The sequence below is a fragment of the Marinobacterium rhizophilum DSM 18822 genome (assembly GCF_000378045.1).
Taxonomy (GTDB): Bacteria; Pseudomonadota; Gammaproteobacteria; order Pseudomonadales; family Balneatricaceae; genus Marinobacterium_A; species Marinobacterium_A rhizophilum.
On record NZ_KB899100.1, the window covers coordinates 1 to 57152 of the forward strand.

A 57152-nucleotide genomic window follows, 5' to 3' on the forward strand; every position below is an offset into this window, starting at 1 on the left:
ATCGGCAAGAAAGACGGGGATGGCGACGGTTGCCGCGACGCTCGGATCCATTTATGGACCAGGTTGGCGTTGAGTCCGTGGTCCAGGGCAATCCGGGCGACCGATGCCCCTGGTTGCTGGCAATCCGCCACGATCCCGGCTTTAAACTCGGCAGTGAAGCGGCGACGCTTATGTGGGGCTTCCGGTGGTCTTAGCAGTGTCATATTAGGTGTCCACTTATGAATAGGTGGACACTATCGCCAGCGGCCGGCCGGGGGCTCAAGACGGGTTCGCCGGACGCTTACCTGGAAAAAGTGAAAGAGTATTGTCCTTAGTCCATCGAGCGCAGGCTGATTTATGTATAAGACAAAAGGCAAGACCTGACCCCGCCCCCTAATAAGCATTCAAGATAAAAATAACATAATCCTGATAGGTCAAGGTGGTTGTGGTGCGGTTGGAACACCTAGGATATCCTATTTGGGTAGAGTTCAGTAAGGACATTTATTTCTTGAATACCAAACAGTAAATGCTTTTATTGGTTTTTAATCCAAAGGATCTAAGATCCTAAGCGACGAACAAATCTACATTTATTTAAGAGCCGAAAATGCTACCAGATAAGCATAGGCTACAACGTAGAACCCAAGGTCATGGGGGCAATTCAAGCACCATGTGTCGCAGGTGTGTCACAGGCGTTGTGAGTTACAGTGGTTCAATGCGGTGTGGCAGAAGTAATAAAACACTGAAAAATCAATCTATTACGGTAAATAGTGGGCTAACAACACCCCTGTAACGAGGATTCGAAACACACAGGTGAAGATCCCTCGCTTCTATGTTCATGACGTCAAAAATTGGCTAGGCTGATGCAGACCACAATGGCTGCCCATCACCCGCGCGTCGATTTCACCTCCTGGACCCAATCACATTTAATGCCGGCCTTTGCATGATGCTTGTGGATCGCTTCAATATTCGGTGCGTCCAGCACGCAATATATCTTGTTGTCTTTCTCGCTGAACAGGATATCGTGGTGTGTGACCCCGAACTCGTCCGGCGGCGCACTCTGTATCTTATTCAGTTCAGCCGCCGTGAATGGCTGCATGGGATGAGCATCGATAAACTTCGGCATTGTTGCAACCTCCTCCCGCCAGAATGGTAGGTGCTTATCGATCGCCTTGCGGCGGGTAGCGAAAGGCATTCGACTCCGGCCCTCGTTCCGTCCTTGCGTAGATCCTCACCTGCTAATTTAACTATAGAAAGCTTACCGAGTATAAGCGAGGCTCATAGGCTGCTCAGCCTAAAGCTTGATCACTATGATTCACTCATGAGCGACAATCTTGACCATGATGTGTGCGTAAGGAGTTCCTTTCCACACCACATACACGGAATCACCTGGATCAACTGGACCACCTCCACCAAATACCCGTACATAAAGGCCTGTTTTTACAGGCCTTCTTCTTTTCTAGCCCGCCCTTTTCCGTAGAGGTTTCACCAAAGCGTCACGCCGCGTGACATAGAGACATTGGCTGCCCTCAATTAAACCCCGGTAACACCCTTCTCCATGTTCGTATGCACATCGCGCCACAAATGTGATCGACTACGCGCACCCACTGGATTCTTCGACATTCACAATGTTGAAATAGGTCAGGACTTGCTATGGCAGCACTCACGTTGCTGCTGGATTGGCGGACATGGCACGGATCCAAAGGAACAGAACACGCAACAGTCACCCGGTTTGGGTCGTAGCAACGCCTTACAATGGCTGCACTCGTAGAAGAACTGGCAAGCGTCCGTAGGCATGGTTTCCTGTTGAGTATGTCCGCAATGCGGGCACGTTAACTCGGACTCTAGAATGATGTCGCTCACGGTAACGTTACCTCTGGATGCCGGAAGGGTAGCCTGCATTTGTCGTTGCGTCGGTCAGCTGCTTTGGTTTCGCCTGATCCGGATCATAAGTGACAGTGGCAGTCTTATTTTCATAGTCGATTTGCACTTGGCTTACGCCTGACACCCTTTCGAGAGCTTTCTTTACAGTGATTGGACAAACCGCGCAGGTCATATTCTGCACGTCAAGGGTGACGGTTTCCGGTGTAGCAGCCAAGACCACGAGGGGCATGGCTACTAGAGAGGCAATTAATAACTTGCGCATAGCAATGTCCTTTCAGTAAAAAAACGGAGCCAGCCACGGCACGGCCAACAGGCCTAGCAGCAGCGCGGAAACAACCCAAAATACGACCCGCTGCAGCATCCGCGAGCGCGGATCATCACAGGCAGCGCCTGTTGTACAGGCCTGCGGAACAAAATAGAGTTTGCGAAAAGCCAGCCCAAGAAACAGAAATGTCAGAGCGACAAAGATCGGTCGATACGGTTCCATCGCCGTTAGACTGCTTATCCAAGATCCCCCGATACCGAATGCCAGCAGCACGAGCGGACCGACACAACACACCGACGCGCCAATAGCAGCCAGCCCGCTGGCGATGAGTGATCCTTTGCCAGTAATTGGCATATCTGTCTCCTTGAACCAGATGACTTAGTGTTATTCTAATCTCCGTACCTTAGTACGGAGTCAAGGAGAATGGGATGGCCACAGAATTGACGATTGGTAAGCTCGCAGAGGCGGCCAAGGTAAACGTGGAGACTATTCGCTACTACCAGCGCCGTGGCCTGCTGGATGAGCCGCCTAAACCACTGGGCGGGTATCGGCGTTACTCGGCCGATCAGGTGAAACGCGTGCGGTTTATTAAACGGGCACAGATGTTGGGTTTCACGCTATCTGAAATTGGTTTATTGCTCTCGCTGGACGACACGAGCCTGTGTCATGAGACCCGTGAGATGGCCGCCCACAAGCTGGCCATGATAGAACAGAAGATGGCTGACCTCTCCGCTATGCGCCAGGTACTAAATGACCTAGTGCAACAATGCGATGCAGGTATTGGCGGAGCAGACTGCCCGATCATCGACGTATTGGCACAGAGTTAACCAGCGATTTTTTCGTATTCTGCAGCATTCCATTCATAGGCCCAAAGGTAACGGCTTTGGGGTCAGGTCTTGCCCTTTGCCTTCCTTATAAAAGGTTACACAAAAGGCAAGGTCTGCCCCCTCTCCTTCTGATAAATCACCCGACACTATTCAATCCACCTTCAGTCCGCCCCAAACGGCGACTGCAAGTTATTGAGCACTTCGACTACTTCCGGAGCCAAGTCCGTGTGGTGATGCCGAACCTTCCATGCGCCACCTTCTCGCTGATAAATGTTCGTCACGCGCATTCGGCCAGAGACCCTCTCCCCGGCCAGCTTGAACTCTGCATGCTCAACACCCACTTCATAGGCGAGGTCCCCCACAACGTGGACGAGTTGGTCCTTCAGCACAACCTTTCCATCCGTAGACAGCTGAGCCACCTGGTTCCAGCTTTCCCAGACTTCACCCCAGCCTACCTGGCGTCCGCCGGTCGGATGCAACGTAGTAACGTCTGATCCATGTGACCAGATATCGGACAGCGGCCCGGCATCACCATTCAACATGAGGTTTAGGGCTTCGTAGAATGCTGTTGATGCTTTGCGGACTTCATCTTGGCTGGACATGAGATAGCCCCCTTCTGTGTCGATGTTCAAGAGCCTGCACACATACATCGTATTTTAGGCTGCAATACAGCAACGCGTGAGCGAATTGCAGGCTGCCTGGCACTTTCCTGTGAGGTGTCAGGCCGATCTGACCACTAAAGAATCCCCAAGACGTTGGGGCAGAGGGTCCGCGTAACCCTCCCCCAAAACCGGACCAGCCAGACCTGGCGGTTTCGTCTTCACCACCTTCTACTTCCGATTTACAGCCGGCCCTGCGAGGCTTTTTCACACACGAGCGCGACTGCAAATGCGCGCTTGAGCGCGCTCAATGCAAAAAAATGCCTGAGAATATTTCGAGAAAAAATCATTCCATTTGCTTTAAAAACAGCCATTTAATGGTCGACTAGCGTATATTTTTAGATCTATTCGGAAAAACCGGTAATTGACAGGCGTCGGTTTCCGTTTAGCTCCACTAGGCTGCAAGACTGTTTTGTTGTTCCAGCCCACCCTTTCGTGATGAACACCCACACTTTCTAGTCAGGCAGGAGAAAACCGCAGAGAACGATCGCCGCATGATTCCGGGGCACCGCAGGGCGCCGCTGAACATAGCGCGATACTGCACCACAACGGGAAACGATGTCCCCGCCTCACCGAACGTCAAGGAGAGAGAACGCTAATGGATTTTGCAATATGGAGAAAAAACCACGGGGCGCTCAAGACCATAACGGTACTGAGCACCCTTTTGTGGCTATCGCCCGTCACCACAAATGCCGCACCCGGCGGCCCTCCGCAGGACCCGTTATCATCCGCTATCGAACGGCTGAATGAAGATGGGCGTACCCGCATGTTGCTGGGTACGCCCTACCTGACCGATCCCTCGTCACTACCGCCGACGCAGATCGCACTCGATTTCATCGAGGCGCATGCCTCGCGGTTTGGGCTCAACCGACGCCAGCTGTCGCAACTGGTGGTAACGCGCAGCTACCGCACCGAGCATAACGGCGTACAGCAACTCACCCTGGGGCAGGAAATCAGGGGTTATCGCGTTCTCAACAGCGGCCTGACCTTCTCGATCGATGCACTCGGGCGGGTCATTTCGGTGGGTGGCGAGGTTGCACTCGGTGCACCAACCGGCGCCGCGGCGCTGAATGCCCGGGCCGGCCTGCAGCGTGCCGCACAGGCCGCCGGAGTCGGATTGCCGCTATGGCTGGCGGAGCTACCGAGCAACGGCAACCAGCTGCGTTTCGAAAACACCTTTGCCCGAGTACTGCACCCAAACCCGGTGACGGCGGAGCAGGTCTGGTATCCCTCTGAGCACGGCAACCGGCTGGTGCTGGCGTGGCAGGTCGAATTCGAGGTAGACGGCGAGCTGTGGCTGCGCAGCGTCGTCGACGCCGACTCCGGTGCCGTGCTGCACGAGGAGAACCTCTACGTGCATGCCGGCCCCGGGGGTACCGTGTTCACCGGCCAGCATCCCGAGGACAGCCCCGCTGAAGCAGACACACCCTTTACCGGTATCGACGGCTCCTGGGTAACTGGCCGCGTCACCAGCGGTAACAACGTCAATGCCTATCGCGACCTGGCCGATGATGACGTCGTTGGTTACCAGCCGCAGACACCGGATGTCGGAGACCCCGCATACCAGCACTTCAACTACCTCTGGACAGATGACTGGCGCAGCAGCGGTGACGGATCTGACGACAGTCTCGACGCCGACCTCGATTTCGTCATCACGCAGCTGTTCTACTACACCAACGTGATGCATGACTGGCTCTACGGTTACGGCTTTGACGAAGCTTCGGGCAACTTCCAGGTTGATAACTTCGGCAAGGGTGGTTCCGGCGGCGACCCGGTCCTGGCCGAAGCGCAGGACGGCTGGGATTTCGGTTGTGAGAACGGCACTATCCGTTGCAGCAACAACGCCAATTTCGCGACCCCCGGCGACGGCACCAGCCCGCGCATGCAGATGTACATGTGGTCACCGAACCGCCCTTACGGCGATGGCTCGGTGGACGGCGACGTCATCGCCCATGAATATGGCCACGGCGTATCCAGCAGGCTCGTCGGCGGCGGTAATCTCGGTTACGGTGCCAACCTGGTCCATGCTTCCCTCGGCGAGGGCTGGTCGGACATCATTTCGTTCCTGAAATGGGGAGACAATACGGTCGGCGAATACGTCACCGGCAATGCCGCCACCGGTATCCGCAGCGTGGCCTACGACGCCTCGAACCTGATGTACAGCGACTACGATCCGTGGGCCGGTTCCGGTCACCCGAATGGCGAGATCTGGGCCTCGATGGTCTACGACATTCGCGCCGAACTCGGGGTAAACACAACCACGCAGCTGGTCATCGACGGCATGAAAGCCACCCCGGCACTACCGGATTACCTGGACGCGCGCGACGCTATCATCGCCGCCGACACTGCCAACAACGCCGGCGCGAACTTCTGCCTGCTGTGGCGCATCTTTGCCGAGCGCGGTCTGGGTTTGAATGCCACTTTCAATAAATACGCCAACTCCGGACCCACCGACAATTTCGACGTACCCGTTACTTGCGCACCGACCGCTGATGCCGGCGGCACTTACAACACCGATGAAGGCACCGACGTGGTGCTTGACGGCAGCGGTTCGACGGAGTCGGACGACAGCTCCGGCGGCGCAATCGTCAGCTACGAGTGGGACCTGGACAACGACGGCGAATTTGATGATGCCACCGGTGTATCCCCGACCTTCACCGACGTCGGCGACAACGAGGTGCAGACCATCGGTCTGCGGGTTACCAACGCCGCCGGCTTCTCCGATGAAGCCTCGACCACGGTGACCATCGAAAACGTTGATCCGGTGGTCTCGCCAAACGCGGTGACGGGCACCAGCGAAAACACGGCCATTACCCTCTCCGGCAGTATTGCCGATGCGGGCTGGCTGGACGTTATCACCGCAACGGTGGACTGGGGTGACGGCAACGGTGTACAGGCTCTCGCCGGTACACTGGAAAACGTGCGTCCCGACGCGACCTTCAGCTTCAGCCTCGAGCATACTTACGGCGACAACGGCACCTACACCATCGAGGTCTGCGGCAACGATGATGACGGCGGCTCGCACTGCGCCACGGTCAATGTCACTATCAGCAATACTGACCCGACCACCGCGCTGGATTCGGACTTTTACCTGGCCCACGCCGGCGAGTCCGTCGATGTGTCCGGCGGCACGACCGATCCGGGCTCCGACGACCTGAGCGCCACCTGGACCTGGGGTGACGGCACCAGTGACGCTGAGACCAGCCTGGTCAACCCGCCCGCGACTGACCCCGCCATGAGCCCGTCGATCCAGCCGCGGGATGTCAGCTGGAGCGCGAGCCACATATACGCAGACGCCTGCCTGTACACGCTCGAACTCGGCGTAACGGATGACGACGCTGGCACGAGCTCCGATACCGCGACGGTGATCATCACCGGCAACGACGACAGCATTTGGGGTTCCGGCTGGTGGCTGAACCAGTACCGGCCGCAGCCGCCCAATACATTCACGAATGCGCAGCTGGAGTGCTACCTGGATATCGTTCGCACGATGTCCGATGTGTTCGATGAAGACAACAGCCCTCTGGACACCCGGCAGGATGCGGTCAAAGTGCTGTTCGTCAACAAGAACCGGGGCACCGCGAACGAACTGTTCGACGAGCAGCTGCTGGCAGCCTGGCTCAACTTCGCCAACGGCGGCTACGACCTGGATTCCCCGGTCGATACCGACGGCGACGGCGCGACCGACAGCACCTTTGAAGCCGCCGTTGCCGCTGCCGAGGCTGTCAGACTCGACGGCGCAGCAACCAGGGCCGAGCTGCTGCTGCACAAGGGCATTCTGGAGCGCATCGTACAGGCACAGAAAATCTAAACGTCCATCGCCTTACGGATGGACTCAAAACGGGCGGGATGCATTTCCCGCCCGTTTTTTATTGCGTGGCCGGTGTGCTCCAGCGGGTAGTCAAAATGAAGGATTGCTCGCTGTATTGCGCCACTGGACCGCTGATGACTCGATCAAAACGCAAAAAAACGGCCGTGATATGTGCGTATCACGGCCAGCCAATGAGCAAAGTAACGGACAAAGATCAGGCAGGCGGGCGCACGTGGCAGGGTGCCACGTGCGCCCGGGTGATTTGGCAGGGGGTTAGTTTTCCAGCATCGGCAGGTCGAGACCCTGCTCTTTCGCGCAGTCGATGGCGATGTCGTAGCCGGCATCGGCATGGCGCATGACGCCGGTGCCCGGGTCGTTGCGCAGCACACGGCCGAGGCGCCTGGCGGCCGCATCGGTGCCGTCGGCAACAATCACAACGCCGGCGTGCTGGCTGAAGCCCATGCCCACGCCGCCGCCATGATGAATCGATACCCAGGTGGCACCGCCGGCGGTATTGAGCAGCGCGTTCAGCAGCGGCCAGTCGGAAACCGCATCCGAGCCGTCCTGCATCGATTCAGTTTCCCGGTTCGGGCTGGCCACGGAACCGGAATCCAGATGGTCGCGCCCAATCACCACCGGCGCCTTCAGCTCGCCGTTTTTCACCATCTCGTTGAACGCCAGCGCCAGGCGGGCGCGGTCTTTCAGGCCGACCCAGCAGATGCGCGCCGGCAGCCCCTGAAAGGCGATGCGCTCGCGCGCCATGTCCAGCCAGTTGTGCAGGTGCTTATCGTCCGGAATCAGCTCCTTCACCTTCTGGTCGGTCTTGTAGATGTCTTCCGGATCACCCGACAGCGCCACCCAGCGGAACGGCCCGATCCCTTCGCAGAACAGCGGACGGATGTAGGCCGGTACGAAGCCCGGAAAGTCGAACGCATTCTCGACGCCCTTTTCAAAGGCCATCTGGCGAATGTTGTTGCCGTAATCGGTGGTCGCGGCGCCGCTGGTCTGCAGCGCCAGCATGGCACGCACCTGGATGGCCATGGATGTCTTGGCGGCATCGACCACGGCGGCTTCGTCCTTGAGGCGCATCTCGGCGGCGTACTCCATGGTCCAGCCCTTGGGCAGGTATCCGTTGAGCGGATCATGGGCGCTGGTCTGGTCGGTCACGACATCCGGCACGATGCCACGCTCGGCGATTTCCGGGAAGATATCGGCACAGTTGCCCAGCAGGCCCACAGAGACCACTTCACCCGCCGCCTTCGCGGTCTCGATCATTTGCAGGGCCTCGTCCAGGCTGTAGGCCTTCTTGTCCACATAACGGGTACGCAGGCGGAAGTCGATACGGGTCTCGTCACACTCAACCGCGATGCAGGAGTAGCCCGCCATGGTTGCCGCCAGTGGCTGGGCACCACCCATGCCGCCGAGTCCACCGGTCAGGATCCAGCGCCCCCTGGCATCGCCATTGAAGTGCTGCTTGGCCATGGCGGCAAAGGTTTCGTAGGTGCCCTGAACAATGCCCTGGGAACCGATGTAGATCCAGGAGCCGGCAGTCATCTGGCCGTACATCATCAGGCCCTGCTTATCCAGCTCGTTGAAGTGTTCCCAGGTCGCCCAATGGGGCACCAGGTTGGAGTTGGCGATCAGTACCCGGGGCGCATCGGCGTGGGTCTGGAACACGCCGACCGGCTTGCCGGACTGGATCAGCAGGGATTCGTCGTCCTCAAGGCGCTGCAGCACCTCGATGATCTTGTCGTAGCATTCCCAGTTACGGGCAGCGCGGCCGATACCGCCGTATACCACCAGGTCTTCCGGACGCTCGGCCACATCGGGATGCAGATTGTTCATCAGCATGCGCATCGGCGCTTCGGTCAGCCAGCTCTTGCAGGTTATTTCGCTACCGGTTGGCGCCTTGATGACGCGGCTGGGATCATGACGGGTATTAGACATGGTTCTGGGCCTCACTTGAGAATGAAGTGGATGAGACACGCGGCTAAAGGAGCGGTCCCGTTGTCTGTTTTCAGAATCGGTTGGTATGCAGCGAGAAGGACATCACACATTGCGCACCTCCCCGGCCACGATGCGCTGGCGCACCAGGTTGACGCCAAACTGGTACGCCAGCTCGGCCGGATGATCGATGTCCCAGAGCACCATATCCGCCTGCAGGCCGGCCTTTAACTGACCCGCCTGGCCCGCGAGCCCCAGCGCCTGCGCACCGAAGCGGCTGGCGCCGGCCAGGGCTTCTTCCGGCGTGAAGCGGAACAGGGTGCAGGCCATGTTCATCGCCAGGCGCAAGGATGCCAGCGGCGACGAGCCCGGGTTCAGGTCGGTGGCAACGGCCATGCCCACGCCGTGCCGGCGCAGCAGTTCAATGGGCGGCACTTGGGTGTCGCGCAGGAAGTAGAAGGCACCGGGCAGCAAGGTCGCCACCGTATCAGCGGCGGCTATCGCCTTCACGCCGTCCTCATCGAGCCATTCCAGGTGGTCGACCGACCAGGCGCCGTAACGCGCGGCCAGGGCGGCGCCGTGCAGGTTTGACAGCTGTTCGACATGGGCACGGATACCCAGACCCTGCGCCTGAGCGGCCTGGAACACCCGTTCGCACTGGGCCGGAGAAAAGGCGATACCTTCACAGAACACATCCACCGCATCGGCCAGACCTTCGGCAACCGCCGCCGGAATGATTTCGTTGCAGACCAGATCGATATAGCCGTCGGCGTCATCCTTGTATTCAGGCGGCAGCGCGTGGGCAGCCAGCAGGGATGTCGACACACGCACCGGGTGACGCTCACCGAGTTTGCGCGCCGCACGCAGCATGTTCAGTTCCCCCTCAAGGCTCAGCCCGTAACCGGACTTGATCTCGACCGAGGTCACGCCCTCTTTCATCAGCGCCAGCAGGCGCGGCTCGGACAGCACCACCAGCTCATCAACGCTGGCCTCGCGGGTAGCACGAACGGTGGAAATAATGCCGCCGCCGCTGCGGGCGATCTCTTCATAACTCGCCCCCAGCAGGCGCTGCTCGAACTCCTTGGCGCGACTGCCGGCGAACACCAGGTGCGTATGGGCATCGACCAGGCCCGGTGTCATCCAGCCGCCACGGGCATCGACAACATCAGCGCAAACCGCGTCAGCGTGGAACTGCGCCATCGGCGCAATCGCTACGATGCGACCGGCGCGCACACCGATCGCCTGATTCGACAGGGCGCCGTAGGGCTGTGCGATAGCTTCGTCGAAGGTCGCCAGGTTCGCGTTGATCCAGATTCGATCACAGGTCTCAAACACCGTATCCACCTTGGGCTGCATAGTTTGTATATACATATATATAACACAAGATTTTCAGAAGGCAAATCTTTCTTGTGAAAAACCGGCAACCCGGCAATCACAGATAACATGAGATCACCAAGTTGCAGCGGCTTGGGCATAAAACCAGGCGCAGCAACAACTGCACCTCACGGCCTGGCATGCCATGGCATAAAAGCGGGACGGATGTATATACATTAAAGGTTGCAGCGAACCAGGGGGCCCTGCATTTAGGCAGGCGGCTTTTGCGTGTGTGGCCGTACGTCGCGTGCTGACAGCGTGTATAGAGCGACCTACCAGAGGGTACGTCAACGATGAGTACATGACTGCAATGGAGCTACGCGGCGCTCAAGCGCCCCGCAGCCAGGCTGCCCGGTGACAAGCAGCCGGTGACATGCCCCCGGAAACAAGCAGCGGGGAATCGATTGCCGTATCGCCGCTTCAGTGGCTGGCGTCATTATGCAGCCGCGCCAGAAAGCCGCGATTGACCTGGCTGTGGGGTTTGAGCGCGCGCCGTTCGTTGACCAGGGCCTCGGCCAGGTTTGTCATGCCACCGCGCACCGCCGCTTCCGTCAGGGTCCAGTCAATAATGTCACGCTGTGCATGACTGCCACCAAAGCGGTTGACGATAAAGCGCGCGCGGTGCAGCCGCTCGGCAACGGTGGCATAGTCCCCCCGCCAAAACGCGACAAAGCCTTCCACCAGCGGCGAACCGACTTGCCGGGCCCAGTCTGCAACCTCCGGCGTCGCACCCGAGGCTGAGCGCAATGCACTGAGTACGCGCTCAACGTCCTGGTCGCGCCCGCTCCCCAGGTAGGCCATCACGGCATGCCAGTCGTTGAACGGATAGAGCTTGCCATCGGCATGCTGATCCCAGGCGCTTGCGAGCTCCTGCCAGCGGTCAGACAGATCACGTCCGAGCAGCGACAGCCGCCACAGCAGAGCTGAGGCATCGATCATGTCGAGCGCCACCTGGCTGCGATCCTCACGCACAGGCCCGTCATAGAGTCTCAGTGCTTCGTCGACATCGCCAAGATCCAGGTAATAGAGCGCCAGGTGCCACCAGTTGTGAACGCGGAAAAAGTTATCCTCACCGGACCAGGCCGGTTCTCGAGTACGCATCCAGCCAACACCGTCCTCGGCACGCCCCTGCATTTCCATCACATGGGCGACCGCATGGTGGGCCCAGCAGTCCAGCGGCTCCCGCGCGGTTGCCTCGCGTCCTGTTTCTTCGGCACGCGCGTAGTGTCCGCATTCTTCCAGCCCGAACGCATACATGCCCAGCACGATCGAATATCCCGGTACAGAGGGTGACCACCTGGGCAGCGCACGGGCGATCCGGTCCCGCAGGTCACGGGCGCAGGCGCGGTAAAAATCCGCCAGATGGCCGCACTGCAACCCGACCAGATCCAGTGGGTAGTTGATATTGTGTTCGTCCAGCGCCAACGCGGCCGAGGTCCAGTTGCCCGCCAGCATCCGCTCCAGCACGCCGATATGGGATTTCTCGCGCGCATTCAGCGACAGCGTTTTCGCCCGTTCGACGATACGCCCGGCCGCCAGGGTAGCCCCGGGTTCCGTCGCCACGCCATAGAGGTAGGCCTTGAGAATATGGGCCATGGCAAAATCCGGCGCCGCTTCAATCGCGCCGTCGATCAGGCCGATCGGGTCGCCCCGGTAGAGATTGAACGCCCGGTTGGCGCCCTCGTAGAGCTCGAGCGCCGCCGAGGTGGCGCCTGAAACTGAATTACCCTGCAGATCGGTTAGCATGGCTGCATTCTCCTGTGTCGGTGCCGGCCCTTTCGTCACCCTCGGCTGATGGCTCCCCCAGTGACACAGCAGCCGTTCAGTCGGGCTATGGATAATTTTAGAACGCCTGCGGCCTTACTCGGGTTCCAGACGCAAAAAACCCGAATACGGCACCTGCCATATTCGGGTTTGCGGGTGCGCAGGAAGGGCGTTCAGCCAACCAGGCTTTGCGCGTAGAAGCCAAAAGGTGCCGACAGCAGGATCGTCAGGGCAACACGCTGATACCAGATCATCAGCATCTGGCTAATGGTGAGCGGAATCTCGGTGGACAGGATGCAGGGAATCGACGCCGAGAAAAACAGGATCGAGGATATCGCCACGCTGCCGGTGACGAACTTCGCCGCGACGGCGCCTTCGGCCATCAGCAGCGCCGGCAGGAACATCTCGGCCAGCCCCGTGGCCGAGGCCTTGGCCACCAGCAACGGATCCGGCAGCTGGGCCAGCGCCGTGAAGGGATAGAACAGGTAACCCATCCAGTCGAACAGCGGCGTGTACTTGGCCAGCAGCAGGCCGATCAGCCCCACCGACATGATCGACGGCAGAATGCTCATGGCCATCAGCACACCTTCCTTCAGGTTGCCGCGGATATTGAACAGCAGCGGCAATGCCCGCTGGTTCGCCTCCAGACCTTCAAGCATGGCCTGTTTCAGCCGTGAGTGCTGCAGCACCTCATTTTCCGGCGACGCCGCCTTGTCATCCATACGCGAGAGCGGAAAGATGCGCACGGTAATTGCTGTCACGACAAAGGTCACCAAAAGCGTCGACCAGAAAAACAGGTTCCAGATCTCCATCAGCCCCAGGGTCTTGGCCACGATCACCATGAAAGTGGCCGACACGGTGGAGAAGCCGGTGGCGATAATGGCCGCTTCCTTGGCCGAATACTGGCCCGACTTGTACACCCGGTTGGTAATCAGCAGGCCAATGGAATAACTGCCGACAAAGGACGCCACCGCATCAATGGCGGATTTCCCCGGCGTTTTGAACAGTGGGCGCATCACCGGCTGACAGAGCACGCCGATCAGCTCCAGCAGGCCAAAGCTGATCAAAAAGGCCAGGAAGATCGCGCCCAGGGGCACGATCAGGCCCACCGGAATCACCAGCTTGTTGAACAGAAAGGGCAGCATGTCCTTTTCAAACAGCAGTGCCGGGCCGAATTCGAAATAGGCCATCAGCGAGACCAGCACACCGCTGAGCTTGAGCCCTGAAAAGACCATCTGGGTCACACTGCTGCGCCAGGTGCCGCGAATAAACGGATAGAGCCCGCCTGCCAGAATGATCAGCATCGCATAGACCGCCGCACCGCCGGCCTGATTGGCGCGGATCCAGGATACGATGTGATCCAGCGGTATGGTGGATTTGCCACCAAACTCCATCGGGACGAAGAAAAAGACAATGCCCACCGCACTGAACAGCACCAGCTTGAGCAGGGACACAGGATTGAAGGACATTACGCCCGCGACCTCATTCTTGTTCATGGATCTGCCTGTTTATTATTAGGGAGCTTTCCCGGGCACGTCGCACGCAACGCTCTCACCCGCCCAGACTCCGATTATCGACGTCCTGCCACCGGTGCAGGCCCGTGTCGGCCTGCACAACTCCATTTGTATGTATATGTATATACATATACACCGGCAATGTAAATCCATTTGTCACATGGCCGGCATGAAAGCCCCTGCTTCACAGGCAATTGATGCCACAGCTTCGGTTGTTGTGGTCGACAGGGGAAGTATATACAATCGATATATTTGGGTTTTTCGGGGATCACGGGTGAGCAACAAGCCGCGCTATCAGCAGATCAAGAGTTTCATCCTCGATGGGATAAAACAGCAGACCTACCGCCCGGGCGGCAAAATTCCCACCGAAACTCAGCTGGCGCAGCAGTTCTCTGTCAGCCGCATGACCGTCAACAAGGCGATCCGCGACCTGGTGCAGGACAACATGCTGGTGCGTTACCCGGGCCTGGGCACTTTCGTCTCCGATGCCAAGGCGGAATCCCCCCTGGCCGATATCAAGAACATTGCCGAAGAGGTACGCCAGCGCGGCCACGACTACAGCTGTCGTGTCATCAAGCTGCGTGAAACCGCGGCCAGCGAGTCCGTAGCAATGCAGATGGGCGTTCCGATCGGCACGCCGGTCTATCGGTCGGTGATCGTGCACCTGGAGAACACACTGCCAATCCAGCTGGAAAACCGCTATGTCATTGCAGCGTCCGTACCCGGCTACCTGGAGCAGGACTTCACCCAACACACCCCCAACGAATACCTGTCCAGCATGTGCCCCATTTCCAGTATCGAGCATATCGTCGAGGCCGTTTTGCCGAGCGAAAAGGTACAGGAACTGCTGGATATCGACGCCAACACCCCCTGCATTCAGGTGAATCGCCGCACCTGGTCCGACGGCCGCCTGATCAGTTTCGCCAGCCTCACGCACCCTGGTACCCGTTACAAGCTACGCTCCATTACCACCATCACCCCGCGCTGACACAGTCAATCCTCCTGTAGCGACGCTCGACCTGCGCGCCGCTGCCGGACCGGGTGCGAAACAGCGACACCTGAAAAATGGGCTCTGCACGCATTTCTATTCGCCTGGCGGACAACCGGTTCCCTGCCGATTTGCCCGTCACGCCACAAAAACGAGCGCAATCGCGCGAACATGCCGCTTTTTGCGACACCCGACTCGGGCCACCTTGCTTGAAGGAAGGGCCAATGATGCAGCACGCCGGCTGCATTCATTAACTCGCCGAGTTAGTACTCCGCACAGCCGGACGGGCCAGTGCAGTGCCTTCAATCGCCATGCCGCGCACCACTTTGGTGCAGATACAGCACCACATTGTGGATAACCTTGCCTGAAGCCGCCCTATAGAAGGCTCGAACCTGATCTACACTGTACTGGCACCCGACTTGCAGGAGCTGACTGAACGCGGACAGTCCCTGTCAGTCAAGGAGCCAGATGAAGCATGAGCCGATTACTGATATCCACAGACCTCGATGGCACCCTGCTTGACCACAACAGCTACAGCGCAGAGGCGGCACAGCCCGCATTGCTAAAGCTGCGTCAGCTACAGATCCCCTGGGTGCTTAATACAAGCAAAACCCTCGCCGAACTGGAGCCGCTGCGCCAACAGCTTGAGCACAATCACCCCTTTGTTGTGGAGAATGGCGCAGCCATTTACATTCCCACCGACTCACCACTGGCGCCGGACCTTTCGCCGGATCCAGGCGGAAAGTATCGCTGCAAGATCTTCGGCCCCAGCCGGCGCCGCATTCTGCTGGCACTGGAGCCCCTTTCGCAGCGCTATCGCTTTACCGGTTTTAGCGCCCTTTCAGCTGAGCGTCTTGCCGACATCACCGGGCTGACCCCCGAAGAAGCCCGCCAGGCAATGGCGCGGCAATTTACCGAACCGTTAATCTGGGAAGATTCCCGCGCCGCGCTGCATGACTTTGCATCCGAGCTGTCGCTGTTGAATTTTCAGGTCCAGCGCGGCGGCCGCTTTACCCATGTCATGGGTCGCTGCGACAAGGCCGATGCGATGCGCTGGCTGGCCGAGCAATACAGCATTCTCTGGGGCGAGCCTGTCACCTGCATGGCGCTCGGCGATGGCGACAACGACGTCGGCATGCTGCAAAAGGCGGATCTTCCCGTGCTTGTCCGCTCACCCAGCCATGCCCCACCGCAGGTTCCTGGCCGCACCGATGTCGTAGTGACCGAGCAGCCAGGCCCGGCAGGCTGGAATGACGCGGTCAGTTGCGCCTTGCAGCAGCTGGGCCTCGCCACCTAATAACACCAATAAAGGATTTCCCCATGGGCGATTTCTACCAGAACGGCATCATCACGACCCTGCACAACCTGTCTCACCGGCCTCTCGAAGAGCTGGAACGCGAACTGCTGGCCTTCTCCAAGGTGCGCCCCCTGGCGCTGATCCTGCCCTGCCTGTATTCCGAGCTCGAAGGCGAGGCAATGCCCAATATACTGCGGCACCTCAAACAGGTTCCCTACCTGTCGGAAATCATCATCGGCCTGGACTGCGCCGATGAGCAGCAATACCGCGATGCGCTCAAATTCTTTTCAGCCCTGCCCCAGCCACACCGGGTACTCTGGAACGATGGCCCGCGTCTGCGCGCCATCGACCTTGCCCTCAAGGGCGAAGAACTCTCGCCATTGCAGGCAGGCAAGGGCCGCAACGTCTGGTTTTGCATGGGCTATACCCTCGCGGCAGGCAAGGCAGAATCCATTGCCATGCACGATTGCGATATTCTGACCTACGACCGCGAACTGCTGGCACGGCTGATTTACCCCGTCGCCAACCCCAATTTCAATTACGAGTTCTGCAAGGGATTCTATGCCCGCATCGCCGACCACAAGATCAATGGCCGTGTCAGCCGGCTGCTGGTCACACCGCTGCTGCGGGCACTGAAGAAAGTATTCGGCAATCTCGATTACCTGGAGTACCTCGACAGCTACCGCTATCCGCTGGCCGGCGAATTTTCGTTTCGCCGCGACGTGATGAGCGATATCCGCATCCCCAGCGACTGGGGCCTGGAGATCGGCGTGCTCAGCGAGATGACTCGAAACTACTCCAATAACCGCCTGTGCCAGGTCGATATCGCCGACGTTTATGACCACAAGCACCAGGATCTGTCACTGGAGAGCGACCAGGCAGGACTGTCGAAGATGTCGATCGACATCACCAAGGCGGTCTTCCGCAAACTGGCAACCAACGGCATCGTGTTCAACCACGAGACCTTCAGGACCATCAAGGCCACGTACTTTCGCATCGCGCTGGATTTCGTCGAAACCTACCGCAACGATGCCGAAATCAACGGTCTGGCGCTGGATATCCACCAGGAAGAACAGGCCGTCGAACTCTTCGCCGGCAACATCTTCAAGGCCGGTAACCATTTTCTCGAGAACCCGATGGAAGCGCCCTTTATCTCCAGCTGGAACCGCGTTCAAAGCGCTTTCCCGGGCGTGCAGCAACAATTGCTCGCCGCCGTCGACGCCGATATGGCCGAATTTGGTCAGCAATGACAGCAACCGGGCAGGGCCCAAGGAGAATCTTTGATGACACCACTGCAACAGCGACTGGCCGGGCACCTGCAACTGCTTTATCCACAGCTCGACGCGGGTGAATTCGCCCAGACGTGCCTGGAACAGTTCGGTCTGGCAGCGGACGCCCCGTCCCCCACACCGCACCGCAACCTCTGGGACCAGAGCGACATTGCGGTGATCACCTATGGTGACAGCCTGCGCTCGGAGCAACAGGCACCGCTGCACACCCTGTTTGGCTTTCTCGATGCCCATATGCGCGACTGCGTTTCAGCGGTGCACATCCTGCCGTTCTTTCCGTACAGCTCGGACGATGGCTTCAGCGTGATGGATTACACCACGGTCAACCCGTCACTGGGCCAGTGGGATGACATCACCGACATCAGCCGCCACTTCAAGGTAATGGGCGACCTGGTGATCAATCACTGCTCCAGCCGCAGCCTCTGGTTCGAGAATTACAAGCATGGCGTCGACCCTGGCGCCAGCTACTTCGTCGAGGCTTCGCCGGACACCGACCTCAGCGCCGTGGTGCGACCGCGCACCTCGCCCTTGCTGCGCGAGGTCAAGACCCCCAACGGCGAGCGCCATGTCTGGTGTACTTTCAGTCATGACCAGGTCGACCTTGATTTCCAGAACCCCCAGGTGCTGCTGGAGTTTCTCAAGATCATTCGGCTCTATCTCGACAAGGGCATTCGCTGGTTCCGTCTCGACGCCGTCGCCTTCCTGTGGAAAACCCCGGGCACGCCCTGCATCAACCTGCCCGAAACCCACGAGGTGATCCGCCTGCTGCGACTGATGATCGAGCACCATTCGCCCGATGCGGTCATCATCACTGAAACCAATATTCCCAACCGCGAGAACCTGACCTACTTCGGCAACGCCAACGAAGCCCACGTGATTTACAATTTTTCACTGCCGCCACTGCTGATCAACACCCTGATCACCGGCTCCTGCATCCACCTGAAAAACTGGCTCATGACCATGCCGCCGGCACAGTACGGCACCGCCTATCTCAATTTTGTCGCCTCCCATGACGGCATCGGGCTGCGCCCCACCGAAGGCCTGCTCAGCGAATGGGAACTCGAAACGCTGATCGGCACCATGCAGCGCTTTGGCGGCCGCCTCAGCTCGCGCACGACCCCCACCGGCGAAGCCAAGCCCTATGAGATCAATATCAGCCTGTGGGATGCGTTTAGAGGCACCGCGGCGCAGGGGCCCGATCAGTGGCAGTTCGCCCGTTTCCTCTGTGCCGCGGGGGTGATGCTGGCACTGGAAGGCATTCCTGCGTTCTACATACACAGTCTGTTCGCCACCCAAAACGACGACGAGCGCGTTGAACACACCGGCAGCTTCCGCTCGATCAATCGCCATATCTGGCAGGCCGAGGCACTGGAGGAGGCGCTGGCCGGCGATACCCATCACGCCCAGGTGTTCAATGCGATGCGCAAGCTGTTGCGCATTCGCCGCCAGCAACCGGCCTTTCACCCCAACGCCACCCAGTACACGCTGCATACCGGCGAGGCACTGTTCTCGTTCTGGCGCCAGAGTACCGACCGGCGCCAGAGCATCTTCGCCATCTTCAATGTCAGCGACCAGCCTCAGACCTTTAACCTGTCTGAGCTGAACCTGATCGTCACGGACGAATGGGTGGACCTGGTTACCGACGAACTGTTCGAAAATCGCGTTGCGCCGGTCAAGCTGATGCCCTATCAGTTTCTCTGGTTGAGCAATCGCCGCACCTGACCCGCGGCGCGCCCAGGACGAGCGTCTGATCGGCCGTTCTGGCGGCCAACGCCGCGTCGTGGGTCACCAGCAGCACCGCCAGGCCGCGTTCATCAGCCAGCTCCAGCAGCAGTTGCATGACCTGCTGCTGGCTCAGCGGATCCAGCCGCGAGCTGGCTTCGTCGGCGAACAGCAGTACCGGCTGCAACAGCAATACCCGGGCCAGGGCCAGCCGCTGCAGCTCGCCGCCGGAGACTTCGCCTGGGCGCCGGGCCAGCAGGGCCTCGTCCAGCTGCAGGCGCTGCAACAGCGCAGCGATGGCCCGATCCGGTATGCGGTGCAGTCGCGCCAGATCAGCGAAGGCCCGGCCCAGGCGCTGCCTCGGCGCAAAGGCCGCGGGCGGCTCCTGATACAGCTTCTGAAAACGGATCGGTGCAATACCGGCGCTGCGCTGCACCTGGCCCTGGTCCGGTGGCGTAAGCCCGAGCAGCACATTGCCAAGGGTGGTTTTGCCACAGCCGCTGGGGCCGGAGATGGCCGTGATCTGGCCGCGATGCAACCGAATATCCAGCTTTTCGAACAGCGTCCTGCTGCCGTATTGCTTGCCCAGCCCCCGCGCCTGCAGCACCAAATCGCCCTTTTCCCGGGACTGTCGCTGCGGCCAGCGCGACGGTTGCGCCGCCAGCAGACGCCGGCTGTAGGGATGCTGCGGCGCCTGCAGCAGCTGCGCCGCATCCCCCTGCTCCAGCAACCGGCCATTGCGCATCACGCCGACATGACCACCGAGGCGACGGGCCAGGTCGAGATCGTGACTGATGGTGAACAGCAGACGCCCGGTGTTCACCTCGTGACGCAGCCGTGCCGCCACGCTATCGCGCAGCGCACTGTCCAGCCCCTTGGTTGGCTCATCGGCCAGCAGCACCGGGCAGTCCGCCGCATGGGTAATGGCGATCGCGGCCCGCTGGCACATGCCGCCAGACAGCTGGAACGGATACTGCTGCCCCGCCTGCTGCAGCCCGACCTCGTCCAGTTGCTGCTGCGTGAGCCGCTGCGCCTCGTGCTTACTGCGCCGGTGAATCAGCCGGTGCACTTCGCTGACCTGGCCCTGCACCGGCATGGTCGGGTCGAGCGCCAGCCAGGGTTCCTGCGGCAGCAGTGCAAGCTTCCTCCCCCACAGGGCCCGGCGCTGCTGGGGTGACAGGGCCAGCAGGTTCTGGCCATCGAGCCCGATATGACCGCGCACGTCCAGCCCCGCCGGCAGGGTGCCCATCACCGCCTGCATTACCAGGGATTTGCCGGATCCGGATGCACCCAGCAGCGTTAACGGTCGTCCGGCCTCGACCCTCAGGTTAATGTTGTCGACCAGCACTTGGCCGGCCGAGGCAATCTGCAGATTTTCGATGCACAAGACAGGGGTCATGTGTTTATCCTCCCGCCGATCAGCTGCAGTGCCAGCACCAGCAGTACGATCAGCAATGATGGCAACAGCACCAGCCAGGGCGCTTCGGCATAGTACGGCAGCAACTCGACGATCATGCTGCCAAGTTCCGGTGTCGGCGGCCGCAATCCAACGCTAATGGCACTCAGCGTCGAGATGCCGATAACCGCCGTGGCCAGCGCGAAACTGCACAGCGTCGGCAGCTGCGCCGCCACCTCCGGCAGAACCATTCGGCGCAGCCGGTAACCAATGCCAAAGCCCAGCAGCCGCGCCGCCTCCAGGTGAGGCTGGATGAGCAGCGTCGCGGTACGGGCCCGGCTGACTCGAAAGAACTCCACCCAGAGCGACAGCGACAACCCCAGAACAAGCGGAACATAGTGTCCCGGCGAAAAGGCAATCAGCAGCAACACCAGCAACAGGCCCGGCAGTGCCATCACCGCATCGGCCAGGGTCACCAGCAGCCGTTCCGTGATGCCGCCGCGCCAGGCCGCCAGGATACCCAGCAGCGTTCCCGGCACTGCCGCGCTCAGCAGGGTCAGTACTGCCAGCCCGAACGACAGCCGGGCGCCGTGGGCCAGCCGGGCCAGCAAGTCACGACCGTAATGATCGGCCCCGAGCAGATAGTCACCCCCGGGCGGCGCGAGACTCGCCATCAGGTTCTGTCGGTTGGGATCGGCCTCGATCAGCCAGGCCCCGAGCAACGCGAACAGCGCCAGTGCCAGCAGCAGCCCCCCGCCCCAGTAGCGGGCCGAAAAAACGGCGTTTGGCTGGCGCGCGCACGTCGCGCGCAAAGGTGTCCTAGTCAGTGCGTTCATCGTCGCACCTCCTGCCAGGCATTGAGCCTTGGGTCGAGCCTGCGACAGAGTGTATCCACCAGCAGATTAATGAAGATAAACAGCAGTCCCATGATCAGAACCGTACCCTGTACCATGGGCACATCGCGGGCGATGATCGCGTGCACCAGGGCATGTCCTATGCCGGGAAAAGCGAACAGTGACTCCACTACCACCACGCCTTCGATCAGGTATACCGACTGCAGCCCCAGATAGGCCACGACCGGAATGGCGGCATTGCGCGCGCCGTGACGGCCCGCCAGCGCCAGCCCATCCAGCCCCTTTTGCCGGCCATAGGCGAAATAAGGCGCTGCCGCGACCTCGGCCATGGCATCACGCGTCACGCGACTCGATAGCGCGGCCAGCCCCAGAGCCAGGGTCAGCGCCGGCAGCAGCAGGTGACGCCAGCTGCCAAAACCCGCCGGTGGCAGCCAGCCGAGCCAGAGGCTGAACACCATAATCAGCAGCAGCCCCAGCACAAAGGGCGGCAGCGCCCGCAACAGTATCGACAGCCCAAGGCTCAGCCGATCGACCCAGCCTCCCGGCCGAATACCGGCCAGCAAGCCCAGCGTCGGGCCAAACAGCAGCGACAGTGCGAGCGCCAGCAGTGCCAGCCACAGCGAATGCCCCAGCTGCACCTTCAGCTCCTCGATAACCGGTGCGCCACTCACCAGCGAGTAGCCCAGATCCAGCCGTGCCAGCTGCATCAGTGAGGCGGCATACTGCGTCAGCAAGGGCCGCTCCAGGCCCAGTTCAAGCCGTACGGCTTCGGCCAGTTGCTGGCTCATGGCATCGGGACCGTAACGGCTCGCGGCGATACGCATTGCGGCATCGCCCGGCAGCGTCTGCATCATGGCAAAGCACAGCGTTGCGATGAGCAGCGCGGCAACCAGAGCCTGCAGCAGTCTGGCAGTGACAAGACGCGACATCATTCGGCCCACCGCAGCGCACTCAGGTGATAACTCAGCTCGAACGGATCGACACGAAGGCCGTCAAGATCGTTGCTGACGGCGACCCGCAGTTCCGACCAGGCCAGCGGGATCACCGGCAGCTGCTGCTGCAGAATTCCGGCAACCCCCTGCTGCTGCGCGATGCGCTCAGCCTTGTCCGTACCGGCACTGAGCCCATCCAGCATCTGCTGCAACGCGGCATCGGACCAGCCCATTGCGCCCCAGTCACCGCCCTCCGGTCCGAAATCCTGCAACAGGGTACCCAGCGGGTCGGGCACCAGGGAGAAATTGCGCGACAACAGCCCCAGCTGCAGCGAACCGTCGCGGTGGCGACTGACAATTTCCGAGCTGTTGCCGACGGCCACCTGCAGGTCGATACCCACCTCGCGCCACTGCGCCTGAATGGCACTCGCCAGCACTGGCAATTCCGGCCAGCTCGAGAAGGTAGTGAGGCTCACGGCGAAACGCACACCGTCCTTGTGCAGGATGCCGTCGTCTCCCGGCAGCCAGCCGGCCTCGGCCAGCAACCGTCTGGCCTCGCCGGGATCATACCTCAGCGCGGCCAGATCGACGTCGTGCCAGCCGCTCAGCGTCGGCGGAAACAGCTGACTGGCCGCCAGCCTTTCGTTGCGCAGCATGACCCCGGCCATACCGCGGCGGTCCAGCGCCAGGCTGAGCGCGCGGCGCACGCGCAGATCGCTGAAAAAAGGCGACGCGACATTAAGCTTGAGCAGTCGAGTACGCGGAACGGTTACCGTTTCGGTGCGCACCGCCGGGTTGTGGCGTAGCACGCCCAGCGAGGTGGGCAACAACGAATACACCAGGTCGGCTTCGCCACTGGCGGCCATCAGCGCGCGGGTTTCACTCTTGCCGACCGCCAGATAGCGGACGCTGGCAATGGCTGGCCGGTCGCCCCACCAGCGCTCATTGCGCTCAAGCGTCAGTTGCAGCGGCGGCGTCAAGCTGGTTAACCGATACGGGCCGGTGCCGATTAGCGCCTTGACGCGCCCCTGATCATCGTAGGCCGTCGGCGCCAATACCTGGGTGCTGTAATGGGCCAGGTAGGCCGGCAGCGCGACAAAGGGATGCTCGAGTCGTAACACCACCTCGTCACCTGCCGGCTCAACAGCCGTTACTGCGACCTGACTGAGCACACCGTGACCGGCCCTGGCGTGTTGCAGGCTGCGGGCAACACCGTCGGCCGTCAGCGCTGAACCGTCATGAAACAGCACGCCTTCGCGCAGGCGAAAGCGCCATTCGAGACCGTCGGCTGACACCCGCCACGACGTCGCCAGCTGTGGCGCCAGCCGCCCCTGGTCGTCCACCGTGGTCAGCGTCTCAGCCACCTGCATGCGGCTAAAGATATAGCCCGACCGAGCCGGTTCAATACCCACGATTTCCCAGGGTCCGACGACACTCAGCGTCCGCGCCTGACTTCCCATCGCCGCACCCGACAGCACACCGAGCAGTAACAGCCAGCGTCCCAGCCAATGAACTCCCTGCATTTAAATCCCCACCTATAATGTAATAACATAACATTTAGCGCATGATTCTGTTTTCGCGCCTGGAAGTCAAGCGATACCAATGACAGTGACCTGGGGAGCCGTTATTAAGCGGCAGCGCCCCAGGCCACCAAGGGCCGAAAAACAGCCAGCCTGCCCGTACAGGCCCGGCCGTTTTTGTGCAGTGAAAAGAGAGGCTATGGGAATGGCCTGAGAGCCGTGATGGCCATCAGGCCGATGCGTTAGCCCAGCTTATGGCGGGCTGCTCGCGGCTACGCCGGCGGGTTTTTGAACCGGGGGAGGTCATCCTGGTGATGACCTCCCGAGACTGGCCGACGCACCTTAGGCAGCATGGCCTGAAGACGTGTCGTGTTCCAGAACCTGACCGGTCGAATCGTCAATGGCGATCGCCCGGGGTTTCATGGCTTCCGGCAACTGTCGCTGCAGCTTGATGGTCAGCAGCCCGTTATTAAGCTCGGCGCCGATGACCTCGACATGGTCAGCCAGATTGAAGCGCCGCTCAAAGCTGCGACTCGCTATGCCCTGATAGAGATACCGGCCGGCAGTCTCCGGGTCAGCCCTTTCGCCACTGACACTCAGCACACTCTGCTCAACCTTGATCTCCAGTTCCTCTTTGCTGAAGCCGGCCACCGCCAGGCTGATGGCATAACAGTCATCATCCATCACCTCGATATTGTAGGGCGGATAACCGCCTGCCGACTGATCGGCACGCAGCGAACGGTCCAGCAATGCAGCAATGCGGTCAAACCCTACACTGCTGCGATAGAGCGGGGAAAAATCGATCGTATTCATGACGTATCCTCCTTCGGAGCGATAGGAAACAAAAACAACCTTGGCGGGCAACCGGTCTCATCGAGACCCGGCCCCACACTATTTACATAAGAGCGGCTCAAGCCACTTTCAAGCCCCCAACCGCCCCATGCAGCGCGCATAGGCGGCGGGGTTGAAGCGCACACTGAGCAGCAGCATGCACAGGGCAATGGCGCCGTGCAGCCACCAGGCATCGCCAAAATCACCCCCGCCATCACGCAGGGCCCCGACCAGCCAGGGTCCGACGGCGGTAATCAAAAAACCGATACCCTGCACGAAGGCAGCCAGGGCACCGGCCGCGCGCGCGCCTGGCAGGTGATCGAGGCTGACGATGAGGCACAGCGAAAAGCAACCCCCCAAACCAAAGCCCGCCAGCGCCACCCAAAGCCAGGGCGCGACCTGGGGTACCAGGGCAAAACCGGCGAAACCCAGTACCTGCAACAGCATGACGATATATAGCGAGCAGCGTCTGTCGAGCGTGCCACGCACGGTCAGCGGCATCAGCAGGGCGGCAGCGGCCTGGAACAGCGCCATCCAGGCCAGCAAACTGCCGGCGGTCTGCGGGGCCATGCCCTCGTCCACGTAGAAGGACGGCAGCCAGGCCACCAGGCTGGCATAACCGCTGTTGGCCAGACCGAAGTACAGCGCCAGCAGCCAGGCCCGTCGGTTGCCAAAAAAGCCTCGAACCGACACTCGAATGCCGGTCGTTTCGGTCTCGCGCGGCGCGTACCACAACCACAAACCCCAGGCCAACAGCGCTGGCAGGGCCCAGACCGCCAAGCCCGGCCGCCAGTCTGAATAGAATGTACTGAGCGCTGGGCTCGCCAAGGCTCCCAGTGCACCACCGCCCACCAGTGCCGCAGAATAAAGTCCCATGGCAAGTGCGATATGACCGGCAAACCAGCGTTTGCAGACACCCGGCATCAGCGCCTGCACTGTGGCGACACCGGTGCCGGCCAGGACCGCCGTCAATAGCAGACTGGCAGAACCGTCTGCAAACAGACGCGCACCGCACCCCAGCGCAAGCAGCAGCAGGGCGCAAAGCAGCGTGCGCCGCTCACCAAAGCGCTGCGCCAGACCGGCACCCAGCAGCGCCAGCAACCCCATCATGACGAACGGCAGGGTGGTCATAATCGCCGCCATGCCATGCCCCATGCCGGTATCGGCCTGCACGGCATTCAGCACGGGTCCGACGGACGTCAGGAACGGCCGCAGATTGAGCCCGATCAGCACCAGCAACACGAAGCCACCGAGCCCCGTGCTCAACACCGTGGTCGGGGGGGCCGTAAAGGGCGCAGGTTGCACCGATTGCTGCGGTAGGTTCATTCAGTCTCCGATGTGCCGGGTTTAGCCGTTAGGTATCCATTACCGATGGCTGCTCGATACGCACGCAGCCAGATTGGCTTCAGTCTAAGGGTTGGCCTTATTATTCATAAATTAAATATTCAACTAGCTATCAGTGGGATATCGAATAATGTTTCCGACCCTGGACCCCGTTCTGCTACGCAGCTTTGTCGCTGTCGTCGAAAGTGGCAGCTTCACCCGCGCCGGCGAACGGGTGCACCTGAGCCAGTCCACCGTCAGCCAGCAGATTCGGCGCCTGGAAGAGCAACTCGGCTGCGCCCTGCTGGATCGGCGCGGCCGCTATGTCGTGGCCACTGAACAGGGCCAGCACCTGCTGGGGTATGCCAGACGGCTGCTGAACCTGATGCATGAAGCCGTTGAACAGATTCAGGCGGGGGATAATCCGGGAGAACTGCGTATCGGCGTAGCGGAGGACTTCGCCGCCGAACGACTGACCCCGACCCTGGCGGCCTTTGCCAAGGCACACCCGAATATTCGGCTGGAGGTCACCAGCGATATGAGTGCGCATCTGTGGCAGCAGTATCGCGCCGGCGCCTTTGAACTGATTCTGATCAAGCAGCGCCGTGGCCAGGCCGCCGCCCAGGCCAGCTGGCCCGAACCGCTGGAATGGTTCGACAGCGCCCGCGCGCCAACCCGGCTGCAGGATCCGTTGCCGCTGGTCATGTTCCCGGCGGGAGGGCTTTATCGTGATGAGATGATCCACGCGCTGGAAAGCGCAGGCCGGCGCTGGCGGGTGAGCTACCTCAGCGCCAGCCTGGCCAGCATTGGCGCCGCCGTAGCCGATGGCCTGGGCATAAGCCTGTTGCCCCGGCGTTTGGCCCATCCGGGGCACCAGCGCCTGACGCCGGCGCAGGGCTTCATCGCCCCCGCCTCAGTCGAGCTCGCGCTGCATTACCCGAGCCCTGCACCGGCGCGGGTACAGGATCTTGCCCGTCGCCTGGTCAGCCTGTGCTCGGTGCCGCCCGCGGCGCTAGAGGACTAGTGTACTCACTGGATCAGGCAATCCGGGGCCGCGCAAACCAGCGGTTCCAGCGCGCGTTGACCCACAGGGAAAGTCCGATGACGCCGCCGCCCAGAGCCAGCCGCACGAGGTCCGCATCACGATTCCAGATCAGCAGGTTCACCACCAGTCCAGCCGGTACCAGTGCGTTATTCATGATACCCAGGGTACCGGCATCCACCTTGCAGGCACCGCGGTTCCAGCAGTAGAACCCCAGCCCCGATGCCACGATGCCCAGCCAGCCCAGCACGCTCCATTGCAGCGCCGTTGAGGGTAGTTTCCCCGGATTGCCCAGTAACAGATAGGATGGCAGCGCCACCACAAGGGCCCCGGCGAAGAAGTAGCCAAAGCTGCGCCAGGCCGGAAGCTCCGTGGGATAACGCCGCATCAGGTTGGCATAACCCACCTGGCCCGCGGCAAAGGCCACGTTGGCCAGTTGCAGCAGCAAAAAGCCAAACATGAAGTCATCACTCAGGCCGTCGTACCGGATGATGGCCGCCCCCACCACGGCCAGTGCCGTCCCTGCCAGCGGGGCCAGCGAGAAGCGCCGGTTGAGCGCATCGTCTATCAGCGTGACATACAACGGCGTGAAGATCGTAAACAACAGCACTTCCGGCACGCTCAGATACTCGAACGAGCGATACAGGCACAGGTAGGTCAACCCGAATTGCAGCATGCCCACGAAGGTAATGCCTGTGCGCAGGGGCGCCGGAATCCCGCGCCAGCGTGTCAGCGGCAAAAAGATAAGACCCGCCAGTACGATACGGGTGGTCACGGCAAAGTAGCGGTCTACCTGACCCGCAAGATACTCGCCAATCAGGCTGAACGAAATGGCCCACAACAGCGTAACCAGCACTAGGTTTGTCATATTCCGTCACGTCCGGTCGTTACTTTCGGGGGGCCATTTTAAGGTAACGAATTCGAAAAACCATGATTGGATTCAACAAGTTCATCTCATATTCATTCATATGCGACTAAGCTTCATTCAGGCTTAAAACCGCAGGCCAACACCGGCACCTGCCGTGTTCTGCCTCAAGGAGGACTTCAATGCTCATGCAGCAATCCCGCATCGTTCGTTCCGTTGTCGCCCGTCTCATGATGGGCTGCATGTTACTCATCTCTGGTCTGGCACAGGCAGCCCCCGTATCCACTTCAACCCTGATCGCGCCCCAAAGTGTCGTGGCCACCGACGCAGAGCGTGAAAAGCTGATGAACCTGATTCAGCGCGATGATGTCGCCGAGCAGCTCAGCGCCTTTGGCGTCGACCCTGTCGACGCACAGATGCGCGTTGCTGACATGTCCGCGGCAGAAGTGGCCGACCTTAACCAGCAGATTGAATCCCTGCCGGCAGGTGCCGGCGTCATCGGTGCCATCGTGCTGATCTTTATCGTCTTCATCATTACCGACGCGCTCGGGGCGACCAATATCTTCAACTTTGTTCACCCGATACGCTAACCATGGCCAAGGAGCTTGTGAACACGTGCCAATGATCCCTGGCTTCGAGTGCGATCCGGAATCTGGCCGCTATCACAAAGGCAGGCGGGTTGCCTGCCAGCTCCTTAACCGCCTTAACTCCGCCGTCCTGCTGACGGCGGGGGCTCTCTGCCTGCTGCTGCTCAGTGGGTGCGCAACTCGCTTGCCCTCAGACCAGCTGGCCACCTTATCCAATACTCTGCCGGTCACAACTGAGCTGACCGCGGTTCCGTTTTATCCACAGGAACTGTATCAGTGCGGCCCCGCGGCGCTGGCCACCGTGTTGAACAATAACGCAGCGGTCACCACCCCAGACGCCCTGGTACCCCAGATCTACATTCCCGCGCGTGGAGGCAGTCTGCAGATCGAAATGAAGGTCGCGGCACGGCGCCATGGCATGCTGGCGATGGAAGCCCCTCCCAACCTGAATGGACTGCTGGCCGAAGTCGCGGCCGGACGGCCCGTGGTGGTGTTGCAAAACCTGGGGCTGGATATCATTCCACGCTGGCATTATGCCGTGGTGATCGGTTTTGACCTCCAGGCACAGACCGTCATCCTGCGTTCAGGCACAGAACCCCGCCGCATCACGCCGCTCAAGCTGTTTGACCGCACCTGGGCGCGCAGTGAGCGCTGGGCCTTGCTTGTGCTGCCGCCGTCACAGCTTCCGTTGCAAGCAGAACCGCTGGATGTCGTGCGTGCGGCGCTGGAACTCGAAACCTCTGCACCAGAGGCCGCACTGCAAAGTCTGCACAGCGCCAGCACGCGCTGGCCCGATGACTACCTCGTTGCCATGGCACTTGGCAACGCAGAACTGAGTGCCGGTCACGCAAGGCCCGCCAGCCAGGCTTTTCGCAAGGCGCTGAAGCTAAAGCCCGCCGCAGCGGATGCCTGGAATAACCTGGCCTATAGCCTTGCAGCCGAGGGTTGCGATCAGAGCGCACTGTCTGCGGTTCAATGCGCCGTCCGCCTGCCCCCGGCAAGCGCCGCCGTCCAGGATAGCCTGCGGGAACTGTCCGCCAGCAAAAAACGCAACCAGGCTCAGTGCGCACCGATACCGGCCTGTCCGGTACCGGCAAATTAATTGAACCCTGCAACAAATCTGCAATCACAGTCGCGTACAATGATGCATAACAATAATGGAGAGAAAGCCTATGGATCACCATAAACTGAGCACCCAGCTCAAACAGCTGCTAAAACAGGGCTACTCGAAGGATGAAATCCGCAACCTCGTCATTGCGCCCCGCGCGCAAGTAGAGCAGGCACTGTGCGAATTACAGACCCAGTACAACCGCGAACAGCAACACGCCCGCGTAGTCAGGGGGCAGGCTGATTTCGCTATTTCAATGCGCCGCTGACAACAGCGTCGCACACTGCACCTCCCCCCTTTTAGCTATCGCCCCTTCCTGACAAGTTCTGCCCTGCCCCAGTCGCGACCACCTCTCCAGCCGGTATTCAGCCAGCATTCACTGCCAATAGTCTATTTACATTAACGAGAGACTGGTCCTAAACTTCGGTTGTTTTTGAACCGACTTACGAGCCTTGAAGGATAACAACGATGAAAAAAACACTGATCCTGGCCGCGATCGCTGCGCTGTCCCTGCCAATGACCGCCAATGCGGAACGCACCGGCGAAGAAATTTACAACACCAAATGTGGTGTTTGCCACGCGGCGGGCATTGCTGGTGCCCCCCTGTTCGGTAATGCAGAAGAGTGGGCGCCCCGCGCCGCCAAGGGTATCGATGCCCTGCTGGCCAGCGCCAAAACCGGCCTGAATGCCATGCCGCCGATGGGCACCTGCATGGACTGCTCCGATACAGAGCTGACCGCCGCCATTCAGTACATGCTGGACGCCGCCAAGTAAATACTTGCCCTGCCAGCACCCGATCTTCAGAGGGCGCTTATACACGATGCCAAAAAAAATCCGCACTTAGGGCCGTCATTTACACACTACAAATGACGCCTTTTATGCGGATTTTTTATGCACGCCAAGCCGTGCAGGCAGATGCTCAGAAGATTTCGCTCGGCCTCAGCGCCTGGCCCTCAGTGTCACCCTCCGACCTGGACTGTATCGGCAGCAAGGCCTCGTCATCCTTGCCCTTTTGAATCACGATTTCGACCCGACGGTTAAGACTGCGATTTTCCGGTGTATCATTAGGCACCAGCGCATGGGTCGCCGCCAGACCACTCACGGTAAACCGGGTTTGATCCATACGGCTGTCGGCAAAGAGCTCGTGTGCCACCGCCAATGCCCGCGCCGCCGACAGATCCCAGTTGGATTCGAAGCGCCGGCCTGAATAGGGAATGTTATCGGTATGGCCCTGGACAGCAACGCTGCCATTCACGTTCAGCAATACATCGCGGATTTTGGCGATAACCGGAATGGAGTCGAACTTCAACTCGGCCGAGCCTGAGTCAAAAGATCCCTTCTCCTTCACTCGAACGATAATCTTGGCGCCGTCGGTTTCGACTTCCACCGAACCATCGCCAATTTCCTTGGCAAGCGCCGCGGCGAACTCGATCGCTTCCTGTTCCGCTTCACGGGCCAGCTGTTTAAGCAGCGCCTCAACGCTGCCCCGGAACTTGTCCGGTGTGTCGTTTTCACCGTCCTTGGAACGCACGTCCAGCGTATTTAAATCGCTGTTAATGGTCATCTGGCGCACTTCATTCAGCGGGGTCGGTTCAGGCCGGCCCGGGCTGAATTCCTGTGCAATCACCGAGGTGCCCTTGGGAATGTCTTCCACCTTGATCTCGTTCTGCACGCCGAAGGCTTCGCGCATGGAACCTGCCAGCTGCTTGAACTTGAGCACGTCCATTTCGGAAAAAGACAGCAGTAGCACGAAGAAACACATCAACAGCGACATCAGATCGGCGAAGGTGGCCAGCCAGGCCGGCAGACCGGGTTCGCAGGGCGGACATTCACATTCTGTTTGATCAGTCATAGGTCAGCTATCCGGCCGCTTCAGCCAGGCGTTTTTTCTCCGGCAGGTAGTTACGCAGCATCTGCTCGATGACCCGCGGGTTCTGGCCGGCCTGAATAGCCAGCAAGCCGTCAATGACCAGCGCCTGATTCAGCGCTTCCTGATCCTTTCGCACCGCCAGTTTGTCGGCAATGGGCAGCACCAGCATGTTGGCTATCATGGCGCCATAGAGGGTCGTCAGCAGCGCCACGGCCATTGCCGGGCCAATGGACTTGGGATCGCTCATGTTGGAGAGCATCTGAACCAGGCCCACCAGTGTTCCGATCATGCCCATGGCCGGTGCAACATCCCCCATGGCCCGAAAGATGCGGCTGCCGAAATCGTGCCGCTCGACGGTCAGGCGCATTTCCTTGTTCAGCAACATCCGCACGACCTCGGGATCATGCCCGTCCACCAGCAGCTGGATGCCGCGCTGCATAAAGCTGTTGGCGACTTCTTTTTCTTCCAGCGACAGCAAACCGCCCTTGCGCGCCGCATCGGCCAGCTCAACGGTTTCGGTAATGATCTCTTCCGGATGCTGGGATTTGAACATGAAGGCCTTGGCGGCAATTTTGCCCGCGGCCAGAAACTGCTGCAGCGTGTACTTCATCAGCACCACCAGCAGGGTTCCACCCACCACGATCAGCAACGAGGGGGGGTTCACAAAGATGCCCGCATCGCCACCCAAAACCATGGCCGCGATGACGATGCCCATTGATCCGATCAAACCGACAAGCGTTGCGATATCCACAGGTTTCTCCTTAACAGCGAACAGGCGTATTATCGGCTACGCCGCATAATAACAGAATTTTAATCGGGCACACCTGTACAGCGGTTGATCCACGCGACCTGCGGGCCGGATTGACCCTGCTACCATGCTCTAGTACTTTTTACGCCTCATTGATCACGGGTAAGCCTGATGCCACGCACAAAAAAGACTCCAGACTTCGAAACCTCGCTGACCGAGCTTGAGCAGCTGGTAAACCGCATGGAACAGGGTGATATGCCGCTGGCCGATGCGCTGCAAGCATTTGAACAGGGTATCGCCCTGACCCGTGACTGCCAGGACATTCTCGATCAGGCCGAACAGAAGGTACGGATGCTGGTGGAAAAAGACGGCGCGCTGCAAACAGTCCCCTTCACCGACCCCGAGGACGCCTGACCCGTGGCCCTGAATTCTCTGTTGCAACAGTATTGCCAACGCGTTGAACACGCACTTGATACCCGCCTGCAACATCGCAGTATCGAGCCCAGGCTGCAGGAAGCCATGCGTTATGCACTCTTCAACGGCGGCAAGCGCATTCGCCCAGGCCTGGTCTACCTTTGCAACCAGCTGCTTGGCGGACAGCTGAGCACCGCAGACGCGCCTGCCTGCGCCATGGAAGCCATCCACAGCTATTCCCTGGTGCATGACGACCTCCCTGCCATGGACGACGATGACCTGCGCCGCGGCAAGCCTACGTGTCACATCGCGTTCGATGAAGCCTGTGCCATACTGGCCGGCGATGCGCTGCAATGCACCGCCTTCGAGTGGCTGGCGCAGCCACAAGCCGAGCTGCAACCGCAGCTGCAAATGCGCATGCTGACAGTCCTCGCACGGGCTGCGGGGGATCGGGGCATGGTGGCCGGACAGGCGTTCGACCTGGCCCATGTCGGGCAAAGCCTGACGCTTGATGAACTGCAGCAGATGCATCGCCACAAGACCGGCGCCCTGCTCACCGCATCGGTGGAGCTGGGCGCACTGTCCGCCGGCATTGACAGCGGCGAGCGCTACGAAGCCCTGTGCCGCTTTGGCGATGCCATCGGCCTGGCCTTCCAGGTGCAGGACGACATCCTGGATATCGAAGGTGACACGGCAACACTTGGCAAGCCACAGGGTTCGGATCTGGCACAGAACAAGCCGACCTTCCCGGCGCTGCTCGGGCTGGCGGGAGCGCGGGACAAGCTGCAGCAGCTGCATGACCAGGCCATCGACGCCCTGACCCTGTTTGGCCCCGCAGCCGACCCGTTGCGCGCCCTGGCCGACTACATCGTCAAACGGGATCACTGATGTTCGAACAGATCCCGCTACAGCGCCCGGCAACAGCGTTGCTCGACAGCATCGACAGCCCGGCGCAGCTGCGCCAGCTCGACCCGGCCCAGTTGCCTGAGCTGGCCGAGCAGCTGCGCGCCTTTCTCCTCTACAGCGTTGGCCAGACCGGCGGTCACTTTGGCGCAGGTCTCGGTGTTATCGAGCTGACCGTGGCGCTGCATTACTGCCTTAACACGCCCGAGGATCATCTGATCTGGGACGTCGGCCACCAGTGCTACCCCCACAAGATCCTGACGGGCCGACGCGAGCAGATGTTCAGCATGCGCCAGCAGGATGGCCTCGCGCCTTTCCCCAAGCGCGCTGAAAGCCGCTACGACACCTTTGGCACCGGCCATTCCAGCACCTCGATCAGCGCGGCGCTGGGGATGGCCCTGGCGGACCAGCTGCAGGGCCGCGAGCATCGTTCGGTCGCCGTCATCGGTGACGGTGCCATGACCGCGGGTATGGCGTTTGAAGCGCTGAACCATGCAGGCCACACCGGTGCCAACCTGCTGGTGATTCTGAACGACAACGACATGTCGATCTCCCACAATGAAGGCGGGCTGGCGACCTATCTGGCGAAAAACCTCAAGCACCGCACCGACACCAATGTGGCCGCCCCCCTGTTTGAAGCGCTGGAATTTGCCTACACAGGCCCGCTGGACGGGCATGATTTCTCGGTCCTGCTGCCGGCGCTGCACAAGGTGCTCAACGCCAAGGGGCCCCAGTTTCTGCACATTGTGACCCGCAAGGGCAAGGGCTTTGCCCCGGCCGAAGCGGACCCTGTGGGTTACCACGCCATCACCAAGATCGAGCCGGTAGCCAAGCCGCCGGCGCCCGCCAGGGCCAAGTTTGCCAATATATTTGGTCGCTGGATCTGCGATCAGGCCGATGTCGATGACAGGCTCGTTGCCATCACACCGGCCATGTGCGAGGGCTCGGATCTGATCGAGTTTTCAGAACGTTTTCCCGAGCGCTACTTCGACGTCGCCATCGCCGAACAGCATGCGCTTACACTGGCGGCAGGGCTGGCCTGCGGCGGCATGAAGCCGGTGGTAGCCATCTACTCGACCTTTCTGCAGCGCGCCTATGACCAGCTGGTACATGATATCGCCATTCAGCAGCTCGATGTGCTGTTGACGCTCGACCGGGCCGGTCTGGTGGGTGAGGACGGCGCCACCCATGCGGGCCTGTTCGATATCGCCTGTCTGCGCACGCTGCCGGACATGCTCATCATGACGCCCTCCGATGAGCAGGAGTTGCGTGATCTTTTATACACCGGCTACATGCATTCGGGGCCTGCGGCGGTGCGCTATCCCCGTGGCGGCGGCCCGGGCCTTGTGCCGGGTGCCGGCATGAACCGAATCCCGTTGGGACACAGCAGAACGCTGCGCAGCGGCCGTCGCGCAGCCTTGCTGAACTTCGGCCCGTTGCTGCCCCAGGCACAGGCGGCCGCCGAAGCGCTGGACCTGACGCTGGTGGATATGCGTTTTGTGAAACCACTGGATGAAAGCCGTATCACTGAGCTCGCGGCCAGCCATCACCTGCTGGTCACGCTGGAGGATCACGCCATACAGGGAGGCGCCGGTTCTGCGGTGGCTGAGTATTTGCAGGCCAGCAACCTGCATGGAAATCTGCTCTGCCTCGGTGTGCCCGATCGCTGGATCGAACACGCCTCACGGGCTGAGCAGTTAGTAGATTGCGGTCTAAGTGCAGACCAGATCGAAACACGCATCGCTGCGCGGCTTAACGCCTAGGTTAAACGCAGCACAGACCATTAAAGAGTCTGCCCGCCTGGCCATGGATCGCCTAGCCATGGATGCAGGTGTCGGGCTGCGGTGTTCCACCGGCACCCAACCTGCACCAGGCTGTATTCGCTTAGTCTTCTTCTTCGTCCCGAAAGTGATGCTCGGTCATCATATGGCCAAGCTTGCCCATCTTCGTTGCCAGGTAGTGTTCGTTGTGGCGGTTCTTGCCCACCTGCAACGGCACCCGTTCAGACACCGGCACACCGTACTGTTCCAGCGCCTTGACCTTGCGGGGGTTGTTGGTCATAAGCTTGACCTGCTGCACGCCCAGGTGCTCAAGCATCGGCAGACACATGCTGTAGTCGCGCATGTCGGCGGCGAAGCCCAATTGCTCGTTAGCTTCAACGGTATCGGCGCCACCATCCTGCAGATGATAGGCACGAATCTTGTTCAACAGGCCGATACCACGCCCTTCCTGGCGCAGATACAGCAATACGCCGCGACCTTCCTCACTGATGCGCTTGAGCGCTTCCTGCAGCTGAAAGCCGCAATCACAGCGCAGACTGAACAGTGCATCGCCGGTCAGGCACTCGGAATGGGCGCGCGTAAGCACAGCAGCGCTGCCGGACACATCGCCATAGACCAGGGCGACATGTTCCTTGCCGCTGCTTTCGTCCTCGAAACCCACCATGGTGAAGGTTCCCCAGGGGGTTGGCAATTTGGACGATGCAACATATTTAACTGACACAGACCGATCCTCAGCGAACGAAGGCGCATATTTTAGCAGCAGCCTGCGCGTCAGGCGACGTTTCGATTATTTCCCTTAAATGGAGGCAGAGGAACCCTTTTACAAGGGGCGCGCAGCACTGTCGCGCTTCTTGCTGGTTCCCAGATCCAGGCCCTGTCGACGCGGCAGCAGCAGCCGCACTTCCAGCCCGCCCAGATCTGAGCGCTGCAGGTCCAGTTCACCTTCATACTGACGCACGATCTCGCTGACAATGCTCATGCCAAGACCATGACCCGCACGCGATTCATCCAGTCGCTCGCCCCGCTGCAGCAGGCGCTCACGCTGATCCGCTGCCACCCCCGGGCCATCATCGGCAATGCGCAGGTCCAGGCAGTGTTCATCCATTGTGCCCGTGACGCGCACCCGGCTTCGCGCCCACTTGCAGGCGTTATCGAGCAGATTGCCCAGCAGCTCGACCAGATCATCCCGCTCGCCGGGAAAGTAGCTGGTCGCCGAAATCTGGGTATCAATTTGCAGCGAACGGTCACGATGCACGGCGTGCATCGTGCGTACCAGCTTGTCGAGTTCCTGCTGCAGGTAAATACGCTGCCCCGGCAGGGCAGAGCCGGCGATCCGAGCCCGGCGCAGCTCCCGCTCCATCAGCTCACGCAACGTGCGCGACTGCTCGCGCAGGGCCTCGGCCTGCTCGGGCGCTATACGGTGCAGTGCCTCGATCTGGCGATCCAGTATCGTGAGCGGTGTCTTGGCGGCATGGGCCAGATTGCCCAGCGCATTACGCGAGCGGGTCAGGCGCATTTCCATGCTCTGAACCAGATAGTTGATTTCCGTGACCAGCGGCTCAACCTCGGCCGTGTCGGCCTCCGGCAACTGGCGTATCTCACCCTGTTTAAGCTGATTAAGCTGGCCGCCCACGCGGACAAGGGATCGCAACCCGCCGCGAATCACCATGATCTGAGCCAGCAACATGGCGCCGAGAAACAGCCCCACCACCAGCATCATACCCCAGCGCAACCGGGCCAGCCCCTGCTCGATGTGGCTCACATCCGACGCCAGCAGCATACGAAGCTGGCGCCCGTCCTTGGTGAAAACCTCTTCGCGTACCAGCCAGGGCCGGTCATGCTTTTTCAATAACCGCAGGCCCTGGCTGCCAACCGGCTCACCACCGTCAAGCGGTATGCTCTCATCCCAGAGCGAGCGCGAGTAATGCCATTTGGGGTCATCGCCGATCTGGAACTGGAAATAATGACCGGACATCGGCTGTTCATACACAGGCGCGACGTATTGCGCGTTAATGCGCCAGCCACCACTGTCGTCCATCTCGACGGACTTGAGCAGCACATAGGCCTCGCTGCCGAGGCTGGCGTTGACAAAATCGTAGGCGGTCTGGCGCAGAAACCAGCTGTAGGACACCCATAGAATCAGGCACAGCGCCAGGGTGATAAGCACAAAGGCACTGTTGAGGCGGGTCTGAATGGATTTCACGGCCGAAAGACGTAACCCTGGCCGCGTCGTGTCTCGATGCGGTCATGGCCGATTTTCTTGCGCAGCATTTTGATGTAGGCCTCGATCACGTTGCTGTCGTTTTCGACCGCGTCATCGTACAGATGCTCGACCAGCTGCAGCTTGGACAATACCCGTGCCGGGTTGTGCATGAAGTAGCGCAGCAGGCGGTATTCGGTGCCGGTCAGGCTGATCGGCGCCTGGCCATCGGGCACCACGGACTGGGTCTTTTCATCCAGCACCAGGCCCGCCACTTCCAGCGCGGCACCGGCCTGCTGATGCACCCGGCGCAGCAGTGCGCTCATGCGCAGCAGCAACTCTTCGTTATGAAAGGGTTTGCAGAGGTAATCATCGGCGCCGGCTTCAAAGCCATCGACCCGCTCCTGCCAGGCGGAACGGGCGGTGAGAATAAGCACCGGCAGAGCATTCTTGCGTTTGCGCCAGTTATGCAGCACCTCAAGCCCGGGTCGTCCCGGCAGCCCCAGATCGAGCACGGCAATATCATAGATATCCTCGTAGCCCGCAGCTTCTGCATCCACGCCATTATCGACCAGATCAACGGCATAACCGCTGCGCGCCAGCTCACTCTTGAGATCTGGACCCAGCACCGGGTCATCCTCTATCAGCAATACACGCATCGTCCCCAGTCTCCGTCAGAAGTCGACCATCTCACCCGAACGGGCATTAATGTGCAGCATGCGTACCACGCCATCCTTACCGGCCACCTCAAGTTCGTATATGTAGGCAGTGTCGGTCTGCAACAACGCGCTGTCGAGCAGCTGGCTGCCGGACAGCTGCTCGACACGTTCCATTAGATCCATCATAGAGAGGATTTCACCGGCTTCCACCAGCTTGCGGCAGGCCGCCGCGTCCAGCCGCATGGGCTGCAGGGCGCTGACACTGAGCGCAACACTGAGCAAGAATGCCGCAAATAACAGAAACTGAGGTTTTTTCATGGGCCCTCCGGTCGACAGCCTGAGGCCCGTCGCCGGGGTCAGTGCATGCCGCACTAATCAGACTGCAGCGTACGCTGGCTGTCTGAAATCAGACTGAATGCGGGATCTTTACACACCTTCGGTAACGCCGAGGACGACTGCAGTCGTTATCACTGCTGCCGGAAAAAAATAACCTGAACAGCTCAAACGCCAGGTCATTGGCACGCGACTTGGACTCTACCCGAATTGAACTCGAGTTTTTGCTTAAGCACCACAGCACTTTTTGTACTTAAGCCCGCTACCACAAGTGCAGGGATCATTGCGGTTGGGCTTGGCATCCAGACTGACGGTTTTGGGTTTGTTTATCATGCCGAGCAGGTCAGCAATATTTTCGTCAACGTGCGCATCAACCGTAATCGTCGCAATCAGCTGATGTTCAACCAGCAGGGCCTCAACTTCAACCTTGCGTGCTTCGTTTTGCACTGACAGCAGTAACGGTGCGCTTTGGGTTCCCAGTTTCGCGGCGCGTTTGGTGTTGTAGCCATAACTGGAATGTTTGGGTTTGGGTGTTTTGTTACCCTTAAAAAAAAACTTATCAGACATGAAGCAAAACCTGTTTGGGGAGAATCGAATTGCGAAATTTCGCGGTACAAAATACGACGCGGCGAGCATGACTCGCCGCATCTGTCAGGGCGCTAGAAAAGGTACAGCAGCAACTGCAGCACCAGCCACGCGTAAACGCCGGCCAGTACGTCATCCAGCATAATGCCGAAACCACCCTCTACTCTTTGATCGATTACCCGTATGGGCCAGGGCTTCCAGATATCGAACAGCCGGAACAGCGCAAATCCCGCCAGTATCCAGTACCACTGGACCGGCACGAACAGCATGGTAATCCAGAAACCGACAAACTCATCCCAGACGATGCCCGGGTGATCATGCACACCCAGATCCTGTGCCGTGCGACCACATAGATAGATACCCAGCAGCGCTGCCAACACCAGCACAACCAGATAACCGGACAACGGCAACAGGGTCATGAGTAGATAGAACGGTATTGCCGCCAGGGTACCAAAAGTGCCGGGCGCTTTCGGTGCCAGACCACTGCCAAAACCAAAAGCCAGAAAATGAACCGGATTACGCCACACGGCCAGACGCTGCATTGCTATTCCTTGTATCAGGCACTATTGCCCTGCGCAAAATGGTTGTAGCCGGCATCGACGGTGCCGCTGGACAGCTTCACGCCACCGTCTTCCAGGCAGAGCCCATCGGACGCAGGCAGTATTTCACCGACACAGCTGACCGGCACCTCATGGCTCTGCAGCTTTACGCAGAGCGCGTCCCAGCGTGCGGCCGGCACCGTGAAGCACAATTCGAAGTCTTCACCACCACAGAGCGCCCAGTCCCGTGCCTGCTGGATGTCAGTATAGGTCCGTAACGCACCGGATAGCGGCAGCTGCTGCCGCTCGATACGAGCGCCAACCTGACTGGCTTTGAGAATATGCCCCAGATCGGCCAGCAGGCCGTCGGAGATATCGATGCAGCTGCTGGCATAATCGGCAATCAGCAGCCCGGTGGCAAGACGTGGTTCAGGGGCAAAAAAACGCTGCAGTAGCGCAAGACTGGATGCTGGCAGCCGATCTGGCTGGGCATCGGGCCGCAGCTGGATATCCAGCCCCGCGCGACTGTCACCCAACGTACCGGTCACGCAAACGAGATCTCCTTCGCGCGCCCCGCGTCGATGCAGGCCACGCCCGGCCGGCACCAGCCCCTGCACCTGGACGCTCAGCGTGAGCGGCCCCCGGGTGGTATCCCCACCCACCAGGCGAATGCCAAATTGGCGCGCGCACCGCCCGAGCTGTTCGGAAAAAGCTGCCAGCCAGGCCTCGTCGGCACGGGGCAGCGTCAGCGCCAGGGTAAACCAGGCCGGTTGCGCCCCCATGGCGGCAAGATCACTCACCGCCGCCCCCATCAGCCGGCTGGCGATGTGCGCAGGCTCAGTGCCGGGCAGGAAGTGAGTTCCTTCAACCAGGGTATCGATTGAAAGCACCAGATCCATGCCGGATGGAACGCGCACCTGGGCACAGTCGTCCCCAATGCCGACAACGATACTGGCATCGTCGTCGGTCAAGCGACTGAAATAGTGCCGTATAAGCGCAAACTCGTCCAAGGCTGTCCGTTAGCCCTTTTTAGCGCGGATTTCAGCGTAGCGCACGCGCTGCGCCAGCTTGTCGAGCACACCGTTAACGTACTTGTGGCTTTCGGTCGCACCGAAGATTTTCGCCAGCTCGACGCTTTCATTGATTGCCACACGGTAGGGTACTTCAACCCGCTGCATCAGCTCATAGGTACCGATACGCAGCACCGCAAGCTCAATGGGATCCAGGTCGTGGACCGCACGATCCAGATAAGGCTCGAACGCCTTGTCCAGTTCGGTTTTGCGCTTGGCCACACCGTGCAGCAGCTCGGAGAACATCTGTACATCGGTGTCTTTCATGTCGTTATCGACACGAAACTGGGCGTCGATCTCGGTCAGCGGCTGACCGGCTATCTGCCACTGATAGACCGCCTGCAGCGCAAAGCTGCGGGCCGAACGACGTTTCTCGGTCAGAGAAACTTTTTTGCGCTTGTTGGGGATAGGAGCAGGAGCGTCGGACATGTTGCGCTTAAACCTCGAGTTGTCGCAGCAGGCTGACCATTTCCAGCGCTGACAAGGCCGCTTCCGCGCCCTTGTTGCCGGCCTTGGTGCCGGAGCGCTCGATTGCCTGCTCGATGCTGTTAACGGTCAGAATGCCATTTGCGACCGGGACATTGTATTCCATGGCGACCTGGGCCACGCCCTTGGAGCTTTCGGCGGACACATATTCAAAATGCGGCGTACCGCCACGGATCACGGCGCCCAGGGCGATGATGGCATCGTCCTTTTTCTGGGCCGCGACGCGCTGTACCGCCAGCGGGATTTCGAACGCGCCCGGTACACGGATCACGCGAATGTTCTCTTCCTGCACGCCGTGACGCTTGAGGGTATCAAGCGCTCCTTCGAGCAGGCTTTCCACCACGAACGCGTTGAAACGGCCGACCACGATGGCGTAGTTGCCGGCTCCGCTCACAAAATCACCTTCATATACTTTCACAGACATTGGCAGTCCCATTTAATCTTGGTATGGAATGTATTCTTCGATTTCCAGGTCAAACCCGGAAATTGCATTAAATTTCATCGGCGAGCTGAGCAGGCGCATCTTGCCCACACCCAGGTCACGCAGAATCTGGGAGCCGGTGCCCACGGTCAGGTAAGCGCCGGAGGAACTGACATTCACCTTGGACTTCTTCGGCCCCTGCAGCATATCCTGCAACGCCGTACCCAGGTTGATCTTGCTGCCCACATCCAGCAGCAGCACCACACCCTTGCCTTCCTCGGCGACCTTGCGCAGCGCACGGCGCATAGTCCACTTCACGGTTTCCCCAGGGCAGGCCCCCACGACATCGCGCAGCACTTCGGTGCGGATATGAACGCGCACCAGGGTCGGCTCCGTTGCGCTGATTTCACCCTGGGTCAGTGCCAGATGTGTGCAGTTCTGAATTTCGTCACGGTAGGTAATGAAGTTGAAATCACCAAACTCGGTCGGCAGCACGCCTTCGTCCTCGCGCACCACCGTGTGCTCATTCAGCGTACGGTAGTGAATCAGGTCGGCGATAGTACCGATCTTGAGACCATGTTTCTCGGCAAATTTTTCCAGATCGGGCCGACGCGCCATGCTGCCGTCTTCGTTCATGATCTCGACGATCACCGACGCCGGCGACAAACCGGCCAGCCGCGGCAGGTCACAGCCGGCTTCGGTGTGGCCTGCGCGGCTCAGCACGCCGCCGGGCTGCGCCATGAGCGGGAAGATATGACCGGGCTGAACGATATCTTCAGGCACCGCATCGCCGCGCACGGCAACCCGCACCGTATGGGCGCGGTCGGCGGCGGAGATCCCGGTGGTCACACCGGTTGCCGCTTCAATGGACAGGGTAAAGTTGGTGGAGAACTGGGCGCCATTGCTCTGCACCATCAGCGGCAGCTTGAGCTGTTCGCAGCGGCTGCGGGTCAGTGTCAGGCAGATCAGGCCCCTCGCATGGGTGGCCATGAAGTTGATATCCTCGGCCCGTACCATCTCCGCGGCAATCACCAGGTCGCCTTCATTCTCGCGGTCTTCATCATCCATCAGGATGACCATCTTGCCCTGACGAATATCCTCGATCAGTTCTTCTGTCGTATTCAGCTGCATCGATATGTTCTCGTATTGGGCGCCTCAGCGCCGGCTGTATCCGTATTCGGCCAGTTTGGCCAGTGTCAGACCATCATTCTGTGCTGCAGGCTCGGCCTGTGCCTCAGCGCTGTGCTGGGCGGGCGTGAACTGCAGCAGACGCTCCATGTAGCGGGCCAGTACATCCACTTCCAGGTGCACCGCCCGACCGGGCTGATAAGTGCCCGTGATTGCCTCACCGGCAGTATGGGGCACTATGTTCAGTTCAAATTCGGCGCCGTCCACAGAATTGACGGTCAGGCTGACACCATCCACGGTAATCGACCCCTTGGGAGCAATATAACGCGCCAGGGCTCCGGGTGCCCGCACGCGGTAGACAATTGAGCGGGCGTCTTCGCGCCGCTCCAGCACCTGGCCGACCGCATCCACATGACCGGTTACGATATGACCGCCCAGGCGCCCGCTGGGCATCATGGCTTTTTCCAGATTGACCCGCTCACCCACAGCCAGCTTGTCAAAGCGGGTATGGGCCAGCGTTTCCCGGGAGACATCGGCCCAGAAGCCATCACCAGGCAAAGCCACGGCAGTGAGACAGACACCGTTGGTGGCGATGCTGTCGCCGAGTTTCACGTCGCTCAGATCCAGGTCCCGGGTTTGCACATAGAGACGCATGTCCCCCTGGCGCATTTCGATTGCTGCAATCTGGCCGATAGCCTCAATAATGCCGGTAAACATCAAGCCTGCTCCTGTTGCGGGTACTGGGGTTTCAGACTGAAACGGATATCCGTGCCAAGCTGGCGCATGTCCTCCAGCTGCAACGGAATCTGCTGATCCATGCGTTCGAATGGTAGCTCCAGCAAGGGCCGTGCGGCCGAGCCCAGCAGCTTGGGTGCCATGTAGACCAGGATTTCGTCAACCAGTTGCGCCGCCACCAGGGCACCGGCCAGGGTGGCGCCGGTCTCTACCAGCAGTTCATTACACTGCTCGGCGCCAAGCCAGTCGAGCAGGGCTCCCAGGTCCACCCGGCCATTCGGGCCCGGCAAACAGAGCAATTGTGCGCCCCGCTCGACCAGCGCCGCCTGGGCCAGGCTGTCGTTCTGGCAGGTCACCACCAGGGTGCGACCCGGCTGAGCCAGGATACGGGCCTGGGGCGGCATGCGCAGCCGGCTGTCCAGTACCAGCCGCAGCGGCTGACGAGCGCCGACGGCCTCCAGTTCAGCGGCACTGAAACCTGCCTCGGCCGGCCGCACAGTTAAGGAGGAGTCATCCAGCAAAATGGAATCCACCCCGGTAAGGATGGCCGAACTGCGCGCCCGCAGGCGCTGCACGTCGGCGCGCGCCGCGCTGCCTGTGATCCACTGTGATTCGCCGCTGGCCATGGCGGTACGGCCATCGAGACTCATCGCCAGCTTGAGGCGCACCCAGGGCCGACCTGTTTCCATGCGACGGATGAAGCCCGGATTAAGCCTGCGAGCCTCGTCTTCGAGCAGGCCGCTATCAGTACTGATGCCAGCACTGCGCAAGCGCTCAAGTCCGCGCCCGGCCACCTGGGGATTGGGATCCACCATGGCCGCAACGACCCGGCCTACACCCGCACGCACCAGAGCCTCGGCACAGGGCGGCGTGCGCCCCTGATGGCTGCAGGGCTCCAGCGTCACATAAGCCGTACAGCCACGCGCCCGGTCACCGGCCTGGCGCAGCGCATTGACCTCGGCATGACCTTCGCCAGCGCGCACATGGTAGCCCTCGCCCACCAGCTCATCACCCTGCACCAGCACGCAACCGACCCGCGGGTTGGGATCGGTACTGTACAGCCCCTGGCGCGCCAGCCGAATGGCCCGTGCCATCCAGGCATGATCCTGCTCGCTCCAGCGCATCACGGGGAGTCCTCAGTGAGATCGTCCTGGGATGAAAGGCGGTCGATCTCTTCCTTGAACTCGTTAATGTCCTGAAAGCTGCGGTAGACGGAGGCAAAGCGCACATACGCCACCTGGTCGAGCTTGCGCAGTTCCGCCATCACGGTTTCGCCCACCAGGCGCGACGGTACTTCACGCTCGCCGGTAGCACGCAGACGCAGCTTGATTCGGTTGATGGCCGCCTCGATCGCTTCCACCCCGACGGGGCGCTTTTCCAGCGCACGCTGAACGCCTGCGCGCAGCTTTTCTTCATCGAAAGGCTGACGCATGCCATCGGCCTTGATCAGGCGCGGCATTAACAGTTCGGCTGCTTCGTAGGAGGTAAATCGCTCATGGCAACTGATGCATTCTCGCCTGCGTCGCACTTGCTGCCCTTCGGCAACCAGACGCGAATCCACCACCTTGGTTTCATTAGCGCCGCAAAATGGACAATGCATAGAACAATCCTGCCAGTCAAAGAGCGTGCGGAGAGGCGTAAATCGACGCGTCATCCGGTGTGTGTAACCGCGCGCTGAGCGCGGATCGGGCCAAAGTGCCCAAATAGCAAAAGGCGGCTAAAAAGCCGCCTGCGGATTCTACCCGAATTGCTGCACGTTTTGTACCCGCAGCAGCACTGTCGCGACTGCAGCGGGGACAGGCTCCCGTTTACTTGTAAACCGGGAAACGAGCGCAGATATCCAGCACCTTCGCCCTGACCGCCTCAATGGTCTGCTCGTTCTCGATATCGTCAAGGACATCGCAGATCCAGCCGGTCAGCTCGGTCACTTCCGCTTCCTTGAAGCCACGGCGGGTGACAGCCGGGGTGCCGATGCGCAGACCCGAGGTGACGAAGGGTGAGCGCGGATCGTTCGGAACGGCATTCTTGTTGACGGTGATGTTGGCGCGGCCGAGGGCGGCGTCTGCATCCTTGCCGGTGACGTCCTTCTTGATCAGGTCAACCAGGAACAGGTGGTCATCGGTACCGCCGGAGACGATATCAATGCCGCGGTCGAGGAACACCTTGACCATCGCCTGGGCGTTTTTCACGACCTGCGCCTGGTATTCCTTCCATTCCGGCTCCATCGCTTCTTTGAAGCACACCGCCTTGCCGGCGATGATGTGCATCAGCGGGCCGCCCTGAGATTCAGGGAAGACAGCAAAGTTCAGCTTTTTCTGCAGCTCTTCATCGGCACGGGCCGAGAGGATCAGGCCACCACGCGGGCCGCCCAGGGTCTTGTGGGTCGTCGTGGTGACAACGTCGGCAATCTCGATCGGGCTCGGGTAAACACCCGCCGCCACGAGGCCCGCTACGTGCGCCATATCGACGAACAGGAAGGCACCGACCTTGTCCGCGATATCGCGGAAACGCTGCCAGTCGACGATACGGGAATAGGCGGAGAAGCCGGCTATGATCATCTTCGGCTTGTGTTCCAGAGCCAGCCGCTCAACTTCAGCGTAATCGATTTCGCCGGTTTCAGCATTCAGGCCGTACTGCACAGCGTTGTAGATGCGACCGGAGAAGGAGACCGAAGCACCGTGGGTCAGGTGTCCACCGTGGGCCAGGCTCATACCCAGAATGGTGTCGCCCGGCTTGCACAACGCCATGAATACAGCGGCGTTGGCCTGAGAGCCCGAATGCGGCTGCACGTTGGCATAAGTCGCACCGAACAGCGTCTTGGCACGCTCGATCGCCAGCTCTTCGACGATATCGACGTATTCGCAACCACCGTAGTAACGCTTGTGGGGATAGCCTTCGGCATACTTGTTGGTCAGACCTGAGCCCTGAGCTTCCATAACGCGCGGGCTGGTGTAGTTCTCCGACGCGATCAGCTCGATATGCTCTTCCTGACGGCGCTCTTCTGCCTGAATGGCAGCGCTGAGATCCGGGTCGTATCCGGCGATGGTCATCTCTTTGCTAAACATAGCTGTCCCCAAATTATGCAAAGGCGGTGCGGTGCCGCAATCCCAATGTAGCCTGGAGCCGACAAGGCCCAAACCCGGAATCGCTACAGCACCGCGGAAAAGGGCGCCATTATAGTCGAATTGCGGGCGAAGACGCACTTGAAAGTGGATCAATGCAACCGGAGGGGAATTCACGCAGAAGCCCCGCCGCAGCGGGGCCGTTATCTCGTGAATACAACACGCTATTCGATAGCAATATGCCGGGACTCGTTCGGCAGTGCCTCCTGTTTAGGCAACGAAAGGGACAGTACGCCGTTATCAAACTGTGCTTTGACAGCCGAAGCATCAACATCTGAACCGATGGACAACTGGCGCAGAAACTCGCCATAGTGGCGCTCATGGCGAATCAGCTTGCCCTCTTTTTCCTCTTTTTCTTCCGACTCGGTCTTAGCTCGAATACTGAGAATGCCGTTATCCAGGCTGATCTTGATGTCTTCTTTCTTTACACCAGGAAGGTCGACCTTGACCTTGTAACTGCCATCGCTTTCATGCACATCGATAGCAGGTACCTTCTCGCCCGTGCTTCGGGTCACCGGACGAAAGAAATCACTGAAAAAGGAATCGTCGAACAGACTGTTAAAGCGGGTCAGGTTGCTCATTTTTCATTCCTCCTTTGTCTTCAATTGGCTAACGCAACAGGGCCCTTGCCGATCAGCAGCAGCTCAGGGTCATCAAACACCGTGGCAGGAAGCGAGCACCCTCAGCTGACGGACGCCACCACCTGTATGTTAAGTTTAGACCTGCCGGCAAAAACATCGCCAGTCAGCACTTGATACAAATCAAGGCAATGCCAGATTTAAGCGGCATGACGCAGCATTAGCCATTGCTTGCCCCGATCAGCTAAAATTGCGGCCAACCCAGAACTGACAGGTCCTGTTCCCATGGCTCAATATGTGTATTCGATGGACCGCCTCGGCAAGGTCGTGCCGCCGAAGCGTGAAATCCTCAAAAATATTTCGTTATCCTTTTTCCCCGGCGCCAAGATCGGCGTACTCGGCCTCAACGGCTCGGGTAAATCCACCCTGCTGCGCATCATGGCCGGCGTTGACAAGGAATACATCGGCGAAGCCCGCCCCATGCCCGGCCTCAATGTCGGCTACCTGCCGCAGGAACCGGAACTTGACGACAGCAAGACCGTGCGTGAAATCGTTGAAGAGTCGGTTGCCGATGTAAAGGAAGCCCTGGCCGGACTCGATGCCGTCTATGCTGCCTATGCCGAACCCGATGCCGACTTCGATGAACTGGCCAAACGCCAGGCCGAATTCGAGAACCTGATCCAGACCAAAGACGGCCATAACCTGGAAAACGCTCTGGAGCGCGCCGCCGACGCCCTGCGCCTGCCCGCCTGGGACGCCGAAGTGAAACACCTGTCTGGCGGTGAACGCCGCCGTGTGGCCCTGTGCCGCCTGCTGCTCGACAAGCCCGACATGCTGCTGCTGGACGAGCCGACCAACCACCTGGATGCCGAGTCAGTGGCCTGGATCGAGCGTTTCCTGCAGGAATACCCGGGCACCGTGGTCGCCATCACCCATGACCGCTACTTCCTCGACAACGCTGCCGGCTGGATTCTGGAGCTGGACCGCGGTCGCGGCATTCCCTATGAAGGCAACTATTCCTCCTGGCTGGAGCAAAAGGAAAGCCGCCTCGAAGCCGAAGCCAAGCAGGAAGCGGCACACCACAAGGCCGTATCGGCCGAGCTGGAATGGGTACGCCAGGGTCAGAAAGGCCGCCAGGCCAAGTCAAAGGCGCGCCTGAAGCAGTTCGAGGAAATGAACTCGCGCGAATTCCAGACCCGCAATGAAACCCAGGAAATCTACATTCCACCTGGCCCCCGCCTGGGTGAAAAGGTGATCGAGGCCAGGAACATTTCCAAGGCCTATGGCGACAAGGTACTGATCGAAGACCTGAGTTTCTCGATTCCGCAGGGCGCCATCGTCGGCATCATCGGCGGTAACGGTGCCGGTAAGTCAACGCTGTTCAGGATGATCAGCGGTGAAGAAAAGCCGGATTCCGGCGACATCGAGCTGGGCTCCACGGTGAAGCTGGCCTACGTCAACCAGACCCGCGAGCTGGACGGTGACAAGACCGTGTTCGCGGAGATCTCCGACGGTCAGGACATCATTACGGTCGGCACCTACCAGACACCGTCGCGCGCCTACTGCGGCCGCTTCAACTTCAAGGGCGGCGATCAGCAGAAGCTGGTCAAGGACCTCTCCGGCGGTGAACGTAACCGCCTGCACATGGCCAAGCTGCTGAAGGAAGGCGGCAACGTGCTGCTGCTCGATGAGCCCACCAACGACCTGGACATCGAAACCCTGCGTGCGCTGGAAGAAGCCATTCTCGGCTTTCCGGGCTGCGCGGTGGTGATTTCCCATGACCGCTGGTTCCTCGACCGCATCTGCACCCATATGCTGGCGTACGAAGGCGACTCCAAGGTTGAATTCTTCGAAGGCAACTACACCGAGTACCAGGCGGACTACAAGCGCCGCTACGGCAAGGAACACCAGCCAGAGCGGATCAAGTACAAGCGCATGAACTGATATTCGCCCCCCCGGCCCGGACATGCGTCCGGGCAACAAAAAACCGGCCGTTCAAGGCCGGTTTTTTTTATGCAGGCAACCTGTGTTCAGAGCGCATCCAGCGCTTCCGACAGGCGCGTCACGCCGATGACTTCCATACCCTGGGGTGGCGATTTGGGCACATTGGCCTTGGGCACAATGGCCCGCTTGAAGCCGTGCTTGGCCGCTTCACGGATACGCTCCTGGCCGTTGGGCACCGGGCGAATTTCGCCGGACAACCCCACTTCGCCGAAGGTCATCAGCCCTGCCGGCAAGGGCCGGTCGCGATAGCTCGACACCACCGACAGCAGCAGCGCCAGGTCGGCGCCGGTTTCCAGCACCTTGACGCCCCCCACCACGTTGACAAAGACATCCTGATCGCCGGTCTGCAGCCCACCGTGACGGTGCAGCACCGCCAGCAGCATGGCCAGGCGATTGTGTTCAAGCCCCACCGCAACCCGGCGCGGGTTGGCCATATGGCTCTGATCCACCAGCGCCTGGATTTCCACCAGCAGCGGCCGGGTGCCTTCCCATACCACCATCACCACGCTGCCGGGGCTCGGTTCGTCCGAGCGGCTCAGAAAAATCGAACTGGGGTTGCGCACCTCGCGCAGGCCATTTTCCAGCATGGCGAACACGCCCAGCTCATTCACGGCACCAAAGCGGTTCTTGTGTGACCTCAGGGTGCGAAACCGACTGTCGGATGAGCCTTCGAGCTGCAAGGAGCAGTCGATCATGTGTTCCAGCACCTTGGGGCCCGCCAGACTGCCGTCCTTGGTGACATGCCCCACCAGCAGCAACACGGTGCCGGTCTGCTTGGCGTAGCGCGTCAGGTACGCGGCGGCTTCTCTCACCTGGGCCACCGACCCCGGCGCCGACTGCACATCCGCGATATGCATCACCTGTATCGAGTCGATGACCATCAGCTTGGGCTGGTGCTGCTGCGCAATCTGGCAGATCGTCTCGACCGAGGTTTCGGACAGCATTTTCAAGTGTCCGGCCTCCAGCCCGAGGCGCTGGGCGCGCATGGCCACCTGCTGCAGAGATTCCTCACCGGTAACGTACAGCGCAGGCTTCTGTGCTGCCAGGTGACACATGACCTGCAGCAGCAGGGTACTCTTGCCCGCCCCCGGATGACCGCCGATCAGGATGGCGGATCCCGGTACCAGCCCGCCGCCGAGCACTCTGTCCAGCTCATCGGTACCGGTGGAAAACCGTGGCATCTCGCCCAGATTCACCTCAGACAGGCTGACCACCTTGCCACCGCTGTCACTGGCGCCGGTATAGCCTTCAAAACGGGCCGAGCGCGCAGCAGTACCCGCCGCCGCCAGACGGACTTCGGTCAGGGTGTTCCAGCTGCCACAGGCACCGCACTGGCCCTGCCACTTGGTGTAATCCGCGCCGCAGTCATTGCAGACGTAGGCTGTCTTGGCCTTGGCCATGGTGAAATCCTCTGAGACGGCTATCCGTGCGGGCATTCTAACCGTTGCCGGGCGCCACGCCCAAGGCTACATCGATAAGGGTTTCAATACGGCCTGAAGCAGCTACACTCCGTATCCATTAGCAGCCCACAATAAAAGGAATAAAAGCAATGAAACTGGAAACAATCGCGGTGCATGGTGGCTATACGCCAGACCCGACAACCCGCGCAGTCGCCGTTCCCATTTACCAGACCGCCGCCTATGCATTTGACAATGCCCAGCATGGCGCCGACCTGTTTGACCTCAAAGTGCCGGGCAACATCTATACCCGCATCATGAACCCCACCAACGACGTGCTCGAAAAGCGCGCCGCCGAACTTGAGGGCGGTATTGCAGCCCTGGCGGTGGCCTCCGGCATGGCAGCGATCACCTATAGCATTCAGACCCTGGCGGAAACCGGCGACAACATCATCTCCACCAGCGAACTCTATGGCGGCACCTACAACCTGTTTGCCCATACGTTGCCACGCCAGGGTATCAAGGTTAACTTCGTCAACAAGGACGACTTTGCCGGCATTGAGCGCCTGATTGACGAGCGCACACGCGCCCTGTTTTGCGAGAGCGTCGGCAACCCGTCCGGCAGCATCGCCGACATAGAGAAACTGGCCGAAGTCGCCCACCGTCACGGTATCCCGCTGATTGTGGACAACACAGTGGCCACTCCGCTGTTGTGGCGCCCCATTGAGCAGGGCGCCGATATCGTGGTGCAGTCCGCCACCAAGTACATCGGTGGCCATGGCAACTCCATTGGCGGCCTTGTTATCGACAGCGGCAATTTCCCCTGGGCTGATCACAAGGCGCGATTCCCGTTACTCAACGAGGCGGATCCGTCCTACCACGGCGTGGTCTACACCGAAGCCTTTGGCCCGGCCGCCTTTATCGGTCGCTGTCGAGTGGTGCCGCTGCGCAACATGGGAGCGGCGCTGTCACCGATGAATGCCTTCCTGTTGCTGCAGGGCATCGAAACCCTCGCGCTGCGCATGGAGCGCATCTGTGACAACGCACTGAAAGTCGCCCACTTTCTGGAAGGACACAAGGCAGTGGAATGGGTGAGCTACGCCGCGCTGGAAAGCCACAAGGATTATGCCCTGGCGCGCAAATACATGAACGGCAAAGCTTCAGGCATTCTCAGTTTCGGCCTGCACAGCGGGCGCGAAGGCACTCGTCGATTCTACGATGCGCTGAACATTTTCATTCGACTGGTCAATATCGGTGACTGCCGCTCCCTGGCGTCCATACCGGCGGAAACTACCCACCGCCAGCTCAACGATGCAGAGCTCAAGTCTGCCGGTGTAGCACCGGAAACCGTGCGTCTGTCGATAGGGATTGAACACATTGATGACCTGCTGGCTGACCTGGAACAGGCGCTGAGCGAGGTCTGAGAAGATACGACGAGCGGCCCGGCCGGGCCGCTCGTCTCTGGCTTTCAAGCGTACGAACGAAGGCCCGACGTCAGTCAGCTTTCTTGGCGGCGATTGCTTCCACTGCCTGCTGCTGCAGCGCATCGATCTCGTCGGCACTGCTGACGCAGAAATTCAGGTCCCGCAGTTCACCATTGTCCAGACCATACACCCAGGCATGTATGCACAGCTCCTGGCCGTTGCTCCAGGCTTCCTGCACCATGGTGGTGTTACAGACGTTGTAGGCCTGCTCAATCACGTTGAGTTCGCACAGGCGGTCTAGCTTGAACACCTCGTTGTCGCTCCACTGATCAAGAATATCGCGGTACTTGAAGTAGACATCGCGCACATGGCGCAGCCAGTTGTCGATCAGCCCCAGCTGGGTCGGCTCCAGCGATGCCTTGACGCCGCCACAGCCGTAGTGACCCACCACCATGACATGCTTCACCTTGAGCACCCGTACTGCGTACTGCAGTACCGACAGGCAGTTCATGTCAGTGTGAATCACCAAGTTGGACACGTTGCGATGCACGAACACATCACCCGGCAACAGGCCGATGATTTCGTTGGCCGGCACCCGGCTGTCGGAACAGCCGATCCACAGATATTCCGGCGCCTGCTGTTTGGCCAGGGTCGGAAAGAAGTCCGGATTCTGCCGGGATATGCGTTCCGACCAGGCGCGGTTCTGTTCGAACAGTTGCTGCAATTGTTTCATGAACGGCTCCTGTCACATCAGGGAAATGATTGGGTTGGGCTTCGAATCAGGCGTGAAAGCGGGCACTGAGCTCATGCACGGCATCCACAAAAACGCGGGCCTTGTCCGGATCGGCAAACTGATGGATGCCATGCCCCAGGTTGAAGACATGGCCGGTACCCGGACCAAAGCCTTCCAGTATGGTTTCGACTTCAGCCCGAATCCGGGCCGCCGGCGCATAGAGTACCGAGGGATCCATATTGCCCTGCAGTGCCACGCGATCACCGACGCGACGACGCGCATCGTGGATATCGCAGGTCCAGTCCAGACCCAGCGCATCGGCACCGGCATCGGCAATCGACTCAAGCCACTGGCCACCATTCTTGGTGAACAGAATCACTGGTACGCGGCGACCTTCATGCTCGCGCAGCAGGCCGGCACAGATTTTCTGCATGTAATTCAGGGAGAACTCGCGGTACATCGGGCCGCTGAGCACGCCGCCCCAGGTGTCGAAAATCTGCACTGCCTGGGCGCCGGCCAGTATCTGCTCATTAAGGTAATTGGTGACCGACTGCGCCAGCTTGTCGAGCAGTGCATGCAGCACCTCGGGTGTGCTGTACATCATCTGCTTGATATGGCGGAAGTCCTTGCTCGAGCCGCCCTCAACCATATAGGTCGCCAGGGTCCAGGGGCTGCCGGAAAAGCCAATCAGGGGCACACGGCCACCGAGGGCGCCGCGAATCTCGCGCACCGCCGCCATGACGTAATCAAGATCAGACGCCGCATTCGGCACCGGCAGCGCAGCCACATCGGCTTCAGTGCGGATCACCTTGCGAAAACGCGGCCCTTCGCCGGTCTCGAAGTACAGCCCCAGACCCATGGCGTCCGGGATGGTGAGGATATCGGAGAACAGGATCGCCGCATCCAGATCGAAACGTTCCAGCGGCTGCAGCGTTACTTCGCAGGCCAGCTCGCGGTTCTTGCACAGGCTCAGGAAATCACCGGCGTGCGCCCGGCTGGCACGGTATTCAGGCAGGTAACGCCCGGCCTGGCGCATCATCCATACCGGCGTTACGTCTACCGGTTCGCGCATCAGCGCTCGCAAAAAACGGTCGTTCTTCAATTCAGCCATCGGGATCAGCCATCAGTTAGCGGTCAAAATAATCGCGCCATTTTAGCGCCTTCCGATAAAAAATGCGCACCCAAGTGTTCTCCCCGCCCACAGACCCGCACCAACCCTCTGTACGCAAAGCCACAGTGGTGTTGTTAGGCTGCAGTCACCGGTATACTGGGACGATTCTTGCCCCTTCAGGCAATCCCGGCGCGTCACTCATCCAGAGACTACCCCGAAACACACCAGCATGGTCAAAGCCGCAGATATTCTCACCCTGCCCGACAGTGCCCACAGTCACGATCATGGTTACCACCAGCTGGTACTCGGACTCGAGGGCCAGACGGCCTTTGAGCTCGAAGGCCTGGGGCAGCGCGTCAGCCCGGGAATGGGCTGCGTGGTGCCTTCGTCCATTGACCATGCATTCTGCGGCATTGGCAACAACAGCATCCTGGTGATCAACCTGGCCAGCAATCAAAGTGTCTCGCGCGAGGAGCGCGAACGCATGAACAGGCTGTTCGACCAGGCGGCCTATTTCGACATGAACAGCCATCTGCAGGTACTGGCCAACGCCGTCAGCCGGGAAATTCGGCAGTACCCCAACGACCCCTTGCTGGCACGTGCCTGCAGCAACATGGTGCTCTGCACCCTTGGCAATCATCTCGCAACCCCGACGCCATCCCGCAAACCGGGGCTGCTGGACCTGGACCTGATCAACGAATACATTCAGCTCAACATGCAGCGCAAGATCAGCGTGGCTCACCTGGCCGGCGTCGCCTGCCTGAGCAGCAGCCAATTCCACGAGCTATTCAAACGCCAGGCCGGCATGACACCGCACCAGTTCCTGCTGATCAAACGCCTTACGGCGGCTCGCACTTTGCTGGAACAGGGCTACTCTGTATCCCATGCAACCGAACAGTGCGGCTTTGCCAATCAAAGCGCGTTCACCCATGCGTTCCGGCGCCATTTCGGCGAAACTCCGGCACGTTACCGCCAGCAAGCGGCCTTTCAGACATCCTGAGACCGGACTTTTCGACAAAAACTCCGGAGCATCCGGTAAGACGTTACACCCACTTGTCACTAAAGTGTCATTAATTGCCGATGCACTCGGCACGGCTCGTTATCGCCAGGGAGGCGAAACTCCGGACTCCCAGGTGTGTGCTTCTGAGCCAGCCCCCGCGCTGACCTATCCACAGGCCCCCGAAAACCGCAGCCCGTCCTGCCTTTGAACAGGACTGTGAGGTACCGATCATGTTCAAGGCCATTGATGTTCTAAACCCGGACTTCATCACGCGCACGCCCGCCGATCTCTGGACAGAAATATCGCCACTCTATTCGGTCGATGAAGCCACCTGGTTGCAGCAACTGCTGCCACTGGCCAAGCCTGCACAGAAGGAGCTGGAGGAAACCACCCTCGGTGCCACCCGCCTGATTGAACAGGTACGCGCCGATGACGCCGCGATCCACATGATTGACGCCCTGCTGCTGGAATACAGCCTGGATACTCGCGAGGGGATTCTGCTGATGTGTCTGGCAGAAGCGCTGATGCGCATTCCCGATGCCGACACCGCCGACGCCCTGATCCGCGACAAACTCAGCGTCGCCGACTGGAAAAAGCACCTCAAGAATTCCGACTCCCTGTTCGTCAATGCATCCACCTGGGGCCTGTTGCTGACCGGCAAGGTCGTCACCATGGATGAAAAGGACGACGGCACACCGGCCAACGTCATCAACCGTCTGGTCAACCGCTTCTCCGAGCCTGTCATCCGCAAGGCCATGTACCAGGCCATGAAAATCATGGGCCACCAGTTCGTGCTCGGGCGCAATATCGGCGAAGCGCTCAAGCGCGGTCGCAAGTACCGGGACCTGGGCTACACCTATTCCTTTGACATGCTGGGCGAAGCCGCCCTGACTGAGCGGGATGCCGACAAATACTTCGCCGACTACCTGCGTGCAGTCGAGTCCGTGGGCGGCGATACCTATGACGATGGCAAGGCCTCCAGACCGACCATTTCCATCAAGCTTTCGGCATTGCACCCGCGTTACGAGGCCGGACAGCACGATCGGGTCATGACCGAACTGTACGCCCGCGTGCTGCAGCTGATCAGCAAGGCGCGCACGCTCAATGTCGGCATTACCATCGATGCCGAAGAGGCGGACCGCCTGGAACTTTCCCTCGAATTGTTCGAAAAGCTGTACCGGGATCCTGCCTGTACCGGCTGGGGCAACTTTGGTCTGGTGGTGCAGGCATACTCCAAGCGCGCGCTGGCGGTGCTTGCCTGGCTGGCCAGCCTGGCGGGCGCACAGGGCGACCGCATTCCGGTGCGACTGGTGAAAGGCGCCTACTGGGATGCCGAAATCAAGCTGTGCCAGCAACGCGGCCTCAACGGTTACCCCGTCTATACCCGCAAGGAAGCCACAGATACCGCTTACCTGGCCTGCGCCCGCTTTCTGTTGAGCGACCCGGTACGCGGCAAGATTTTCCCGCAGTTCGCCAGCCACAACGCCCACACGGTGGCGTCTGTTCTGACCATGGCCCAGCATAACGATTTTGAGTTCCAGCGGCTGCACGGCATGGGTGACGCGCTCTACAACCGGGTACTGAAAAATCACCCGGTGAGCGTTCGCATCTATGCCCCGGTCGGCAGCCACAAGGATTTGCTGCCCTACCTGGTACGCCGCCTGCTGGAAAACGGCGCCAACAGTTCCTTCGTCCACCGCCTGGTTGATGCTCGCCACCCCATTGCCGACCTGGTACACCACCCGGTGGAAACGCTGACAAGCCGCGCGTCCCTTGCCAACCCGCATATTCCGCTACCGCGCGATCTATACGGTGATGAGCGGCGCAACTCGTTCAGCCCGAATATTGAAATCGACAGCCAGTGGGCACCCTTCAAACAGGCGGTCGACGGCTTCATGCAACAGCAGTGGCACGGCGGTCCGATCATCAACGCCAGACAGCACCTGAGCGAAAATGTGCATCCCGTACTGGCACCGCAGAACCATGCTGTGCGCGTCGGCGAAATGCACTGGGCCAGCGCCCAGCACGTGAGCGAAGCACTCGACCTGCTGAGCGACGGCTTTGTCAGCTGGAACGCAACCCCGGTCGATGAACGCGCTGCGTGCCTGGAACGCCTGGCCGACCTGCTGGAAGCCCACC

55 protein-coding genes (1 of these 55 running past the window's edge) are annotated in these 57152 nt (G+C 60.2%); 18 read left to right on the forward strand and 37 right to left on the reverse strand.

The window, feature by feature from the left end:
• The 5 genes from F451_RS28710 to F451_RS0113555 form a co-directional block, all read right to left on the reverse strand.
• The coding region (locus F451_RS28710; protein ID WP_156826481.1) for a transposase at positions 1-203 on the reverse strand (203 nt) is incomplete at its 3' end.
• Between the two features lie 659 nt (positions 204-862).
• Positions 863-1102 carry a nickel-binding protein gene (locus F451_RS0113545; protein WP_026291754.1) on the reverse strand — a complete coding sequence of 80 codons (240 nt, stop codon included), beginning with the start codon at positions 1100-1102 and terminating at the stop codon, positions 863-865.
• Between the two features lie 515 nt (positions 1103-1617).
• Complete coding sequence (locus F451_RS28620) at positions 1618-1878, reverse strand: GDCCVxC domain-containing (seleno)protein (RefSeq protein ID WP_276202601.1); 261 nt, start codon at positions 1876-1878, stop codon at positions 1618-1620.
• Entirely contained in the window at positions 1847-2122 is a 276-nt protein-coding gene (merP, locus tag F451_RS0113550; protein WP_020681919.1) for a mercury resistance system periplasmic binding protein MerP, read from the reverse strand. Before merP ends, F451_RS28620 begins: the two co-directional genes overlap by 32 nt.
• 12 nt (positions 2123-2134) lie before the next feature.
• Positions 2135-2479, reverse strand: a complete 345-nt coding sequence (locus F451_RS0113555) for a mercuric transporter MerT family protein (protein ID WP_020681920.1) — start codon at positions 2477-2479, stop codon at positions 2135-2137.
• A 74-nt stretch (positions 2480-2553) separates the two neighbouring features.
• On the opposite strand from F451_RS0113555, the gene merR reads away from it, so the two are divergent.
• A complete protein-coding gene (merR, locus tag F451_RS0113560) occupies positions 2554-2952 on the forward strand; it encodes an Hg(II)-responsive transcriptional regulator (RefSeq protein WP_020681921.1) in 399 nt (132 codons plus the stop codon).
• A 161-nt stretch (positions 2953-3113) separates the two neighbouring features.
• Here merR and F451_RS0113565 read toward each other — a convergent pair whose 3' ends face one another.
• On the reverse strand, positions 3114-3554 hold the full coding sequence (locus F451_RS0113565; RefSeq protein ID WP_156826482.1) for a YybH family protein: 441 nt from the start codon (positions 3552-3554) through the stop codon (positions 3114-3116).
• Positions 3555-4209: 655 nt separating this feature from the next.
• On the opposite strand from F451_RS0113565, the gene F451_RS0113570 reads away from it, so the two are divergent.
• Entirely contained in the window at positions 4210-7422 is a 3213-nt protein-coding gene (locus tag F451_RS0113570) for a M36 family metallopeptidase (protein WP_020681923.1), read from the forward strand.
• Between the two features lie 273 nt (positions 7423-7695).
• On the opposite strand, the gene hutU is transcribed toward F451_RS0113570, so the two are convergent.
• From hutU to F451_RS0113590, 4 genes are all read right to left on the reverse strand, one after another.
• On the reverse strand, positions 7696-9369 hold the full coding sequence (hutU, locus tag F451_RS0113575) for a urocanate hydratase (RefSeq protein WP_020681924.1): 1674 nt from the start codon (positions 9367-9369) through the stop codon (positions 7696-7698).
• A 102-nt stretch (positions 9370-9471) separates the two neighbouring features.
• Positions 9472-10737 (reverse strand): imidazolonepropionase, encoded by a 1266-nt coding sequence (gene hutI / locus F451_RS0113580; protein WP_020681925.1) that lies wholly within the window; start codon positions 10735-10737, stop codon positions 9472-9474.
• A 423-nt stretch (positions 10738-11160) separates the two neighbouring features.
• The gene (locus F451_RS0113585; RefSeq protein WP_020681926.1) at positions 11161-12486 is read right to left on the reverse strand and encodes a tetratricopeptide repeat protein; all 1326 of its coding nucleotides are present in this window, start codon (positions 12484-12486) and stop codon (positions 11161-11163) included.
• A 191-nt stretch (positions 12487-12677) separates the two neighbouring features.
• Positions 12678-14000: a YjiH family protein gene (locus tag F451_RS0113590; protein ID WP_020681927.1), complete on the reverse strand. Its 1323-nt coding sequence runs from the start codon at positions 13998-14000 to the stop codon at positions 12678-12680.
• 292 nt (positions 14001-14292) lie between these two features.
• Between F451_RS0113590 and hutC the strand changes: the two genes are divergently transcribed.
• The 4 genes from hutC to F451_RS0113615 all read left to right on the forward strand — a co-directional run bounded on the left by hutC (position 14293) and on the right by F451_RS0113615 (position 19314).
• Positions 14293-15006: a histidine utilization repressor gene (gene hutC, locus F451_RS0113595; protein WP_020681928.1), complete on the forward strand. Its 714-nt coding sequence runs from the start codon at positions 14293-14295 to the stop codon at positions 15004-15006.
• A 475-nt stretch (positions 15007-15481) separates the two neighbouring features.
• Positions 15482-16303, forward strand: a complete 822-nt coding sequence (locus tag F451_RS0113605; protein WP_020681930.1) for an HAD-IIB family hydrolase — start codon at positions 15482-15484, stop codon at positions 16301-16303.
• A gap of 23 nt (positions 16304-16326) precedes the next feature.
• Positions 16327-17553: a glycosyltransferase family protein gene (locus F451_RS0113610; RefSeq protein WP_020681931.1), complete on the forward strand. Its 1227-nt coding sequence runs from the start codon at positions 16327-16329 to the stop codon at positions 17551-17553.
• A 33-nt stretch (positions 17554-17586) separates the two neighbouring features.
• Positions 17587-19314 carry a sugar phosphorylase gene (locus tag F451_RS0113615; RefSeq protein WP_020681932.1) on the forward strand — a complete coding sequence of 576 codons (1728 nt, stop codon included), beginning with the start codon at positions 17587-17589 and terminating at the stop codon, positions 19312-19314.
• Here F451_RS0113615 and F451_RS0113620 read toward each other — a convergent pair.
• From F451_RS0113620 to F451_RS25575, 6 genes are all read right to left on the reverse strand, one after another.
• Positions 19265-20713, reverse strand: coding sequence for an ABC transporter ATP-binding protein (locus F451_RS0113620; protein WP_020681933.1), 1449 nt, complete (start codon positions 20711-20713; stop codon positions 19265-19267). The two genes, F451_RS0113615 and F451_RS0113620, sit on opposite strands and share 50 nt — an antisense overlap.
• Positions 20710-21546: an ABC transporter permease gene (locus F451_RS0113625; protein ID WP_083928436.1), complete on the reverse strand. Its 837-nt coding sequence runs from the start codon at positions 21544-21546 to the stop codon at positions 20710-20712. Before F451_RS0113625 ends, F451_RS0113620 begins: the two co-directional genes overlap by 4 nt.
• A complete protein-coding gene (locus tag F451_RS0113630; protein WP_020681935.1) occupies positions 21543-22496 on the reverse strand; it encodes an ABC transporter permease in 954 nt (317 codons plus the stop codon). The genes F451_RS0113625 and F451_RS0113630 overlap by 4 nt, the downstream gene beginning before the upstream one ends.
• Positions 22493-24019 carry an ABC transporter substrate-binding protein gene (locus tag F451_RS0113635; RefSeq protein ID WP_020681936.1) on the reverse strand — a complete coding sequence of 509 codons (1527 nt, stop codon included), beginning with the start codon at positions 24017-24019 and terminating at the stop codon, positions 22493-22495. Before F451_RS0113635 ends, F451_RS0113630 begins: the two co-directional genes overlap by 4 nt.
• 339 nt (positions 24020-24358) lie before the next feature.
• Positions 24359-24829, reverse strand: coding sequence for an Hsp20 family protein (locus F451_RS0113640; protein WP_020681937.1), 471 nt, complete (start codon positions 24827-24829; stop codon positions 24359-24361).
• Positions 24830-24937: 108 nt separating this feature from the next.
• Positions 24938-26173 (reverse strand): cyanate transporter, encoded by a 1236-nt coding sequence (locus F451_RS25575; protein WP_020681938.1) that lies wholly within the window; start codon positions 26171-26173, stop codon positions 24938-24940.
• 148 nt (positions 26174-26321) lie between these two features.
• Here F451_RS25575 and F451_RS0113650 point away from each other — a divergent pair, with 148 nt between their 5' ends.
• Entirely contained in the window at positions 26322-27194 is an 873-nt protein-coding gene (locus F451_RS0113650) for a LysR family transcriptional regulator (protein WP_020681939.1), read from the forward strand.
• A 13-nt stretch (positions 27195-27207) separates the two neighbouring features.
• Here the strand turns inward: F451_RS0113650 and F451_RS0113655 are convergent, their stop codons facing one another.
• Positions 27208-28080 carry a DMT family transporter gene (locus F451_RS0113655; RefSeq protein ID WP_026291758.1) on the reverse strand — a complete coding sequence of 291 codons (873 nt, stop codon included), beginning with the start codon at positions 28078-28080 and terminating at the stop codon, positions 27208-27210.
• A 179-nt stretch (positions 28081-28259) separates the two neighbouring features.
• Between F451_RS0113655 and F451_RS0113660 the strand changes: the two genes are divergently transcribed.
• The 4 genes from F451_RS0113660 (at position 28260) to F451_RS0113675 (ending at position 30546) form a co-directional block, all read left to right on the forward strand.
• Complete coding sequence (locus F451_RS0113660) at positions 28260-28667, forward strand: PA2779 family protein (protein WP_020681941.1); 408 nt, start codon at positions 28260-28262, stop codon at positions 28665-28667.
• 31 nt (positions 28668-28698) lie between these two features.
• A complete protein-coding gene (locus tag F451_RS0113665; RefSeq protein ID WP_020681942.1) occupies positions 28699-29766 on the forward strand; it encodes a PA2778 family cysteine peptidase in 1068 nt (355 codons plus the stop codon).
• A gap of 70 nt (positions 29767-29836) precedes the next feature.
• Complete coding sequence (locus F451_RS0113670; RefSeq protein WP_020681943.1) at positions 29837-30040, forward strand: hypothetical protein; 204 nt, start codon at positions 29837-29839, stop codon at positions 30038-30040.
• Positions 30041-30240: 200 nt separating this feature from the next.
• Positions 30241-30546, forward strand: coding sequence for a c-type cytochrome (locus F451_RS0113675; protein ID WP_020681944.1), 306 nt, complete (start codon positions 30241-30243; stop codon positions 30544-30546).
• Between the two features lie 145 nt (positions 30547-30691).
• On the opposite strand, the gene F451_RS0113680 is transcribed toward F451_RS0113675, so the two are convergent.
• On the reverse strand, positions 30692-31624 hold the full coding sequence (locus F451_RS0113680; RefSeq protein ID WP_020681945.1) for a flagellar motor protein MotB: 933 nt from the start codon (positions 31622-31624) through the stop codon (positions 30692-30694).
• A 7-nt stretch (positions 31625-31631) separates the two neighbouring features.
• Positions 31632-32393, reverse strand: a complete 762-nt coding sequence (pomA, locus tag F451_RS0113685) for a flagellar motor protein PomA (RefSeq protein WP_020681946.1) — start codon at positions 32391-32393, stop codon at positions 31632-31634.
• A gap of 168 nt (positions 32394-32561) precedes the next feature.
• Between pomA and F451_RS0113690 the strand changes: the two genes are divergently transcribed.
• The 3 genes from F451_RS0113690 to dxs are packed head-to-tail and all read left to right on the forward strand — an operon-like array spanning position 32562 to position 35470.
• A complete protein-coding gene (locus F451_RS0113690; protein WP_020681947.1) occupies positions 32562-32804 on the forward strand; it encodes an exodeoxyribonuclease VII small subunit in 243 nt (80 codons plus the stop codon).
• A 3-nt stretch (positions 32805-32807) separates the two neighbouring features.
• The gene (locus F451_RS0113695; protein ID WP_020681948.1) at positions 32808-33692 is read left to right on the forward strand and encodes a polyprenyl synthetase family protein; all 885 of its coding nucleotides are present in this window, start codon (positions 32808-32810) and stop codon (positions 33690-33692) included.
• Complete coding sequence (dxs, locus tag F451_RS0113700; protein ID WP_020681949.1) at positions 33692-35470, forward strand: 1-deoxy-D-xylulose-5-phosphate synthase; 1779 nt, start codon at positions 33692-33694, stop codon at positions 35468-35470. Before F451_RS0113695 ends, dxs begins: the two co-directional genes overlap by 1 nt.
• Positions 35471-35591: 121 nt before the next feature.
• Here the strand turns inward: dxs and ribA are convergent, their stop codons facing one another.
• The 15 genes from ribA to F451_RS0113775 all read right to left on the reverse strand — a co-directional run bounded on the left by ribA (position 35592) and on the right by F451_RS0113775 (position 47347).
• A complete protein-coding gene (gene ribA, locus F451_RS0113705; protein WP_026291760.1) occupies positions 35592-36209 on the reverse strand; it encodes a GTP cyclohydrolase II in 618 nt (205 codons plus the stop codon).
• Positions 36210-36308: 99 nt separating this feature from the next.
• Positions 36309-37691, reverse strand: a complete 1383-nt coding sequence (locus F451_RS0113710) for an ATP-binding protein (RefSeq protein ID WP_020681951.1) — start codon at positions 37689-37691, stop codon at positions 36309-36311.
• Complete coding sequence (locus F451_RS0113715) at positions 37688-38347, reverse strand: response regulator transcription factor (protein ID WP_020681952.1); 660 nt, start codon at positions 38345-38347, stop codon at positions 37688-37690. Before F451_RS0113715 ends, F451_RS0113710 begins: the two co-directional genes overlap by 4 nt.
• A 15-nt stretch (positions 38348-38362) precedes the next feature.
• On the reverse strand, positions 38363-38665 hold the full coding sequence (locus F451_RS0113720; protein WP_020681953.1) for a PepSY domain-containing protein: 303 nt from the start codon (positions 38663-38665) through the stop codon (positions 38363-38365).
• Between the two features lie 243 nt (positions 38666-38908).
• A complete protein-coding gene (locus F451_RS0113725) occupies positions 38909-39247 on the reverse strand; it encodes a PBPRA1643 family SWIM/SEC-C metal-binding motif protein (RefSeq protein ID WP_020681954.1) in 339 nt (112 codons plus the stop codon).
• A gap of 92 nt (positions 39248-39339) precedes the next feature.
• Entirely contained in the window at positions 39340-39807 is a 468-nt protein-coding gene (locus tag F451_RS0113730) for a phosphatidylglycerophosphatase A family protein (protein ID WP_020681955.1), read from the reverse strand.
• Positions 39808-39821: 14 nt separating this feature from the next.
• On the reverse strand, positions 39822-40814 hold the full coding sequence (thiL, locus tag F451_RS0113735) for a thiamine-phosphate kinase (RefSeq protein WP_020681956.1): 993 nt from the start codon (positions 40812-40814) through the stop codon (positions 39822-39824).
• A 9-nt stretch (positions 40815-40823) separates the two neighbouring features.
• Positions 40824-41303, reverse strand: a complete 480-nt coding sequence (gene nusB, locus F451_RS0113740) for a transcription antitermination factor NusB (protein ID WP_020681957.1) — start codon at positions 41301-41303, stop codon at positions 40824-40826.
• Positions 41304-41310: 7 nt separating this feature from the next.
• On the reverse strand, positions 41311-41784 hold the full coding sequence (ribH, locus tag F451_RS0113745) for a 6,7-dimethyl-8-ribityllumazine synthase (RefSeq protein ID WP_026291761.1): 474 nt from the start codon (positions 41782-41784) through the stop codon (positions 41311-41313).
• A 12-nt stretch (positions 41785-41796) separates the two neighbouring features.
• Complete coding sequence (gene ribBA, locus F451_RS0113750) at positions 41797-42912, reverse strand: bifunctional 3,4-dihydroxy-2-butanone-4-phosphate synthase/GTP cyclohydrolase II (protein ID WP_020681959.1); 1116 nt, start codon at positions 42910-42912, stop codon at positions 41797-41799.
• Positions 42913-42936: 24 nt separating this feature from the next.
• Complete coding sequence (locus tag F451_RS0113755) at positions 42937-43626, reverse strand: riboflavin synthase (protein ID WP_020681960.1); 690 nt, start codon at positions 43624-43626, stop codon at positions 42937-42939.
• Positions 43626-44768 (reverse strand): bifunctional diaminohydroxyphosphoribosylaminopyrimidine deaminase/5-amino-6-(5-phosphoribosylamino)uracil reductase RibD, encoded by a 1143-nt coding sequence (gene ribD, locus F451_RS0113760; RefSeq protein WP_020681961.1) that lies wholly within the window; start codon positions 44766-44768, stop codon positions 43626-43628. Before ribD ends, F451_RS0113755 begins: the two co-directional genes overlap by 1 nt.
• The gene (gene nrdR / locus F451_RS0113765) at positions 44768-45244 is read right to left on the reverse strand and encodes a transcriptional regulator NrdR (protein WP_020681962.1); all 477 of its coding nucleotides are present in this window, start codon (positions 45242-45244) and stop codon (positions 44768-44770) included. The genes ribD and nrdR overlap by 1 nt, the downstream gene beginning before the upstream one ends.
• A 208-nt stretch (positions 45245-45452) precedes the next feature.
• Positions 45453-46709, reverse strand: coding sequence for a serine hydroxymethyltransferase (glyA, locus tag F451_RS0113770; RefSeq protein WP_026291762.1), 1257 nt, complete (start codon positions 46707-46709; stop codon positions 45453-45455).
• Between the two features lie 221 nt (positions 46710-46930).
• Positions 46931-47347 (reverse strand): Hsp20/alpha crystallin family protein, encoded by a 417-nt coding sequence (locus tag F451_RS0113775; RefSeq protein ID WP_020681964.1) that lies wholly within the window; start codon positions 47345-47347, stop codon positions 46931-46933.
• A 282-nt stretch (positions 47348-47629) separates the two neighbouring features.
• Between F451_RS0113775 and ettA the strand changes: the two genes are divergently transcribed.
• Positions 47630-49288, forward strand: coding sequence for an energy-dependent translational throttle protein EttA (ettA, locus tag F451_RS0113780; RefSeq protein WP_026291763.1), 1659 nt, complete (start codon positions 47630-47632; stop codon positions 49286-49288).
• 86 nt (positions 49289-49374) lie between these two features.
• Here the strand turns inward: ettA and radA are convergent, their stop codons facing one another.
• A complete protein-coding gene (radA, locus tag F451_RS0113785) occupies positions 49375-50748 on the reverse strand; it encodes a DNA repair protein RadA (RefSeq protein ID WP_020681966.1) in 1374 nt (457 codons plus the stop codon).
• 149 nt (positions 50749-50897) lie between these two features.
• On the opposite strand from radA, the gene F451_RS0113790 reads away from it, so the two are divergent.
• Positions 50898-52169: an O-acetylhomoserine aminocarboxypropyltransferase/cysteine synthase family protein gene (locus tag F451_RS0113790; protein ID WP_020681967.1), complete on the forward strand. Its 1272-nt coding sequence runs from the start codon at positions 50898-50900 to the stop codon at positions 52167-52169.
• Positions 52170-52239: 70 nt separating this feature from the next.
• Here F451_RS0113790 and can read toward each other — a convergent pair whose 3' ends face one another.
• Entirely contained in the window at positions 52240-52902 is a 663-nt protein-coding gene (gene can / locus F451_RS0113795; RefSeq protein WP_020681968.1) for a carbonate dehydratase, read from the reverse strand.
• A 46-nt stretch (positions 52903-52948) separates the two neighbouring features.
• Positions 52949-54013: a uroporphyrinogen decarboxylase gene (gene hemE, locus F451_RS0113800; RefSeq protein ID WP_020681969.1), complete on the reverse strand. Its 1065-nt coding sequence runs from the start codon at positions 54011-54013 to the stop codon at positions 52949-52951.
• Between the two features lie 229 nt (positions 54014-54242).
• On the opposite strand from hemE, the gene F451_RS0113805 reads away from it, so the two are divergent.
• Together F451_RS0113805 and putA are read left to right on the forward strand one after the other, a co-directional pair.
• Positions 54243-55013, forward strand: coding sequence for a helix-turn-helix domain-containing protein (locus F451_RS0113805; RefSeq protein ID WP_020681970.1), 771 nt, complete (start codon positions 54243-54245; stop codon positions 55011-55013).
• Positions 55014-55243: 230 nt separating this feature from the next.
• Positions 55244-57152, forward strand: the 5' portion of a protein-coding gene (gene putA / locus F451_RS0113810) for a bifunctional proline dehydrogenase/L-glutamate gamma-semialdehyde dehydrogenase PutA (RefSeq protein WP_020681971.1). It continues 1202 nt past the right edge of the window; only the first 1909 of its 3111 coding nucleotides appear in the window; it begins with the start codon at positions 55244-55246; the stop codon falls past the right edge of the window.

What these genes read in the sequence shown, in the direction of transcription:
- F451_RS0113720 (WP_020681953.1), bottom strand. Translation starts at nt 38,665, where the DNA reads ATGAAAAAACCTCAGTTTCTGTTATTTGCGGCATTCTTGCTCAGTGTT.
- nusB (WP_020681957.1), bottom strand. Translation starts at nt 41,303, where the DNA reads ATGTCCGACGCTCCTGCTCCTATCCCCAACAAGCGCAAAAAAGTTTCT.
- F451_RS25575 (WP_020681938.1), bottom strand. Translation starts at nt 26,173, where the DNA reads ATGAACCTACCGCAGCAATCGGTGCAACCTGCGCCCTTTACGGCCCCC.
- F451_RS0113690 (WP_020681947.1), top strand. Translation starts at nt 32,562, where the DNA reads ATGCCACGCACAAAAAAGACTCCAGACTTCGAAACCTCGCTGACCGAG.
- can (WP_020681968.1), bottom strand. Translation starts at nt 52,902, where the DNA reads ATGAAACAATTGCAGCAACTGTTCGAACAGAACCGCGCCTGGTCGGAA.
- F451_RS0113805 (WP_020681970.1), top strand. Translation starts at nt 54,243, where the DNA reads ATGGTCAAAGCCGCAGATATTCTCACCCTGCCCGACAGTGCCCACAGT.
- F451_RS0113790 (WP_020681967.1), top strand. Translation starts at nt 50,898, where the DNA reads ATGAAACTGGAAACAATCGCGGTGCATGGTGGCTATACGCCAGACCCG.
- F451_RS0113650 (WP_020681939.1), top strand. Translation starts at nt 26,322, where the DNA reads ATGTTTCCGACCCTGGACCCCGTTCTGCTACGCAGCTTTGTCGCTGTC.
- F451_RS0113610 (WP_020681931.1), top strand. Translation starts at nt 16,327, where the DNA reads ATGGGCGATTTCTACCAGAACGGCATCATCACGACCCTGCACAACCTG.
- ribBA (WP_020681959.1), bottom strand. Translation starts at nt 42,912, where the DNA reads ATGCAGCTGAATACGACAGAAGAACTGATCGAGGATATTCGTCAGGGC.
- F451_RS28620 (WP_276202601.1), bottom strand. Translation starts at nt 1,878, where the DNA reads ATGCAGGCTACCCTTCCGGCATCCAGAGGTAACGTTACCGTGAGCGAC.
- ettA (WP_026291763.1), top strand. Translation starts at nt 47,630, where the DNA reads ATGGCTCAATATGTGTATTCGATGGACCGCCTCGGCAAGGTCGTGCCG.
- nrdR (WP_020681962.1), bottom strand. Translation starts at nt 45,244, where the DNA reads ATGCATTGTCCATTTTGCGGCGCTAATGAAACCAAGGTGGTGGATTCG.
- F451_RS0113730 (WP_020681955.1), bottom strand. Translation starts at nt 39,807, where the DNA reads ATGCAGCGTCTGGCCGTGTGGCGTAATCCGGTTCATTTTCTGGCTTTT.
- F451_RS0113545 (WP_026291754.1), bottom strand. Translation starts at nt 1,102, where the DNA reads ATGCCGAAGTTTATCGATGCTCATCCCATGCAGCCATTCACGGCGGCT.
- F451_RS0113605 (WP_020681930.1), top strand. Translation starts at nt 15,482, where the DNA reads ATGAGCCGATTACTGATATCCACAGACCTCGATGGCACCCTGCTTGAC.
- F451_RS0113670 (WP_020681943.1), top strand. Translation starts at nt 29,837, where the DNA reads ATGGATCACCATAAACTGAGCACCCAGCTCAAACAGCTGCTAAAACAG.
- F451_RS0113635 (WP_020681936.1), bottom strand. Translation starts at nt 24,019, where the DNA reads ATGCAGGGAGTTCATTGGCTGGGACGCTGGCTGTTACTGCTCGGTGTG.
- F451_RS0113715 (WP_020681952.1), bottom strand. Translation starts at nt 38,347, where the DNA reads ATGCGTGTATTGCTGATAGAGGATGACCCGGTGCTGGGTCCAGATCTC.
- F451_RS0113755 (WP_020681960.1), bottom strand. Translation starts at nt 43,626, where the DNA reads ATGTTTACCGGCATTATTGAGGCTATCGGCCAGATTGCAGCAATCGAA.
- hutI (WP_020681925.1), bottom strand. Translation starts at nt 10,737, where the DNA reads ATGTATATACAAACTATGCAGCCCAAGGTGGATACGGTGTTTGAGACC.
- merR (WP_020681921.1), top strand. Translation starts at nt 2,554, where the DNA reads ATGGCCACAGAATTGACGATTGGTAAGCTCGCAGAGGCGGCCAAGGTA.
- F451_RS0113555 (WP_020681920.1), bottom strand. Translation starts at nt 2,479, where the DNA reads ATGCCAATTACTGGCAAAGGATCACTCATCGCCAGCGGGCTGGCTGCT.
- F451_RS0113675 (WP_020681944.1), top strand. Translation starts at nt 30,241, where the DNA reads ATGAAAAAAACACTGATCCTGGCCGCGATCGCTGCGCTGTCCCTGCCA.
- radA (WP_020681966.1), bottom strand. Translation starts at nt 50,748, where the DNA reads ATGGCCAAGGCCAAGACAGCCTACGTCTGCAATGACTGCGGCGCGGAT.
- F451_RS0113660 (WP_020681941.1), top strand. Translation starts at nt 28,260, where the DNA reads ATGCTCATGCAGCAATCCCGCATCGTTCGTTCCGTTGTCGCCCGTCTC.
- ribH (WP_026291761.1), bottom strand. Translation starts at nt 41,784, where the DNA reads ATGTCTGTGAAAGTATATGAAGGTGATTTTGTGAGCGGAGCCGGCAAC.
- F451_RS0113665 (WP_020681942.1), top strand. Translation starts at nt 28,699, where the DNA reads ATGATCCCTGGCTTCGAGTGCGATCCGGAATCTGGCCGCTATCACAAA.
- F451_RS0113570 (WP_020681923.1), top strand. Translation starts at nt 4,210, where the DNA reads ATGGATTTTGCAATATGGAGAAAAAACCACGGGGCGCTCAAGACCATA.
- F451_RS0113620 (WP_020681933.1), bottom strand. Translation starts at nt 20,713, where the DNA reads ATGACCCCTGTCTTGTGCATCGAAAATCTGCAGATTGCCTCGGCCGGC.
- F451_RS0113565 (WP_156826482.1), bottom strand. Translation starts at nt 3,554, where the DNA reads ATGTCCAGCCAAGATGAAGTCCGCAAAGCATCAACAGCATTCTACGAA.
- F451_RS0113615 (WP_020681932.1), top strand. Translation starts at nt 17,587, where the DNA reads ATGACACCACTGCAACAGCGACTGGCCGGGCACCTGCAACTGCTTTAT.
- merP (WP_020681919.1), bottom strand. Translation starts at nt 2,122, where the DNA reads ATGCGCAAGTTATTAATTGCCTCTCTAGTAGCCATGCCCCTCGTGGTC.
- hemE (WP_020681969.1), bottom strand. Translation starts at nt 54,013, where the DNA reads ATGGCTGAATTGAAGAACGACCGTTTTTTGCGAGCGCTGATGCGCGAA.
- ribD (WP_020681961.1), bottom strand. Translation starts at nt 44,768, where the DNA reads ATGCGCTGGAGCGAGCAGGATCATGCCTGGATGGCACGGGCCATTCGG.
- F451_RS0113775 (WP_020681964.1), bottom strand. Translation starts at nt 47,347, where the DNA reads ATGAGCAACCTGACCCGCTTTAACAGTCTGTTCGACGATTCCTTTTTC.
- hutU (WP_020681924.1), bottom strand. Translation starts at nt 9,369, where the DNA reads ATGTCTAATACCCGTCATGATCCCAGCCGCGTCATCAAGGCGCCAACC.
- F451_RS0113640 (WP_020681937.1), bottom strand. Translation starts at nt 24,829, where the DNA reads ATGAATACGATCGATTTTTCCCCGCTCTATCGCAGCAGTGTAGGGTTT.
- F451_RS0113680 (WP_020681945.1), bottom strand. Translation starts at nt 31,624, where the DNA reads ATGACTGATCAAACAGAATGTGAATGTCCGCCCTGCGAACCCGGTCTG.
- F451_RS0113725 (WP_020681954.1), bottom strand. Translation starts at nt 39,247, where the DNA reads ATGTCTGATAAGTTTTTTTTTAAGGGTAACAAAACACCCAAACCCAAA.
- F451_RS0113625 (WP_083928436.1), bottom strand. Translation starts at nt 21,546, where the DNA reads ATGAACGCACTGACTAGGACACCTTTGCGCGCGACGTGCGCGCGCCAG.
- dxs (WP_020681949.1), top strand. Translation starts at nt 33,692, where the DNA reads ATGTTCGAACAGATCCCGCTACAGCGCCCGGCAACAGCGTTGCTCGAC.
- F451_RS0113585 (WP_020681926.1), bottom strand. Translation starts at nt 12,486, where the DNA reads ATGCTAACCGATCTGCAGGGTAATTCAGTTTCAGGCGCCACCTCGGCG.
- F451_RS0113655 (WP_026291758.1), bottom strand. Translation starts at nt 28,080, where the DNA reads ATGACAAACCTAGTGCTGGTTACGCTGTTGTGGGCCATTTCGTTCAGC.
- F451_RS0113630 (WP_020681935.1), bottom strand. Translation starts at nt 22,496, where the DNA reads ATGATGTCGCGTCTTGTCACTGCCAGACTGCTGCAGGCTCTGGTTGCC.
- F451_RS0113590 (WP_020681927.1), bottom strand. Translation starts at nt 14,000, where the DNA reads ATGAACAAGAATGAGGTCGCGGGCGTAATGTCCTTCAATCCTGTGTCC.
- glyA (WP_026291762.1), bottom strand. Translation starts at nt 46,709, where the DNA reads ATGTTTAGCAAAGAGATGACCATCGCCGGATACGACCCGGATCTCAGC.